General features: G+C 68.5%; 58 protein-coding genes, 3 pseudogenes and 1 riboswitch (2 of these 62 running past the window's edge). Of the genes and pseudogenes, 29 read left to right on the top strand and 32 right to left on the bottom strand.

Going from position 1 to position 54,767, the window contains the following annotated elements; all coding sequences use genetic code 11:
• Nucleotides 1-756: the 3' portion of a GTPase ObgE gene (gene obgE / locus ACM6LU_RS27000; RefSeq protein WP_414940567.1), read on the top strand. Its footprint begins 702 nt before the window's first position; the window shows 756 of its 1,458 coding nt (coding positions 703-1,458); the start codon falls outside the window, past its left edge; its stop codon occupies nt 754-756.
• Nucleotides 753-1,862 (top strand): glutamate 5-kinase, encoded by a 1,110-nt coding sequence (gene proB, locus ACM6LU_RS26995; RefSeq protein ID WP_414940566.1) that lies wholly within the window; start codon nt 753-755, stop codon nt 1,860-1,862. Before obgE ends, proB begins: the two co-directional genes overlap by 4 nt.
• On the opposite strand, the gene ACM6LU_RS26990 is transcribed toward proB, so the two are convergent.
• The 5 genes and pseudogenes from ACM6LU_RS26990 to ACM6LU_RS26970 form a co-directional block, all read right to left on the bottom strand.
• The gene (locus ACM6LU_RS26990; RefSeq protein WP_414940565.1) at nt 1,859-2,662 is read right to left on the bottom strand and encodes a hypothetical protein; all 804 of its coding nucleotides are present in this window, start codon (nt 2,660-2,662) and stop codon (nt 1,859-1,861) included. The two genes, proB and ACM6LU_RS26990, sit on opposite strands and share 4 nt — an antisense overlap.
• A 2-nt stretch (nt 2,663-2,664) precedes the next feature.
• The gene (locus ACM6LU_RS26985; RefSeq protein WP_414940564.1) at nt 2,665-3,156 is read right to left on the bottom strand and encodes a SigE family RNA polymerase sigma factor; all 492 of its coding nucleotides are present in this window, start codon (nt 3,154-3,156) and stop codon (nt 2,665-2,667) included.
• Between the two features lie 185 nt (nt 3,157-3,341).
• Nucleotides 3,342-4,340, bottom strand: a pseudogene (gene argS / locus ACM6LU_RS26980) (arginine--tRNA ligase); the annotation flags it as partial.
• Between the two features lie 72 nt (nt 4,341-4,412).
• A complete protein-coding gene (locus ACM6LU_RS26975; protein WP_414940563.1) occupies nt 4,413-5,699 on the bottom strand; it encodes an MFS transporter in 1,287 nt (428 codons plus the stop codon).
• A gap of 78 nt (nt 5,700-5,777) precedes the next feature.
• Nucleotides 5,778-6,017: a hypothetical protein gene (locus ACM6LU_RS26970; protein ID WP_414940562.1), complete on the bottom strand. Its 240-nt coding sequence runs from the start codon at nt 6,015-6,017 to the stop codon at nt 5,778-5,780.
• 119 nt (nt 6,018-6,136) lie between these two features.
• Between ACM6LU_RS26970 and ACM6LU_RS26965 the strand changes: the two genes are divergently transcribed.
• Entirely contained in the window at nt 6,137-6,277 is a 141-nt protein-coding gene (locus ACM6LU_RS26965) for a hypothetical protein (protein WP_414940561.1), read from the top strand.
• A gap of 254 nt (nt 6,278-6,531) precedes the next feature.
• Here the strand turns inward: ACM6LU_RS26965 and ACM6LU_RS26960 are convergent, their stop codons facing one another.
• A complete protein-coding gene (locus ACM6LU_RS26960) occupies nt 6,532-8,637 on the bottom strand; it encodes a RecQ family ATP-dependent DNA helicase (RefSeq protein ID WP_414940560.1) in 2,106 nt (701 codons plus the stop codon).
• Between the two features lie 161 nt (nt 8,638-8,798).
• Here ACM6LU_RS26960 and nadD point away from each other — a divergent pair, with 161 nt between their 5' ends.
• From nadD to ACM6LU_RS26925, 7 genes are all read left to right on the top strand, one after another.
• A complete protein-coding gene (gene nadD, locus ACM6LU_RS26955) occupies nt 8,799-9,398 on the top strand; it encodes a nicotinate-nucleotide adenylyltransferase (protein WP_414940559.1) in 600 nt (199 codons plus the stop codon).
• A gap of 54 nt (nt 9,399-9,452) precedes the next feature.
• Nucleotides 9,453-9,857 carry a ribosome silencing factor gene (gene rsfS / locus ACM6LU_RS26950; RefSeq protein WP_016332398.1) on the top strand — a complete coding sequence of 135 codons (405 nt, stop codon included), beginning with the start codon at nt 9,453-9,455 and terminating at the stop codon, nt 9,855-9,857.
• The gene (locus ACM6LU_RS26945; RefSeq protein WP_414940558.1) at nt 9,854-10,468 is read left to right on the top strand and encodes a histidine phosphatase family protein; all 615 of its coding nucleotides are present in this window, start codon (nt 9,854-9,856) and stop codon (nt 10,466-10,468) included. The genes rsfS and ACM6LU_RS26945 overlap by 4 nt, the downstream gene beginning before the upstream one ends.
• Nucleotides 10,469-10,471: 3 nt before the next feature.
• On the top strand, nt 10,472-11,197 hold the full coding sequence (gene octT / locus ACM6LU_RS26940; RefSeq protein ID WP_414940557.1) for a diglucosylglycerate octanoyltransferase: 726 nt from the start codon (nt 10,472-10,474) through the stop codon (nt 11,195-11,197).
• Between the two features lie 10 nt (nt 11,198-11,207).
• Nucleotides 11,208-12,053: a DegV family protein gene (locus ACM6LU_RS26935; RefSeq protein ID WP_414940556.1), complete on the top strand. Its 846-nt coding sequence runs from the start codon at nt 11,208-11,210 to the stop codon at nt 12,051-12,053.
• A gap of 147 nt (nt 12,054-12,200) precedes the next feature.
• Entirely contained in the window at nt 12,201-12,923 is a 723-nt protein-coding gene (locus ACM6LU_RS26930) for a ComEA family DNA-binding protein (protein ID WP_414940555.1), read from the top strand.
• Complete coding sequence (locus ACM6LU_RS26925; RefSeq protein ID WP_414940554.1) at nt 12,920-15,325, top strand: ComEC/Rec2 family competence protein; 2,406 nt, start codon at nt 12,920-12,922, stop codon at nt 15,323-15,325. The genes ACM6LU_RS26930 and ACM6LU_RS26925 overlap by 4 nt, the downstream gene beginning before the upstream one ends.
• 17 nt (nt 15,326-15,342) lie before the next feature.
• Here the strand turns inward: ACM6LU_RS26925 and thrC are convergent, their stop codons facing one another.
• Entirely contained in the window at nt 15,343-16,608 is a 1,266-nt protein-coding gene (gene thrC / locus ACM6LU_RS26920; protein ID WP_414940553.1) for a threonine synthase, read from the bottom strand.
• Nucleotides 16,609-16,619: 11 nt separating this feature from the next.
• A riboswitch (SAM riboswitch) is annotated at nt 16,620-16,752 on the bottom strand.
• A 135-nt stretch (nt 16,753-16,887) separates the two neighbouring features.
• Here thrC and holA point away from each other — a divergent pair.
• Nucleotides 16,888-17,871 (top strand): DNA polymerase III subunit delta, encoded by a 984-nt coding sequence (holA, locus tag ACM6LU_RS26915; protein WP_414940552.1) that lies wholly within the window; start codon nt 16,888-16,890, stop codon nt 17,869-17,871.
• A gap of 52 nt (nt 17,872-17,923) precedes the next feature.
• On the opposite strand, the gene rpsT is transcribed toward holA, so the two are convergent.
• Nucleotides 17,924-18,184 (bottom strand): 30S ribosomal protein S20, encoded by a 261-nt coding sequence (rpsT, locus tag ACM6LU_RS26910; protein WP_414940551.1) that lies wholly within the window; start codon nt 18,182-18,184, stop codon nt 17,924-17,926.
• A gap of 361 nt (nt 18,185-18,545) precedes the next feature.
• On the opposite strand from rpsT, the gene ACM6LU_RS26905 reads away from it, so the two are divergent.
• Both ACM6LU_RS26905 and ACM6LU_RS26900 read left to right on the top strand, forming a co-directional pair.
• Nucleotides 18,546-19,424: an EamA family transporter gene (locus tag ACM6LU_RS26905; protein ID WP_414940550.1), complete on the top strand. Its 879-nt coding sequence runs from the start codon at nt 18,546-18,548 to the stop codon at nt 19,422-19,424.
• 23 nt (nt 19,425-19,447) lie between these two features.
• A complete protein-coding gene (locus tag ACM6LU_RS26900; RefSeq protein ID WP_414940549.1) occupies nt 19,448-19,822 on the top strand; it encodes a VOC family protein in 375 nt (124 codons plus the stop codon).
• On the opposite strand, the gene ACM6LU_RS26895 is transcribed toward ACM6LU_RS26900, so the two are convergent.
• On the bottom strand, nt 19,819-20,406 hold the full coding sequence (locus ACM6LU_RS26895; RefSeq protein ID WP_414940548.1) for a class I SAM-dependent methyltransferase: 588 nt from the start codon (nt 20,404-20,406) through the stop codon (nt 19,819-19,821). The genes ACM6LU_RS26900 and ACM6LU_RS26895 overlap by 4 nt on opposite strands.
• A 113-nt stretch (nt 20,407-20,519) precedes the next feature.
• On the opposite strand from ACM6LU_RS26895, the gene lepA reads away from it, so the two are divergent.
• Nucleotides 20,520-22,358: a translation elongation factor 4 gene (lepA, locus tag ACM6LU_RS26890; protein ID WP_414940547.1), complete on the top strand. Its 1,839-nt coding sequence runs from the start codon at nt 20,520-20,522 to the stop codon at nt 22,356-22,358.
• A gap of 51 nt (nt 22,359-22,409) precedes the next feature.
• On the opposite strand, the gene ACM6LU_RS26885 is transcribed toward lepA, so the two are convergent.
• The 3 genes from ACM6LU_RS26885 to ACM6LU_RS26875 form a co-directional block, all read right to left on the bottom strand.
• Entirely contained in the window at nt 22,410-22,856 is a 447-nt protein-coding gene (locus tag ACM6LU_RS26885) for a pyridoxamine 5'-phosphate oxidase (protein WP_414940545.1), read from the bottom strand.
• Nucleotides 22,857-22,876: 20 nt separating this feature from the next.
• Nucleotides 22,877-23,020, bottom strand: a complete 144-nt coding sequence (locus ACM6LU_RS26880; protein ID WP_414940544.1) for a hypothetical protein — start codon at nt 23,018-23,020, stop codon at nt 22,877-22,879.
• A gap of 331 nt (nt 23,021-23,351) precedes the next feature.
• Nucleotides 23,352-25,115: a family 20 glycosylhydrolase gene (locus ACM6LU_RS26875; protein ID WP_414940543.1), complete on the bottom strand. Its 1,764-nt coding sequence runs from the start codon at nt 25,113-25,115 to the stop codon at nt 23,352-23,354.
• Nucleotides 25,116-25,268: 153 nt separating this feature from the next.
• Between ACM6LU_RS26875 and ACM6LU_RS26870 the strand changes: the two genes are divergently transcribed.
• Nucleotides 25,269-26,318, top strand: coding sequence for a nitronate monooxygenase (locus tag ACM6LU_RS26870; protein WP_414940542.1), 1,050 nt, complete (start codon nt 25,269-25,271; stop codon nt 26,316-26,318).
• On the opposite strand, the gene ACM6LU_RS26865 is transcribed toward ACM6LU_RS26870, so the two are convergent.
• The 3 genes from ACM6LU_RS26865 to ACM6LU_RS26855 all read right to left on the bottom strand — a co-directional run bounded on the left by ACM6LU_RS26865 (nt 26,293) and on the right by ACM6LU_RS26855 (nt 30,085).
• Nucleotides 26,293-27,768 carry an amino acid permease gene (locus ACM6LU_RS26865; RefSeq protein ID WP_414940541.1) on the bottom strand — a complete coding sequence of 492 codons (1,476 nt, stop codon included), beginning with the start codon at nt 27,766-27,768 and terminating at the stop codon, nt 26,293-26,295. The two genes, ACM6LU_RS26870 and ACM6LU_RS26865, sit on opposite strands and share 26 nt — an antisense overlap.
• A gap of 134 nt (nt 27,769-27,902) precedes the next feature.
• Complete coding sequence (locus ACM6LU_RS26860; protein WP_414940540.1) at nt 27,903-28,946, bottom strand: alpha/beta fold hydrolase; 1,044 nt, start codon at nt 28,944-28,946, stop codon at nt 27,903-27,905.
• A gap of 173 nt (nt 28,947-29,119) precedes the next feature.
• Nucleotides 29,120-30,085 (bottom strand): zinc-binding dehydrogenase, encoded by a 966-nt coding sequence (locus ACM6LU_RS26855; protein ID WP_414940539.1) that lies wholly within the window; start codon nt 30,083-30,085, stop codon nt 29,120-29,122.
• A 60-nt stretch (nt 30,086-30,145) separates the two neighbouring features.
• On the opposite strand from ACM6LU_RS26855, the gene ACM6LU_RS26850 reads away from it, so the two are divergent.
• Genes ACM6LU_RS26850 through ACM6LU_RS26840 form a run of 3 tightly spaced genes read left to right on the top strand, consistent with a single transcriptional unit; the run spans nt 30,146 to nt 31,196 of the window.
• On the top strand, nt 30,146-30,349 hold the full coding sequence (locus ACM6LU_RS26850) for a hypothetical protein (RefSeq protein ID WP_409496266.1): 204 nt from the start codon (nt 30,146-30,148) through the stop codon (nt 30,347-30,349).
• Between the two features lie 11 nt (nt 30,350-30,360).
• Nucleotides 30,361-30,840 carry a ribonuclease domain-containing protein gene (locus ACM6LU_RS26845; protein ID WP_414940538.1) on the top strand — a complete coding sequence of 160 codons (480 nt, stop codon included), beginning with the start codon at nt 30,361-30,363 and terminating at the stop codon, nt 30,838-30,840.
• Nucleotides 30,837-31,196, top strand: a complete 360-nt coding sequence (locus ACM6LU_RS26840) for a barstar family protein (RefSeq protein WP_414940537.1) — start codon at nt 30,837-30,839, stop codon at nt 31,194-31,196. Before ACM6LU_RS26845 ends, ACM6LU_RS26840 begins: the two co-directional genes overlap by 4 nt.
• On the opposite strand, the gene ACM6LU_RS26835 is transcribed toward ACM6LU_RS26840, so the two are convergent.
• The 10 genes from ACM6LU_RS26835 to ACM6LU_RS26790 form a co-directional block, all read right to left on the bottom strand.
• Nucleotides 31,193-31,966 (bottom strand): enoyl-CoA hydratase-related protein, encoded by a 774-nt coding sequence (locus ACM6LU_RS26835; protein ID WP_414940536.1) that lies wholly within the window; start codon nt 31,964-31,966, stop codon nt 31,193-31,195. The two genes, ACM6LU_RS26840 and ACM6LU_RS26835, sit on opposite strands and share 4 nt — an antisense overlap.
• 74 nt (nt 31,967-32,040) lie before the next feature.
• Complete coding sequence (locus ACM6LU_RS26830) at nt 32,041-32,217, bottom strand: hypothetical protein (RefSeq protein WP_414940535.1); 177 nt, start codon at nt 32,215-32,217, stop codon at nt 32,041-32,043.
• 28 nt (nt 32,218-32,245) lie between these two features.
• Entirely contained in the window at nt 32,246-32,995 is a 750-nt protein-coding gene (locus ACM6LU_RS26825; protein ID WP_414940534.1) for a sirohydrochlorin chelatase, read from the bottom strand.
• Nucleotides 32,992-34,254 carry a sulfate adenylyltransferase subunit 1 gene (locus ACM6LU_RS26820; protein WP_414940533.1) on the bottom strand — a complete coding sequence of 421 codons (1,263 nt, stop codon included), beginning with the start codon at nt 34,252-34,254 and terminating at the stop codon, nt 32,992-32,994. The genes ACM6LU_RS26825 and ACM6LU_RS26820 overlap by 4 nt, the downstream gene beginning before the upstream one ends.
• Nucleotides 34,254-35,204, bottom strand: a complete 951-nt coding sequence (gene cysD, locus ACM6LU_RS26815; protein ID WP_414940532.1) for a sulfate adenylyltransferase subunit CysD — start codon at nt 35,202-35,204, stop codon at nt 34,254-34,256. Before cysD ends, ACM6LU_RS26820 begins: the two co-directional genes overlap by 1 nt.
• A gap of 11 nt (nt 35,205-35,215) precedes the next feature.
• The gene (locus ACM6LU_RS26810; RefSeq protein WP_414940531.1) at nt 35,216-35,911 is read right to left on the bottom strand and encodes a phosphoadenylyl-sulfate reductase; all 696 of its coding nucleotides are present in this window, start codon (nt 35,909-35,911) and stop codon (nt 35,216-35,218) included.
• Complete coding sequence (locus ACM6LU_RS26805) at nt 35,908-36,060, bottom strand: Insertion element protein (protein WP_414940530.1); 153 nt, start codon at nt 36,058-36,060, stop codon at nt 35,908-35,910. Before ACM6LU_RS26805 ends, ACM6LU_RS26810 begins: the two co-directional genes overlap by 4 nt.
• A complete protein-coding gene (locus ACM6LU_RS26800; RefSeq protein ID WP_414940529.1) occupies nt 36,057-37,751 on the bottom strand; it encodes a nitrite/sulfite reductase in 1,695 nt (564 codons plus the stop codon). The genes ACM6LU_RS26805 and ACM6LU_RS26800 overlap by 4 nt, the downstream gene beginning before the upstream one ends.
• A 36-nt stretch (nt 37,752-37,787) precedes the next feature.
• On the bottom strand, nt 37,788-37,874 hold the full coding sequence (locus ACM6LU_RS26795; RefSeq protein ID WP_360907593.1) for a putative leader peptide: 87 nt from the start codon (nt 37,872-37,874) through the stop codon (nt 37,788-37,790).
• Nucleotides 37,875-38,027: 153 nt separating this feature from the next.
• On the bottom strand, nt 38,028-38,600 hold the full coding sequence (locus ACM6LU_RS26790) for a TetR/AcrR family transcriptional regulator (protein WP_414940528.1): 573 nt from the start codon (nt 38,598-38,600) through the stop codon (nt 38,028-38,030).
• 82 nt (nt 38,601-38,682) lie between these two features.
• Between ACM6LU_RS26790 and ACM6LU_RS26785 the strand changes: the two genes are divergently transcribed.
• Together ACM6LU_RS26785 and hemW are read left to right on the top strand one after the other, a co-directional pair.
• Entirely contained in the window at nt 38,683-39,096 is a 414-nt protein-coding gene (locus ACM6LU_RS26785; protein ID WP_414940527.1) for a VOC family protein, read from the top strand.
• Between the two features lie 182 nt (nt 39,097-39,278).
• The gene (hemW, locus tag ACM6LU_RS26780; RefSeq protein ID WP_414940526.1) at nt 39,279-40,493 is read left to right on the top strand and encodes a radical SAM family heme chaperone HemW; all 1,215 of its coding nucleotides are present in this window, start codon (nt 39,279-39,281) and stop codon (nt 40,491-40,493) included.
• Nucleotides 40,494-40,559: 66 nt separating this feature from the next.
• Here hemW and ACM6LU_RS26775 read toward each other — a convergent pair whose 3' ends face one another.
• The 6 genes and pseudogenes from ACM6LU_RS26775 to ACM6LU_RS26750 all read right to left on the bottom strand — a co-directional run.
• A complete protein-coding gene (locus tag ACM6LU_RS26775; protein ID WP_414940525.1) occupies nt 40,560-41,264 on the bottom strand; it encodes a hypothetical protein in 705 nt (234 codons plus the stop codon).
• Nucleotides 41,261-43,063 carry a carbamoyltransferase gene (locus tag ACM6LU_RS26770; RefSeq protein ID WP_414940524.1) on the bottom strand — a complete coding sequence of 601 codons (1,803 nt, stop codon included), beginning with the start codon at nt 43,061-43,063 and terminating at the stop codon, nt 41,261-41,263. Before ACM6LU_RS26770 ends, ACM6LU_RS26775 begins: the two co-directional genes overlap by 4 nt.
• Before the next feature lie 21 nt (nt 43,064-43,084).
• On the bottom strand, nt 43,085-44,365 hold the full coding sequence (locus ACM6LU_RS26765; protein WP_414940523.1) for a hypothetical protein: 1,281 nt from the start codon (nt 44,363-44,365) through the stop codon (nt 43,085-43,087).
• Nucleotides 44,362-44,628 (bottom strand): hypothetical protein, encoded by a 267-nt coding sequence (locus ACM6LU_RS26760; RefSeq protein WP_414940700.1) that lies wholly within the window; start codon nt 44,626-44,628, stop codon nt 44,362-44,364. Before ACM6LU_RS26760 ends, ACM6LU_RS26765 begins: the two co-directional genes overlap by 4 nt.
• 54 nt (nt 44,629-44,682) lie before the next feature.
• Nucleotides 44,683-45,258: pseudogene (locus tag ACM6LU_RS26755) on the bottom strand (ATP-grasp domain-containing protein); the annotation flags it as partial.
• 384 nt (nt 45,259-45,642) lie between these two features.
• Nucleotides 45,643-46,596, bottom strand: a pseudogene (locus ACM6LU_RS26750) (glycosyltransferase family 2 protein); the annotation flags it as partial.
• 323 nt (nt 46,597-46,919) lie between these two features.
• Between ACM6LU_RS26750 and ACM6LU_RS26745 the strand changes: the two are divergent.
• The 5 genes from ACM6LU_RS26745 to ACM6LU_RS26725 are packed head-to-tail and all read left to right on the top strand — an operon-like array spanning nt 46,920 to nt 51,091.
• Nucleotides 46,920-47,645, top strand: a complete 726-nt coding sequence (locus ACM6LU_RS26745) for a hypothetical protein (RefSeq protein ID WP_414940699.1) — start codon at nt 46,920-46,922, stop codon at nt 47,643-47,645.
• The gene (locus tag ACM6LU_RS26740; protein WP_414940522.1) at nt 47,642-47,950 is read left to right on the top strand and encodes a hypothetical protein; all 309 of its coding nucleotides are present in this window, start codon (nt 47,642-47,644) and stop codon (nt 47,948-47,950) included. The genes ACM6LU_RS26745 and ACM6LU_RS26740 overlap by 4 nt, the downstream gene beginning before the upstream one ends.
• Nucleotides 47,944-49,038: a hypothetical protein gene (locus tag ACM6LU_RS26735; protein WP_414940521.1), complete on the top strand. Its 1,095-nt coding sequence runs from the start codon at nt 47,944-47,946 to the stop codon at nt 49,036-49,038. The genes ACM6LU_RS26740 and ACM6LU_RS26735 overlap by 7 nt, the downstream gene beginning before the upstream one ends.
• Nucleotides 49,035-50,078, top strand: a complete 1,044-nt coding sequence (locus tag ACM6LU_RS26730) for a GNAT family N-acetyltransferase (RefSeq protein ID WP_414940520.1) — start codon at nt 49,035-49,037, stop codon at nt 50,076-50,078. Before ACM6LU_RS26735 ends, ACM6LU_RS26730 begins: the two co-directional genes overlap by 4 nt.
• Nucleotides 50,072-51,091 (top strand): GNAT family N-acetyltransferase, encoded by a 1,020-nt coding sequence (locus ACM6LU_RS26725; protein WP_414940519.1) that lies wholly within the window; start codon nt 50,072-50,074, stop codon nt 51,089-51,091. The genes ACM6LU_RS26730 and ACM6LU_RS26725 overlap by 7 nt, the downstream gene beginning before the upstream one ends.
• A 119-nt stretch (nt 51,092-51,210) precedes the next feature.
• On the opposite strand, the gene ACM6LU_RS26720 is transcribed toward ACM6LU_RS26725, so the two are convergent.
• The gene (locus tag ACM6LU_RS26720) at nt 51,211-51,900 is read right to left on the bottom strand and encodes a TetR/AcrR family transcriptional regulator (RefSeq protein ID WP_414940518.1); all 690 of its coding nucleotides are present in this window, start codon (nt 51,898-51,900) and stop codon (nt 51,211-51,213) included.
• Nucleotides 51,901-52,012: 112 nt separating this feature from the next.
• Between ACM6LU_RS26720 and ACM6LU_RS26715 the strand changes: the two genes are divergently transcribed.
• The 4 genes in view from ACM6LU_RS26715 to ACM6LU_RS26700 are tightly spaced (at most 29 nt apart) and all read left to right on the top strand, a layout consistent with a single transcriptional unit that may run on beyond the window.
• The gene (locus ACM6LU_RS26715) at nt 52,013-52,426 is read left to right on the top strand and encodes an SgcJ/EcaC family oxidoreductase (RefSeq protein ID WP_414940517.1); all 414 of its coding nucleotides are present in this window, start codon (nt 52,013-52,015) and stop codon (nt 52,424-52,426) included.
• Nucleotides 52,423-52,779: a hypothetical protein gene (locus ACM6LU_RS26710; protein ID WP_414940516.1), complete on the top strand. Its 357-nt coding sequence runs from the start codon at nt 52,423-52,425 to the stop codon at nt 52,777-52,779. Before ACM6LU_RS26715 ends, ACM6LU_RS26710 begins: the two co-directional genes overlap by 4 nt.
• A 29-nt stretch (nt 52,780-52,808) precedes the next feature.
• Entirely contained in the window at nt 52,809-53,609 is an 801-nt protein-coding gene (locus ACM6LU_RS26705; protein WP_414940515.1) for a siderophore-interacting protein, read from the top strand.
• A gap of 10 nt (nt 53,610-53,619) precedes the next feature.
• Nucleotides 53,620-54,767, top strand: the 5' portion of a protein-coding gene (locus tag ACM6LU_RS26700; RefSeq protein WP_414940514.1) for a serine hydrolase domain-containing protein. The gene runs 88 nt beyond the window's last position; 1,148 of the gene's 1,236 nt are visible here — the first part of the coding sequence; the start codon lies at nt 53,620-53,622; its stop codon lies beyond the right edge, outside the window.

Below are 54,767 nucleotides of genomic sequence, written 5' to 3'. Positions count from 1 at the left end.
ATCGAGCGGTGCGCGGTGCTGGTGCACGTCATCGACTGCGCCACCTTCGAACCCGGGCGCGACCCACTGTCCGATATGGACGCGCTCGAAGAAGAACTCGCCCGCTACACCCCGAGCCTCGGCGGCGACCTCGCCGACCGGCCGCGCGTGGTGGTCCTCAACAAGATCGACGTCCCGGACGCCGCCGAACTCGCCGAGTTCGTCCGCCCGGAACTGGAGGCCCGCGGGCTCAGTGTGTTCGAGATCTCCACGGCTTCCCGACAGGGACTGAAGGAATTGACCTACGCGCTCGCCGCCGTGGTCGAGAAGTATCGCGCCGAGCAGCCGGAACCGGAGCCGGAGAAGGTCGTGCTGCGGCCGATGGCCGTCAACGACGCGGGCTTCACCGTCGAGGTCGACCCCGACGAGGAGGGCGCCTTCATCGTGCGCGGTGTCCGCCCGGAGCGGTGGATCCGCCAGACGACCTTCGGCAACGACGAGGCCGTCGGCTACCTCGCGGACCGGTTGCAGCGGCTCGGCGTCGAAGAGGCGCTGGCCCGCAAGGGCGCCGTGCCGGGAAGCCCGGTCACCATCGGCGACGTCCAGTTCGAATGGGAGCCGTCGACCCCGGCCGGGGTCGCGGTGCACATGTCCGGCCGGGGCACCGACGTCCGGCTGGAGAACAACAGCCGGATCGGTGCTTCCGAGCGCAAGGAAGCCCGCCGGATCCGCCGCGACGGCCCGGACGGAGTCGAAGACGGGGCGGACGACGAGTGAGCTCGACCCGGGCGGCGATCGCCGACGCGAAGCGGGTGGTCGTCAAGGTCGGTTCCTCAGCGCTGACCACCGCCGGAGACGGTCTCGACGTGGCCAGGCTGGACGCGCTGGTCGAAGCGATCGCCGACCGGGTCTCCCGTGGCACGCAGATCGTGCTGGTGTCCTCGGGAGCGATCGGCGCGGGACTGGCGCCGCTCGCGCTCGGCAAGCGACCGCGTGACCTCGCCACCCAGCAGGCCGCGGCCAGCGTCGGGCAACTCGCGCTCGCCCACGCCTACGCCGAGTCGTTCGGCCGGTTTTCCCTGACCGTCGGCCAGGTTCTGCTGACGTCGGACGACGTCGTGCGCCGCGCGCACTACCGCAACGCGCAGAACACGTTCACCCGGCTGCTGGCCCTCGGCGCGGTTCCCGTGGTCAACGAGAACGACACCGTGGCCACCGAAGAGATCCGCTTCGGCGACAACGACCGGCTCGCCGCGCTGGTCGCCCACCTGATCGGCGCCGACGCGCTCGTCCTGCTGTCCGATGTGGACGGTCTGTACGACGGGGATCCCCGTGACGGCGCGACTCGCAAGATCGCCGAGGTCGCCGGGGAGTCCGATGTGGACGGTATCACCGTCGGCATGTCGAGTTCCGGGCTCGGCACCGGCGGCATGGTCTCGAAGCTCGCCGCGGCCCGTACCGCCGCCAGCGCCGGGATCCCGGTCCTCCTCGCCGCCGCTTCCGAGGCCTCACGCGCCCTCACCACGGCCGAGGTCGGCACGGCCTTCGTCGCCGCGGACTCCCGCCTGTCGGCCCGCCGGTTCTGGCTGGGCTACGCCGCCGGCGCGTCCGGGAAACTGCACCTCGACGACGGTGCCGTCACGGCCGTCGTCCGCCGCCGACGGTCCCTGCTCGCCGCCGGGATCACCGGTGTCGACGGTGACTTCCAGGCCGGCGACGTCGTCGACCTGGTGGATCTCCGGCAGCGCACCGTGGCGCGGGGTGTCGTCGCCTTCGACGCGAGGGAGCTGCCCGACCTCATCGGCCGTTCCAGCCACGACCTGCCCGCCGAGCAGCGGCGCGAGGTCGTCCACGCCGACGACCTCGTCCCCCTCCGTCGCTAGGGCACCAGCCCCGGCATGGTCGCGATTTCCTCGAGCTGCTTCGAGGTCAGCGGAGGCTCGGCGCGTTCCACCGGCAGATGGATACCGTCGCCGGATTCCACGACACCGGTGTTGGTGCTGGAGAGATAGATGACGCCGGTCGGCATGGTGAGCTCAGTCGTGCGGACGATCAGGCCTGCTTCGTTGCGGTTGGTCGTCTCCCGCAGGACACCGTCGGCGATCTGGCGCGTGGAGCACGAGGCTGTTTTGGGGATGGTCGCGTCTTCGCAGCTCGTCTCCCAATTGTAGATCGGCGGAAGAATGCGAACGAGAACCGAGCCCGCGCCGCGGTCGTCACTCACGCGGACGTCCAGGTAGTAGAGCGTGGACACGGTTCCTTCCTCCTCTACCCGCTTGGCCGTCAGGAGGAACGGATCCGGCGGCGGGATCTCATCAGGCAGGGTGAGCCTTTCGATCCGTGCCCCCGGCGCGACCCGGGATCGCACCGAGGTGTCGACGATGCAGCTCAACCGGGTGAGTAGCTGCTGTGCGGTCTCGTCGGAGGTTCTCGTTCCGCAGCGGGCTCCCGGGACGGGGTCGGCGGGCCGTGGTGGCGGAGGCGGTGACGGTGTGGTCATCACGGAGGTGGCTCCGAGGATCGCCACCACGGCGAACGCGGCACCCGCGATACCGGCCGCCGCGAGGCGGCGTCGCCGCGACCGTCGGCCTGCGGCGAGCACACGGTCGCCGGTGAGCCCGATGGGCGGTTCGGCTTCCGTCACGTACTTCGTCAGCACGGAGCGAACATCGAGGTCATCCATGGTTACTCCTTGCTCGTCGGAGAGGGAAGGACGGCGCGCAGCGCCTCGACCCCGCGGGCGGTCTGGCTTTTGACGGTGCCTTCGGCGACACCGAGCAACGAAGCCACTTCGGCAACCGAGAGGTCTTCAAGGAAGCGAAGAACGACCATCGCGCGCTGACGCGGCGTCAGACCGCTGAGCACCCGTTCCAGGTCGATCCGCTCGTGGCTGTCGTGGTCCGGTGGCGCCGCTCGCTCCGGCGGATACGAGGTCACCAGCTCCTTGCCGCGTTTGCGCCGTCCGGTGAGGAAAGTGTTCAGCAGAATCCGGCGCGCGTAGGCATCGACGGTATCCGGCCGAACCCGGCGCCATCGTCGGTACAACTGGACGAACGTGGCCTGCACCAGGTCCTCGGCGCCGTGCCAGTCGCCGCACATGCCGAACGCCAGTCGCCGGAACTGCTGCACGCGGGCCTCGAAGTACTCGCTGAAATCGGTGTCTTTCGCTTGTCCCACCGGCCACCCCCTTTCTTTCTGCACTCTTTAGTCCAGGAGGGTGCCGAAAGGTTCAAGTGACAGCGGGGGACCTTTGCTATCGCTTCCCCGGAACGGCGAGGTGACCGACGAGCCGTGCCAGCTGTTCGCCGTAGGTCTTGGCGAATTCGGCCGAGTTCGGGTCTGACCCGAAACGGCTCGTACGGGGTCTTCATGGCGTGGCTGTCCTCGCCGAGCACTGAGCCGAATCCGATGTGCTCGGCCTTATGCTCCTCGCGGAGCCAGCCGGCTGCCCGGCACACGGTGAACATCATCGCGAAATGCTGTGCTCGGGGCGCGCCGACGACGTAAAGCAGATCGGTGACCCCGCGCTGTTCCGTCCAGTAGCGCAGGGTCGCGAGATCGGTGGCCGCATAGCCGTAACCGCCGTCCCGCTTGCGAACGATGAGCGGCAGCGGCTCGCTTCCCGGTTGCGGAAGCCGTCGGGGAAGGCACCGACGGCGCCGTCACTGATCGCGGTCAGTCCCGCGCGGGTCAGATCGTCCACGAGCGCGGCGAGAAACGGGTTGTAGAAGCTCTCTCCGTAGGCATCCCCACTCGACAGGCCGATCCCGAGAAGTTCGTAGACCTGGGTGAAGTGCCGTGTCGACTCGTCGACCAGCTGCCGCCATAACGACAAGGTCTTGTCGTCGCCGCTTTGAAGGAGCACCACACGCTCCCGCGACCGCGTCGCGAAGTCCTCGTCGGTTTCGAACTTCGACCGGGCGGCCTGATAGAAGCCGTTGAGACTCCCGACCGGATAAGGGGCCGACAGGCGTTCGTCGAGCAGCTACTCGATCAGCATGCCGAACGGGGTCCCTCAGTCACCGAGATGGTCGTGCGGGATGACGTCGTGCCCGGCGGAACCGCAGCAGCCGCGCGATCGCGTCACCGATGACGGTGGGCCGGAGATGCCCGACATGCAGCTCCTTCGCCACGTTCGGGCTGCTGTAGTCGATGGCTATCCGCCGCGGTCGCGGCGTCACCGCGGCGCCGAGCCGTGGGTCACCGTTGATCGCGGTCGCCCGGTGTTCCGGCCAGGACGAACGCAGTGTGAAGTTGAGGAAGCCCGGTCCCGCGACCGTCGGCGGCTCGATGTCGAGAACGTGGCAAAGGGCTGTCACCACGCGTCGCGCCAATTGCTCGCTTACATCGCCGAACAACATGGTGTCCCTCCTTCGCACTCGTCGTAGGAGCGCGAAGGTATCCACCTCGGTACGCCGTCAGCGACGGAGCTTTCAGCGCAGGTCGCTGCCCTTGGTCTCCGGCAGGGTCCGGATGACGAAGAACGCGATCGCCGCTCCGACGGCCACGTACCAGAAGAACAACGTCGACAGGCCGGCGTCGGACAGCGCGGTGAGCACCAGGGGAGCGGTGCCGCCGAACAGTGCGACGGTCAGGTTGTACCAGGCGCCGATGCCCAGGCCGCGCAGTTCGGTGGGGAACAGTTCGCTCATGATCGCGGGCGCGATCGACGTCATCGCCGTGTACAGGCAGAGCCCGACGCAGAACACGACCAGCAGCCCCGGCAACCCCGGACGGACCAAAGTGGACAGTGGGACGATGAGGATCGCGGTCGCCGCCGACCAGACGAGCAACTGCGGCTTGCGGCCGAAGCGATCGGACAGCGCACCCATCGGGTACTGCAGCGCGACGAACAACGCGGTCGCGATCGACAACGCCAGGAACACATCGACGTCGTCGGCCTTGCGGGTCTTGACCGCGAAGGACGTCAGTGCGCTGAAGAACGTGTAGTAGCAGAGGGTCGACAGCATCGAGAAGCCCACGAGCTGCACGACAGCGCGCGGGTGCTCGCGCAGAGTGGTGCGCAGCGGACGTTCGACCCGGCGCGCGGTCGACTTCTTCTCCTCGAAGATCTCGGTTTCGGCGAGACTGCGCCGGAGCCACAGGCCGATGATGCCGAGGACACCACCAAGCAGGAACGGGATCCGCCAGCCGTACGCGGTCAAGTCCGCTTTGGACATCGTCCGCGCGAGCACGAAACCGAGGATCGAGGCGATCAGGACGGCGGAACCGGTCGAGATGTAGAAGAACGCGGAGTACCGCCCGCGGCGTGTGGGTGGCGCGATCTCACCCAAGTAAGCCGAAGCGTTGGAGACCTCGCCGCCGAGCGACAGTCCTTGCGCCACCCTCGCCAGCAGCAACAGGATCGGGGCCAGCCAGCCGACCTGATCGAACGTCGGCAGGAGGCCGATGGCCACCGAACCGCCCGCCATCAGCACAATGGTCAGGATCATCGCCGGCTTCCGGCCTCTGACGTCGGCGAAGCGGCCGAGCAACATCCCGCCGAGCGGCCGGAAGAAGAACGCCAGCGCGTACGTGGCAAAGGTGTTGATCAGCGCCAGCGCTTCGTTGCCCTTCGGGAAGAACTCGCTGGCGAAGTAGATGCTGAAGGTCGCGTAGATGGTCCAGTCGAACCACTCCAGTGCGTTCCCGACACTGGCGGCGAACAGCTTCTTCACCGGGAGCCGATGCCCTAGCCGCTCCGTTGTTGAGTCCGCCATCGGCACCTCCGTACTCGCGCGTGGACGGAACCTTGCCAGAAAGTTCCCGTGCGGAGAAGAACCTGTCGAATGCTGGGATCAGTTCGAGGTGATCGGGGTGTGTTCGACGGCCCATGCCAGCGCCTTGTCCGCGGCCTCCTTCCAGCTGTCCTGGCCGACGATGTAGTGCGTCTGACCGGCCAACTCGACGTACTCGGTGACCGACGGTGACTTGCGGTACCGCTTGACCATCGAAGGCTGGGCGATGAGGTTCGCGGTACCGACGGTCGTCCTCAGCAGCGGCGCCCGGTCGGGCTTCGCGAAATCGACCTTCGTCACCGCCCGGGGGTTGAACTTGACGAAGGCGCCTTGGAAGTGCACGCGGGCGGCGGTTGTTGGTAACGGCGTAGTGGAACTGCTTTGGCGTGAGCGGGACGGCTTCCTGGGGTTGAACGGGTTTGCCCAACACCGGCCCCGAGGCGATCGCGACCCCGGCGGCGCCGACCCCGCGGTCGAGCGGCAACTGGATGAACACCCCGCCGAACGAGTGGCCGATGATGATCGGCGGCTTGTCCAGCGCCCGGATGATCCGTTCGTAGTGGTCGACGATCTCCCGCAACACCTCCGCGCCGGCTCCGAGGCCGGGCCGATCGGTGCGAGCACCTCGAAGCCGAAGTTCTCGCAGCGCTCGATCCAGTGTTCCCAGCTCAGCGGGGTCATTCAGACTCCGTGCACCAGGACGATCGTGTCGGCGGACGCGGGGCGGATCTTCGTGTTCATTCGGACGTCCGGGCCTACACGAGACAGGGCGTTCTGTCGCATCGTCTCACTCCTTCGGCTTACGGTTCCTGAGTCACGAGGTGCTGGCGAGGGCGAACGGCAGAACGGCGCGGGCCCCGGCCTGGCGGAGCAAGCGCGCGGACAGCGTCGTCGTCCAACCGGTGTCGATCAGATCGTCGACCAGCAGGATCGGGCCCTCGGCCGCGGCGACCTTGGCGGCGAGATCGTCGGGAAGGTCGAGCCGCTTCCACAGATCGGCCAGCCGTTGCGCGCTGTTCGCCTGACGCGGGGGCGGCCCCGCCGAGGCGATGGCGCCCAGGTATTCCAGTCGTCCGATCGAGGCCAGCTTCGTCGCCAGACCGTGGACCAGCTGAGGCCGGGTGGCGGACGGTACCTCCACCACCGCGACCGGGCGCTCCGCCCACTGCCAGCCCTTGAGCACCTCGATACAGGCTTGGAAGACCGGATCGGGTAGCTCGGCGTCCGCCGCCGACGGTCCGACCAGTTCGCGCAGTCTCGCACCCCAGCCGACGTCGGTCACCCGGCCCACGACCTGACCGGTTTCGGCCTGCTCGCCCGCCGGCAGCCGTCCGGAAAGCGGGACGTCCAGCCCCGCCATTCCGGTCGGCCACATCTTCCGAGGCGCGACCTCGACCCCCGGCCGGCGCAGGCGTTGCCGGGTGGCGTCGACGACGTCGTCGGAAATCGTGGTGTCCCAATGCTTTCCGGTGCAGTTGTCGCACCGGCCGCAAGGTGTCGCCTCGGGATCGTCCAACTGCTTACGCAGGTACTCCATCCGGCAGCCGCTGGTTTCGAGATAGGCGAGCATGGCGTTCTGTTCGTTGGTCCGCGCCGCGCTCACGCGCGCGTAGCGTTCCTTGTCGTAGCGCCACTCTTCGCCGGTGCCTTCCCAACCGCCCTTCACCCGTCGGACCGCGCCGTCGACGTCCAGCACCTTGAGGACCATCTCCAGCCGGGACCGGGACAGTTCGACGAACGGTTCGAGCGCGGGTGTCGACAGTGGACGGTCCGCGTACGCCAGCGCGTTGAGCACCTGGGTCACCCGTAGTTCGTCCGGGAACGCCAGTGAACCGAAGTACGCCCAGATGTCCTTGTCCTCGTGGCCCGGCAACAGGATCACTTCCGCGCGATCGACGCCACGCCCGGCACGGCCGACCTGCTGGTAGTACGCGATCGGCGAGGACGGGGCGCCGAGGTGGACGACGAATCCCAGGTCCGGCTTGTCGAATCCCATGCCCAGCGCCGATGTGGCCACCAGTGCCTTGACGTTGTTGTTCAGCAGATCGTCTTCGGCCGCTTGCCGGTCCGCCGGGTCGGTCTTGCCGGTGTAGGCGGCGACCGGATAGCCGCGCTCGGTCAGCAGCCCCGCCACGTCGTGGGCGGCCGCGACGGTGAGCGTGTAGATGATCCCGGAGCCCGGCAGCTCTTCCAGGTGTTCGGCCAGCCAGGCGAGCCGGGCTTGCGAAGTAGGCAGCTCGGCCACCGACAGATGGAGGCTTTCGCGGTCCAAGGTGCCGCGCAGGACGAGAGTGCCGCCCCCGTTGCCGATGCCGAGTTGCTCGGCGACGTCGGTCGCCACCCGGTCGTTCGCGGTCGCGGTGGTGGCGAGTACCGGGACGCCCTCGGGCAAATCCTTCAGCAGCGTTCGCAGTCGCCGGTAGTCCGGCCGGAAGTCGTGGCCCCAGTCCGAAATGCAGTGCGCCTCGTCGACGACGAGCAGGCCGGCGCTCGCGGTCAGCTTCGGCAGGACGGTGTCGCGGAAGTCCGGGTTGTTCAGCCGCTCCGGGCTGACCAGCAGGACGTCGACCTCGCCCGCCGCGATCGCGGCCTGGACCTGATCCCACTCCTGCGGGTTCGCGGAGTTCATCGTCACCGCGTGGATACCCGCCTTCGCGGCCGCGGAGATCTGGTTGCGCATCAGGGCCAGCAGGGGCGAGATGATCACGGTCGGGCCTTCGCCGCGTTCTCGCAGCAACGCGGTCGCCAGGAAGTACACCGCCGACTTCCCCCAGCCGGTGCGCTGGACGACGAGCGCGCGACGGCGGTGCGCGACCAGCGCCTCGATGGCCGTCCACTGGTCTTCGCGCAGCCGGGCGCTATCGCCGGCCAGCGCCCGGAGGAGGGTCTCGGCGCGGTCCCGGAGAGTTGAGGTGTCCACGTCCCCACCTCTACCCCATGCCACCGACGAAGTCGCGATCGGCATGTCGTGAACGGACCGTTCATCCACGAAACCGAGGGTAATGTGACCCAGATCACCACCGATCGGTGGGTCCGGCGACCCGAGCGGGACAGCTCCACCGATGTATAGGCTCACGACCCATGTCACCACGCAGGATCGGGGTCATGGGCGGCACCTTCGACCCCGTGCACCACGGACACCTCGTCGCGGCCAGTGAGGTCCAATCCCGGTTCGCGCTCGACGAGGTCATCTTCGTGCCCACCGGCCAGCCGTGGCAGAAGTCCGACCGGGTCGTCACCCGGGCCGAGGACCGCTATTTGATGACGGTGATCGCGACCGCGTCCAACCCTGTCTTCTCGGTCAGCCGCGTCGACATCGACCGCGTCGGGCAGACCTACACCGTCGACACCCTGCGCGACCTGCGTGCGGAGTATCCGGACGACCAGCTGTTCTTCATCACCGGCGCGGACGCGCTCGAGCAGATCCTCACCTGGCGCAACGCCGACGAGCTGTTCGACCTGGCGCATTTCATCGGCGTCACCAGGCCGGGTTATCGGCTCAATTCGCAGCACCTGCCGAGTGGGAAGGTGAGCCTGGTCGAGGTGACCGCGATGGCGATCTCGTCCACCGCCTGCCGCGAGCGGGTCGAAGGCGGGGAACCCGTCTGGTACCTCGTCCCCGACGGTGTGGTGCGCTACATCGCCAAAAAGGACCTCTATCGCAAAGACCCCCGTGGCTGACCGGGTACTCTCGTCGGGCGCACCTGCGAGTAAAGCCATCTTTTGAGGAGAACTGTGACAGCCACGTCCGAGGCACGAGAGCTGGCCGTAGCGGCCGCCCATGCGGCGGCGGACAAGAAGGCGAGCGACGTGGTCGTGCTGGACGTGTCCGACCAGCTGGTGATCACCGACGCCTTCGTGATCGCGTCCGCGCCCAACGAGCGCCAGGTCGGCGCGATCGTCGACAACGTCGAGGAGCAGCTACGGCTCGGCGGGCACAAGCCCGTTCGCCGTGAGGGCGCCCGCGAGGGCCGTTGGGTCCTGCTGGACTACGTCGACGTCGTCATCCACGTCCAGCACCAGGAGGAACGCTCCTTCTACGGTCTCGAGCGGCTCTGGAAGGACTGCCCGCGGATCGAGGTCGCCGGTTTGGAGACACCCGCCGAGGAGGACCCCGCCGACGCGCAAGGCGCCTCGTGAGTCCGCGGCGGCTGGTGCTCTGGCGCCACGGTGAGACCGACTACAACGCGGCGGGCCGGATGCAGGGGCATCTGGACTCCGCGTTGACGCCGGTCGGCTGGAACCAGGCCCGGTTCGCCGTACCCGCGCTCGCCCGATTCTCACCGGATCTGGTGATCGCCTCGGATCTGCGCCGCGCGACCGACACGGCCACCGTGCTCACGGAGGCCATCGGCGTCCCGCTGCGGATCGACAAGCGCCTTCGGGAAACCCATCTGGGTGAATGGCAGGGCTTCACCGGCCAGCAGGTCGACGAGGCCTACCCTGGCGAACGCGCCCGCTGGCGGGTCGACGCGACCTGGGCGCCGCCCGGCGGCGAGTCGCGAGTGGATGTCGCCGAACGCGCGCTGGAGGTCGTCGCGGATCTGGATCAACCCAATGCCGACGCCGGCGACGCCGTGCTGCTGGCCACGCACGGCGGTCTGATCATCGCGCTGACCGCGAAGCTGCTCGGCCTGCCGGTCTCGTCCTGGCCGTCGCTGGGCGGGATCGCGAACTGCCACTGGGTCGAGCTGACCCGGCGTGACGGCGCCTGGCGCCTGGCCGCCTACAACGCGGGAATCACCGGCTGATCCATGGCCCCGCGCCTGCTGGTGTTCGGCGATTCCCTCAGCTTCCACGGCCCGGACGGCCCGCTCGCCGCCGACGACGCGCGCCTGTGGCCCAACATCGCCGCCGTAGCGCTCGGTGGCGACGCGGACCTCGTCGCCGGGTTCGGCTGGACCGCCCGCGACGCCTGGTGGTCGCTGATCGGCGACCCGCGTGTCTGGGCCGATCTGCACCACGTCGACGCCGTCGTGCTGGCTGTCGGGAGCATGGACACACTGCCCTCGCCATTGCCCACCTACCTGCGCACCGGCCTTCGTTACCTGCGGCCCGACCCGCTGCGGAGAGTGGTCCGCAAGACCTACCTGGCCGCTCAGCCGCGGCTCGCGATCGCCCTTCGGGGACGTCCGGTGGTCTTGCCGTCGAAACTGACCGTCCATTACCTCGACACCGCTGTGGGAGCCCTGCGGGTGCTGCGCCCGGAACTGCCGATCTTCGGCATCTTGCCGTCCGTGCACCGATCCGACGCCTACGGCCGGGTGCACACGGCCCGCGCCGGTGCCGCCGCCGCCATCGCCGGCTGGGGGCGGCGCGCGGACGTGCCACTGCTGGATCTGGAAGCCGTCGTCGGCGACCACGTGCTGAGCGGCCGGGGCAATCCGGACGGGATGCACTGGGGCTGGGAAGGACATGCCGCCGCCGGCGCGGAAATGGCCCGCCTGATGGCCCCGGTGTTGCGCCCCGCGGCAACGTAGGCTGGCTGCCGTGTCGGTAGCCGTAGTCACGGATTCCACCGCCCACCTGCCGGAAGGCTTCGCCGAACGGAACGGGATCCGGGTGGTCCCGCTGCACGTCCTCGTGGACGGCGTCGTCTTCCTCGACGGCGTCGAAATGGGTCCCGCTGCCTTGGCCGAAGCGCTCGGCAAACGCAGCATGGTGACGACGTCCCGGCCGACGCCCGCCGAATTCGTCAAGGAGTTCCGGGCGGCGCTGGCCGACGGCGCGGACGCCGTCGTGTCGGTCCATCTGTCCCGCGAACTGTCCGGGACCTGGGAGGCGGCGGTACTCGCGGCGCAGGAGGTCGGGCCGGACAAGGTGCGTGTGGTCGATTCACGCAGCACCGCGATGGGACTCGGCTTCGCTGCCTTGCGTGCGGCGAGTGCCGCCGCGGACGGGGCCGGTCCGGCCGAGGTGGAGGCGGCGGCGGTCGACGCGGTGAGCCGTTCGGAGACCTTGTTCGCCGTCGAGACCCTCGAGTATCTGCGCCGTGGCGGTCGGATCGGCCCGGCGGCCGCCCTGCTCGGCACGGCGCTCGCGGTGAAACCGGTACTGCACATGTCCGAAGGCAGGATTCAGCCGCTGGAGAAGGTGCGGACGATGAACCGCGCGGTGGCGCGGCTGGTCGAACTCGCGGTGAAGGCGGCCGGCGGAGGACTCGCCGACATCGCCGTCCACCATCTGGCTTCACCGGAGCGCGCCGTCGAACTGGCCAACCGGCTGGAGGAGTCCATCAGCTGTCCGGAGGGGTGTGTGGTGTCGGAGATCGGCGCCGTCATCGGGGCTCACACCGGTCCCGGTGTGCTCGGTGTCGTGATCCAGCGAGCGGGCTGAGGAAAACCCGCAACCATCCCACACGGCACTGACAGAACCCGGTGACGCGGCTCCGGCCGTCGCCGAGTTGTCCACAACACCCCACTTGTCCACAGCCCCGGGATTCACCACTGCCGCCCGCCACCCCCGCTCCGTAGCGTCGTTCACGTGTTCGACCAAACCGCCCGATCATCGGGTTCCTCCGTCAACGCCAGGCTGGCGTGGCTGGCCGCGCAGCTGTCGCCACCCACCCAGGGCCCGCCCGCGGGCAGGCTCGTGCGCCGCTGGGTGCCCGCCCGGTTCACGGCGGACGGGATACCGGTGAAACGGCGGTGGTTCGCCGTGGTGGCCGTGGTCATCGCGATGGCCGTGATCGTGGCAGGCGCGATCACTTTGTTCGGACACCGGCCAGGGGCGGAGCCCCTTCCGCCCCTGCCGTCGGCCAAGGCCGCCGGAGACGCCCCCGCCGCGGCGGCCAAGGCGCCTCTGGTGGTCAGCGTCGTCGGCCGGGTGGTCAACCCAGGCCTGGTCACGATCCCTTCGGGCGCACGGGTCGCCGATGCCCTCACGGCGGCCGGTGGGGCACAGCCCGGAACGGATCTGACCGGGCTGAACCTGGCCAGGCGGCTCACCGACGGCGAACAGGTGGCCGTCGGTGTCCCAGGGCCCGCCGCGGCGGGCCCTGGGACACCACCGGGAAAGCTCGACCTGAACACGGCCACGGCCGAGCAACTCGACACCCTGCCCGGGGTCGGCGAAGTGATGGCCAAACGCATCGTCGACTGGCGGTCCGGGCACGGCGGGTTCACCACGGTCGAGCAACTCCGTGACGTAGAAGGGATCGGCGAAGCTAAATTCAAGAAAGTCCGGGAGTTGGTGTCCGTCGGATGAACCCGTCCGCCGATCCGTCCGAAGTGGACACCGGGTCGTGGCGAGGTCAGGACCTGCGGCTCGTACCGGCCGCGGCGACGGCCTGGCTGGGCACCCTTTCCGGGCTGCTCGGCGGCTGGTGGATCACGATGCTCTGCGGTGCGGCCGCCGTGGTGCTCGCGATCGCCGCCGGAGTCCGTGCCCACCGGAAGGCGTCCCGGTGGGTGGCGGGCCTGGGTGCGCTGGCGGTCCTCGGCGTGCTCACCGCGGGCCCGGTGGCGCTGCGGATCCGGGCCGCCGAGCATGACGACCTCCGTGCCGCCGCCGTACGGGGGAGTGAGGCCACCATGAGGGTGGTGGTCACCGAGCGGCCACGTCCGGTCCGCGGCGCCGGATACGCCGATCGCCAGGCAGGCACCCGCCTGGTGGTCGTCGCCGCGACGGTGGACGCCGTGGTGGCCGATGAGCGGGCGGTGGATTCGGCAGGCCGGATCCTCCTGCTCGCTCCCGCGGAGGGATGGGCGGACCTGCTGCCCGGGCAGCAGGTCACCGCCTCCGGGCGGCTCGCGCCTGCCAAGGGTGCCGAACTCACGGTCGCGGTCCTCTCGGTGCGCGGACCGCCGTCAGCCCTCGGGCCGGCGCCCTGGTGGCAGCGAGCCGCGGAATCGCTGCGCACCGGGCTCCGGGGCCTGTGCGCCGTCCTCCCGGAGGAACAGGCCGGTCTCGTGCCCGGACTGGTCGTGGGGGACACGAGCACGTTGTCCCCGAGGGTCGAACGTGAGTTCACGGACTCCGGCATGTCCCATCTGATGGCCGTGAGCGGTGGGAATGTGGCGATCGTCTGCGGCTCGATCCTTCTTCTGCTGAGGGCGCTCCGGGTCGGGCCGCGGACGTCCGCCGCCGCGGCCGCCGCGGGGCTCGCCGGTTTCGTGGTCCTCGCCGGGCCCGCGCCCAGCGTGCTCCGCGCCGGGGTGATGGGGGCGGTCGGGTTGCTGGCGCTCGCCCTGGGGCGCAAGGGGTCGGCGCTGCCCGCGATGGCCTTCGCGGTGGCGGGGCTCGTCGTGGCCGATCCCGCGATGGCCGCCGACTTTGGATTCGCCCTTTCGGTGCTGGCCACGGCGGGGCTGGTCCTGTTGGCCCCGCGGTGGGCCGAGTGGCTGGTCGCCCGCGGTGTGCCGTCCGGCTACGCCGAGGGACTGGCCGTCCCGCTGGCCGCGTTCGTAATGACGGCACCGGTCATCGCGGGTATGGCGGGAGCGGTCAGTCTCGTCTCGGTGGTGACCAATGTGCTCGCCGCCCCGGTGGTCGCCCCGGCCACCGTGTTCGGCGTGCTCGCCACCGTCGTCGGACCGTGGTGGCCGTCGGCGGGCAGGCTGTTGGTCCGGCTGACCGAACCCGAGGCGAGTTGGCTCATCACCGTTGCCCGCCACGGCGCTCGCGCGCCGGGAGCGGTCGTGGACTGGCCGGATGGCTGGTGGGGCGGGCTTTTGGCAGCCGGTCTGCTCGTCGTCCTGCTCGTCACCGTCCGGCTGCGTCACACCAGGATCCTGCTGGCGGTCGCCTTGGCGGGCGGACTCCTCGTCTTCGTGCCGGTGCGGGTGCTGGCCCCGGCGTGGCCACCGGCTTCGTGGAGCGCTGTCACCTGCGATGTCGGACAGGGCGACGCCGTCGTCCTCGCCACGGCCGAGCCGGGGAGGGCGGTCCTGGTCGACACCGGGCCGGAACCGGGACCGGTCGACGAATGCCTGAGCAGGCTCGGGGTGGACCGTGTGCCGTTGATCGTGCTGAGCCATCTGCACGCCGACCACATCGGCGGTCTCGAATCCGTTTTCGAGGGCAGGTCGGTCGGTGCGGTCGCCGTCGGCCCGGGCCGGGCTCCCGCGTGGGCGTGGCGGAAGGTCGCCGACGAGACCGCGCGTCGTGGAATTCCCTTGCTGGAACTGGGGATCGGGCAACGGCTGGACTGGCCGGGGCTGTCGCTAGAGGTACTCGGGCCGCGGTATGTCACTCGACGATCGGTCCTCGAACAAGATGGCACGGTGATCAACAACGGCTCCGTCGTCCTGCGGGCCGGGACGCCGGCGGGCCGGTTACTGCTGACCGGCGACGTCGAACTCGCCGCGCAGGCGGACCTGATGGCCGAGGGAACCGATCTGCGTGCCGAGATCCTGAAGGTTCCGCACCACGGAAGCCGTTACACGGCACCGGATTTCCTCAACGCCGTCGCGCCACGGGCCGCGTTGGTGAGTGTCGGTGCCGGAAACACCTATGGTCACCCGAACAAGTCCACTTTGGACAACCTGACGGCTGTCGGTGCCTCGATCGCCAGAACGGACACGGACGGCGACACCGCGGTCGTCGCCGACGCGCGAGGCCTCGCCTTGGTGCGCAGGGGTGAGCCCCGCGGCCCGCCTCGTTCTTGAGGCGGGCCGGCGGGAACTCAGATGCCGAGTGCCTCGCGGACCGCGTCGGCCGACGCGCTGACGGTCGCTTTCGGGCCGATTTTGTCCTCGACGGCGTCGAGCGTCTTGAGGCCGTCACCGGTGATCAGCAGGACGATCTCCTCGTCCGGGTTGAGTTTGCCGGTCTCGATGAGCTTCTTGGCCGTCGCCACGGTGACCCCACCGGCGGTCTCGGTGAAGACGCCTTCGGTGCGGGCGAGCAGCCGGATACCTTCGACGACCTCTTCGTCGCTGACGTCTTCGATCGAGCCACCGGTGCGCTTGACCACGTCGAGGACATACGGGCCGTCGGCCGGGTTGCCGATCGCCAGCGACCGGGCGATCGTGTCCGGCTTGACCGGCTGGACGACGTCGCGGCCCGCGCGGAACGCCGCCGAGACGGGGGAGCAGCCGGTGGCCTGCGCGCCGAACACCTTGTACGGCGTTTCGTCGACGAGGCCGAGCTGTCCGAACTCGCGGAAACCCTTGTCCACCTTGGTGAGCTGGGAACCGGAGGCGATCGGCACCACGATCTGAGAGGGAAGCCGCCAGCCGAGCTGCTCGGCGACCTCGAAGGCCAGTGTCTTGGAGCCTTCCGAGTAGTAGGGCCGGACGTTCACGTTGACGAACGCCCAGCTTTCCTGCTCGGCGGCGAGCTGGGTGGCGAGCCGGTTCACATCGTCGTAGTTGCCGTCGACCGCGATCAGGTCACCGTCGTACACGGCGGTGGTGAGGATCTTGGCGCGCTCGAGGGTCTTCGGGATCAGCACGACCGACCGCCAGCCGGCGCGGGCGGCCGCGGCGGCGACCGCGTTGGCCAGGTTACCGGTCGACGGACAGGCGAGCACGTCGAACCCGAACTCGCGTGCGGCGGCCAGCGCGACGGCGACCACGCGGTCCTTGAACGAGTGGGTCGGGTTGCCGGTGTCGTCCTTGACCCAGACCTTCTTGACGCCCAACGCCTTCGCGAGCCTGTCGGCCTGGATGAGCCGGGTGGCGCCGGGTTCGGTGTTGGGGATTTCTTCGACGTTCGAGGGAACGGGAAGGAGCTTCTTGTAGCGCCAGATGTTTTTCGGCCCGGCTTCGATGTCCTCGCGGCGCACGCGGCCGAAGTCGTAGGCGACCTCGAGCGGCGAGAAGTCCTCCGCGGAAACGAACTCGGGGGCGAGCGGCTGCCGGTGTCCCTCTTCCTTCGACACCAGTTCGACGGCGGGTCCGAGATCCGGGGTCTTGGTGGTGGAGGTCGTGCCGAGGGTTGCGGTCATCGCGAGGTCCTTCCTCATCTGCCCCGCCGTGGCGGGCCGGAATTGGCACCGTGTTCGTCAGCTATCCCGCGATCGCGGGATGACAGGCTGACGCCGGTTGCCGGGGCTTCATCGGGCCGTTCCCTCTGCCCCTCTGGATGAGCGGTATTCGATTGTCGGCACGCGTGTCATCGCGTCGCCTCGCCAACACCGTACGACATGGGCCTCGCGTGGGGCCACCGTGCCCGGAACACATCACCGGACAAAGCACACGAGAGGAGGAGTGGCAGGATCGTCACCGTGACGACGCAAGCTTCCGCCCCATCGCCGCTGGTCCTGGTTCTCGGTGAGGAAGAGCTGCTGATCGAACGCGCCGTCCGCGGCGCTTCGGACGCGGCCAAAGCGGCCGATCCGACGGCGGACCTCACCCGGATCAGGGTGTCGGACCTCACAGTCCCCGCGCTCGCGGAGATGGTCAGCCCCTCGCTGTTCGCCGAGGACAGGGTGATCGTCCTCGAATCCGCGCATGACATCTCGCAGGAGCTCGCCGACGGGGTGATGGCTTACGTCAAGGCGCCCGCCGACGGCATCGTGCTCGTCGTCGTGCACAGCGGAGGCGGTCGGAGCAAGGCTGCGAAGGCGCTTCCCGCGGCCTTGAAGAAGGCCGGGGCGGAGGTCGTCGAGTGCCCGAAACTGACCAAGCCCGCCGAGCGGGAATCCTTTGTCCGTAACGAGGTCCGCCGGGTCGGCGGGAAAATCGACGGTGCCGCCGTGCTCGCGTTGATCGACGCCGTCGGCTCGGATCTGCGCGAATTGTCGTCGGCCGCGACACAGCTCGTCGCGGACGCCGGGGGAACGGTCGACGAGCAGGCGGTCCGCCGCTACCACCGGGGCCGCGCGGACGTGAACGGGTTCGCTGTCGCCGAGAAGGCCGTCGCCGGGGACATGGCGGCGGCTTTGGAGTCGCTGCGCTGGGCGATGCAGCTGGGTGTTCCGTACGTGCTGGTCGCGGACGCTCTCGCCGACGCCGTCCGGACGATCGCGCGGGTGTCCGGCGCCGGTCGCGGGAACCCGAACCAGATGGCGGGTGAGCTGGGGATGCCGCCGTGGAAGGTGCGCAAGGCGCAGGGGCAGGCCCGCGGCTGGGGGCAGGACGGTCTCGCCACCGCGATGCGGGTCGTCGCCCGGCTCAATGCCGAAGTCAAGGGTGTCGCGGCAGACCCGGAGTACGCACTGGAACGCGCCATCCTGGAAGTCGTCGCCGCCCACGGCACAAGCCGCTGAACATGGCGAAGGGCCCCGGCGACTCGCGTCGCCGGGGCCCTTCGAAAGCCGATCAGAGAGAGTTCGCGCGCTTCGCGAGCGAGGACTTCTTGTTGGCGGCCTGGTTGGCGTGGAGAACGCCCTTGGTCACGGCCTTGTCCAGCTTCTTGGCCGCGTCTTTCTGCAGTTCCAGCGCCTTGGCCTTGTCGCCGGAGTCGGCGGCCTCGCGGAACTTGCGGATCGCGGTCTTCACCGAGGACCGGATCGCCTGGTTGCGCTGACGCGCCTTCTCGTTGGTGGTGATGCGCTTGATCTGCGACTTGATGTTGGCCACGGGGGCGCTCCTCTTGAATCTCTCGGTGGTTTCACCGCCGCGCTGTGACCGGCCCTGCGCGCTCGTGAAAGCGGCGCGGGTTTCCTCCATGACGGAATGCCACACAGCGATGAAGGGGCAAGCTTAACAGTCGTCCGAGGGTGGATCGCGGCCGCCTCCGGACGAGTGTTCGGGGTACGGTGATGAGCGTAGTGCCTAGGGTTCCGTCGCCTGCCCGTTCAGCGAAACACACAATCAGGGCAGGTGGGACAGGTCCGAGCGGCACCATCGGCGGGGCTGGAGGCGCCACCGTTCATCTGACGGGACAAAAGCCTGGAGGACCGATGTTTTCCGTGTGCGCGGAAAACATGAAAGGTCCGTAGTGAACGTCACCGCCCTGTCCCTCGTCATCACCGCCGCCGTCATCCACGCGGGCTGGAACCTGGCCGCCAAACGAATCCGTCGCGGCGGAGCCCGGTTCGTCTGGGCCTACTACAGCCTCTCCGCGGTCCTACTCGCTCCCGCCATGGCGGTCTCACTGGCCGTGGAGCCGCAACGTCCACAGTGGACGTGGCTGCTCGCGGCCGCGGTCACCGCCGTGTTCCACGTCACTTACGGGGTCGTCCTCCAGCGGGGTTACGCAGTCGGGGATCTGTCCGTCGTGTATCCCGTCGCCCGCGGTACCGGGCCGTTGATCTCGGTGCTCGCGGCCGTCGTGCTGCTCGGTGAGCGGCCGGGGCCACTCGGGCTGGTGGGCGCGTTCCTCGTGGTCGCCGGGGTGCTGGTCATCGGTACCGGGCGAGCACCTGCCCACGCCGACGCCGCGGACCGTGTCGCTCGCCGCAAAGGCGTGGGGTACGGGCTCCTGACCGGGCTCACGATCGCCGCCTACACGCTGTGGGACGCGCATTCGGTCACCGGTCTCGGTGTCCCGCTGATCGTCTACTTCGGAACCGGCGCGATCGTGCAGAGCCTGCTCATGACGCCGTACGCGCTGAAGGACCGCGAAGAGGTCTCGTGGCTCTGGCGTGAGCACAAGCGCGAAGTCTTCATCGTCGGCCTGCTCTCGCCGGTCGCCTACCTGCTGATCCTCTACGCCCTCCAGATCGCCCCGGTGAGCCTCGTCGCACCCGCGCGGGAGCTGAGCATCGTTTTGGGCGGCCTGGCCGCCTGGCTGGTCCTGGGTGAGTCGAACGCCGCCCGCAGGCTGGCCGGGTCGGCGGTGGTGCTGGCGGGCATCGCCGCGATTGCGATGGCCTGAACCCATCCGGTAGGGATTGATCCATGGACGTGCTGAGCAGCAGGGTGCTGATCCACCCGGAGGACCTCGACGTGTCGACGGCGTTCTATCGGGACACTCTTGGCCTGGCGATCGACAAAGAGTTCCCCGGCGGGACGGTGTTCTTCGCCGGGAACGGGTCGATCGAGATCGTCGGTACCGGGAAGACCGGCCCGACCCCCGACGTCGGCTTGTGGCTCCAGGTCCGGGACCTGCCCGCGGCGCTCGAGGAACTCGCCGCGAAGGGGTTGGAACCCGTCCGCGGAGCGCGTCGTGAACCCTGGGGTCTGGACGAAGCGTGGATCGCGGATCCGGACGGCACCAGGATCGTGCTGGTCGAGGTACCGCGGGGGCATCCGTTGCGCACCGACCCGCGCTAAGCGGCGGGTTTGACCGCGCGGAGCTGAGCGGCGAGTGAGGCGCCGAAGCCCGGCGGGTCCCAGGTCCAGGTCTGTAAGTCGGTGAAGCCGGCCGCGGCCGCTTCGTCGGCCAGCTCGTGCCGGGACACCGGCAGCCACTTCTCGTGCGCGGAGAGCAGCAGCCTGCCGCCCGGCCGCAGCACGCGGAACAGTTCGTCGAACCCGGCCGCCCGGTTCTCCCACAGCTGCACGTTGTTGACGGTCAGGATCACGTCGACACCTTCGTCCGGCTCACCCGTGGAGTCCGCGGTGCCGCGCCGCAGCTCGACCTTGTCGCCGCACCGGCGGCGGGAGCGGGCGAGCATCTCGGGGGACGGGTCGACGCCGATCACCCGGCCCGCGTGTTCGGCCGCGGCCTCCAGGCCGACACCGGGGCCAGGGCCCACGATGAGGGCTGTTTCGCCGGACTCGATCGACGCCAGTCCGACGACGCGAAGTTCGGTGGCAGCGTTGCCGTGCGCCATCGCCAGGCCACCGAACCGGCCGAGCAGTCCCCTGGGATGGCCGAACGTGTTCTCGAGCATCTGGGTCAGTGAATTACTCATACTTCGAGGGCACCACAGCGTGACACAGGCCGCATCGGGGATGACCCCCACTCGCACCCGGAGCGGCATGGGACCATAGAGCTGGCACACCCCGACCTTCGCGAGGAAACCCGTTGACGACGTTCGCCGACACGACCTTCACGCCCCCGGAGCTCATCCGGAACTTCTGCATCATCGCGCACATCGACCACGGCAAGTCGACCCTGGCCGACCGGATGCTGCAGCTCACCGGCGTGGTCGAGGAACGGGCCATGCGGGCTCAGTACCTCGACCGGATGGACATCGAGCGGGAACGCGGGATCACCATCAAGGCGCAGAACGTGCGCCTGCCCTGGAAGGTCGACGGTCAGGACCACGTCCTGCACATGATCGACACCCCCGGCCACGTCGACTTCACCTACGAGGTCTCTCGCGCGCTCGAAGCGTGTGAAGGGGCGGTTCTGCTGGTCGACGCCGCGCAGGGGATCGAGGCGCAGACACTCGCGAACCTGTACCTCGCGCTGGAGAACAACCTCCAGGTCATCCCGGTGCTCAACAAGATCGACCTGCCGTCCGCCGACCCGGACAAGTACGCCGCGGAGATCGCCCACATCATCGGCTGCGAGCCGTCGGACGTGCTGCGGGTGTCCGCGAAGACCGGCGTCGGGGTCGGGGAGCTCCTCGACGCGGTCGTGAAGCAGGTGCCCGCCCCGCAGGGCGACGCGGACGCTCCGGCAAGGGCGATGATCTTCGACTCGGTGTATGACACCTACCGGGGTGTCGTGACCTACATCAGGGTCGTCGACGGCAAGATCACCCCGCGCGAGCGGATCAAGATGATGTCCACCGGCGCCACCCACGAACTCCTCGAGGTCGGGATCATCTCGCCCGAGCCCAAGGTCAGCAAGGGGCTCGGTGTCGGCGAGGTCGGCTACCTGATCACCGGCGTGAAGGACGTCCGTCAGTCCAAGGTCGGCGACACCGTGACCTCCGAGCGCAACGGTGCGAAGGAGGCCCTCGCGGGCTACCGCGAGCCGAAGCCGATGGTCTACTCCGGCCTGTATCCGGTGGACGGTTCGGACTACCCCGAGCTGCGTGAGGCGCTGGACAAGCTTCAGCTCAACGACGCCGCGCTGGACTACGAGCCGGAGACGTCCGTCGCGCTCGGCTTCGGCTTCCGCTGCGGTTTCCTCGGCCTGCTGCACCTGGAGATCACGCGCGACCGGCTGGAGCGCGAGTTCGGCCTCGACCTGATCTCCACCGCGCCCAACGTGGTCTACGACGTCGTCCTCGACGACGGCAAGGAAATCCACGTGACCAACCCGTCGGACTGGCCGACCGGGAACAAGATCGACAAGGTGCTCGAGCCGGTCAGCAAGGTGAGCATCCTGGCGCCGTCGGAGTTCATCGGCACGATCATGGAACTGTGCCAGAACAAGCGCGGTTCCCTGCTCGGCATGGATTACCTGTCCGAGGACCGGGTCGAACTGCGGTACAACCTGCCGCTGGGTGAGATCATCTTCGACTTCTTCGACACGCTGAAGTCGCGTACGCGCGGCTACGCGTCGCTGGACTACGAAGAGGCGGGCTCGCAGGCGGCGGACCTGGTCAAGGTGGACATCCTGCTTCAGGGCGAGGGTGTCGACGCGTTCTCCGCGATCGTGCACAAGGACGACGCCTACAACTACGGCAACCGCATGGTGAACCGGCTCCGGGAGCTGATCCCGCGGCAGAACTTCGAGGTGCCGATCCAGGCCGCCATCGGGGCCCGCATCATCGCCCGCGAGACCATTCGCGCGATCCGCAAGGACGTGCTCGCGAAGTGCTACGGCGGTGACATCTCGCGTAAGCGCAAGCTGCTGGAAAAGCAGAAGGAAGGCAAGAAGCGGATGAAGACCGTCGGCCGGGTCGAGGTTCCGCAGGAGGCCTTCGTCGCCGCATTGTCCACCGAGGACAGCGGCAAGAAGAAGTAGGTACTACTCGCGAAAGGCCGCCCGGAGCGTTACCGGGCAGCCTTTTTCGTGTCAGCGATTCCCGCTGATGCGGTTCGCCGTGACGAAGACGGCCACGCGGCGTTCGGCGGCCATCACACGGTCGTACTCGTCCCAGTCGTCGTGGGTCCCGGTCGCCGCGACGAACACCTCGCGCAGCAGCCCGGGGAGTCCGCTCGGGTCGAAGTCCGGGTCCGGGTCGTCCGGGCCGATGAGGTGGACGGTGCCCTGGACCGCTGCCCATTCCCAGCCGCGGCGGAAGGTGATCGTGGCGTGGCCCGCCCGGCGGAAAAGGTCTAGTTTCTGCGCCCCGCCCACGGCGACGAAACCGACCCCGGGTGCTTTCGTGACCGGGTCTTCGATCACCCCGGCGTTCACCACCGACGAGTGCACGGTGCCGTCCGCGCGGACCGTCGAGACGGTCGCGAGTCCGTTTTCGCGTAAGGAAAGAGTGCGAACGAGTTCGAGATCAGTGGCCATGGAGCCACCGTAGCGCTCGGTCAGCCGTTCGCGGCCCGGCGAGCGGCCAAGGCGGTCCGGAGGGCGGCGACGGTGGCGTCGAACTCCTGATTCGGCTGCCAGTAGAAACCGGGATTCTCCTCGCTGGTTCCCGAGCCGGAGGCGAAGGGCGATTCCTTCCCCATGCCTTGGAATTTCGTCGGCACCCGTGAGGAAGTTCGGCCCGAGGTCTTCAGCCTTCGAGATCATGATGAACTTCGAGATGTCTCCCCAGGGGATGTGCCGTCGGAGGAAGAACCGGCCTTCTTCACGGACTCGAATCCCGGACGGCCGCTGTGAGAGGACGGGCATCGCCGTCCCGCAGCCCGCCGCCAGCCAGAGAGTCAAGAACGGAATTACGAAAACCAGGGGGCGACCAGGTGCCGATGGCCGTTTGCGCCCCATGCCGCAAAGCTTAGGAGGAAGAGGGACCGGGCCAGTGAGGATCGGAGAATACTCACCGGCCCGGGCCCGGGCTCAGCAGGTGCCGTTGTCGCGCCAGACGCCCCATTGGCCGCCCGCGCCGGGTTCTTCGCCCTGCGTCCACCACTGTGCCGCCCATTTGTGCCCGTTGTGGGAGACAGTGGCCCCGCCGGTGTAGACGGACGCGCGGTCCCACGCCGGGAGCGAACAGGTGCCCGGGTTGCCGGATCCCGTTTCCCAAGGCACCTGGCTCGACGCGTAGTAGCCGATGCCCTGCGCCTGCCAGCGCGGGGCCTGTGCGCCGAGGCGTACCCGGAAGGCGTTCCAGTCGTGGGTCGACCAGGGAGACCAGCCGAGTTCGGCATGCGCCGGGAGCCGCGGGAAGGCCAGGTAGTCGATGTTCGCCGGGGTCACCACGGTTTCGGTCCACAGCGGGGATTCGACGCCGCGGACGGCCGATTCCGGCACCCCGGAGAGGTAAGCGCCCGGGTTCCAGTTGTAGGCGTCCTGTACCTCGATGTAGCCCGCCCACGAGAGTCCGATCGGCGAGCTGGAGTTGTACTTCATGTCCAGGTACGCCTTGTTCGCCGGCGACAGGATCACCTTGCTGCCGCGGGCGACGGCGTTCGAGACCTCGGTGCTGGACGTCGTCGTGCCCCAGAACTGCGGGGTCGCCGTGGCGGGCAGGGTGGCCTTGCCGATTTCGTGCCAGCCGACGACCTGCTTGCCGTTGGCGGCCACCATCGGCAGTACGCGGTTCATGAAGGCGCGGTAGTCCGCGTCGGTGGTGGCTTGGGCCTCGTCACCGCCGAGATGGAAGTACGGGCCGGGGGTCAGCGCGGTGACCTCCCGGATGACGTCGGCGACGAAGGTGTACGTGATCTCCTTCGAGATGCACAGCGAGCTATACCCGACCGCGGTGTCGGTACGCAGCGGGGGAGCGGTGTTGTTGCAGTTCAGTTCGGCGTATGACGCTTGGGCGGCGTTGGTGTGTCCGGGCATGTCGATCTCCGGGATGACCGTGATGAACCGCGAAGCCGCGTAGTTCACGATCTCGGAGTACTGCGCCTTGGTGTAGTAGCCGCCGGCGCCGCCACCGACCTGAGTGCTTCCGCCGTAGGTGGTCAGGCGTGGCCAGCTGTCGATCTGGATCCGCCAGCCCTGGTCGTCGGCCAAGTGCAGGTGCAGGTTGTTGATCTTGTACTGCGCCAACTGGTCGATGTACCGCTTGACGCTCGCGACCGGGTGGAAGTGCCGAGCGACGTCGAGCATCGCGCCGCGATAGCCGAACCGCGGATAGTCAAGGACGTCGGCGCCCGGGATCGTCCAGGGGCCCTGCTGCACGGTGGCGCTCTCGATCTTGCCGGGCAGCAACTGTCGCAGCGTCTGGACGCCGCCGAAGAGGCCTTGTGCCGTGGACGCGCGCAGGATGACCGAAGCAGACCTCGAGCTCAACTGGTAGCCCTGGTCGCCGACCCGCGCGTCAGCGCCGGACAACAGGAGTGAGATGCCGTCGGCGGGGGTGCCCGCCGGCGCGTCCGAAACGGGCAGGGCGAAGCCGGTGGACTTGCGCAGCACTTCGGCGAGGTAGTCGCCGACCGCCTTGGCGGGCGCCGAACCGGCCTGGGTGTAGATCTTGGTGTTCGCGGTCAGGGAGTGATCCGAGCCGGTGACGGCTTGGGCCGAGACCGGAACGGGGACGATCGCCTGCAGTTTCGGGGTGGTGGCGTCGGCGACGGGGGCTGCTGCGGTGGTGGCGCCGGCGAGCAGCGCCACCCCGACGAAGGCGCGGCCCAGCCGCTTTCTCAAGGTCTTCACCGTGGCCTCCAGGAGACAGGGGGACGTGACCCACGTCACGACTGGAGCGATCGTCGCATTTTCGGCGTGAAAGGTCTAGACCATCAGCGAGAAGTCTTGGAGTGACTCGAAGGTCACATTCCGTGCCGCCGCGAGGGGACTATCGTCGGAATCGTGTTCGAAGACCTGCGTTTCCCGGTGATAGTGGCTCCGATGGCGGGCGGGCCGACCACTCCCGAGCTGGTGGCCGCGGTGACCGCGGCGGGTGGTTTCGGCTTTTTGGCGGGTGGCTACCTGAGCGCTGATGCCCTCGCGGACCGGATGGGAGAAACGGCCGAGCTGACCGGCGAGCCCTTCGGCGTGAACCTGTTCGTCCCGGGTGGCGCCGCGTCGGCGGATCTCGGTGAACACATCGAGCGCTGGCGCGCGGAGGCCGCACGCTACGGCGTCGAGCCCGGCGAGCCTCGCTGGGACGACGACGCGTACGCCGCGAAACTCGCTGTCGCCCTGGAGCGGAAGGTACCGGTGGTGTCCTTCACCTTCGGCACGCCTTCACCTGAGGACGTCGAACGCCTGCACGCCAACGGGAGCAACGTGGCCGTCACCGTCACCAGTCCGGCTGAGGCCGATCAGGCCGTCGCGGTCGGTGCGGACGCCCTCGTGGTCCAGGGATTCGAAGCCGGAGCGCATCGAGGGATCTTCGCTGACGAGCCCGGAGCCGAAGGCGGGGGAGGACAGTACGGCGTACTCAGCCTGCTTCGGCTGGTCTCGGCGCGGACGGACTTGCCGCTTGTCGCGACCGGAGGGCTCGTGCATGGCGCCGACATCGCCGCGGTGCTGGCGGCGGGTGCCGTCGCGGCGCAGCTGGGCACCGCGTTCTTGCTGGCGGACGAGGCCGGGACGCAGCCGGCGCACCGGAAGGCGCTGGCGGACGGCGGCAGGCCGACCGCGTTCACCAGGGCGTTCAGTGGACGTCCCGCCCGCTCGCTGGTCAATCGTGCGGTCGCGGACTTCTCGGCCACGGCGCCGTCGGCGTATCCGGAGGTCAACAACTTGACCAAGCCGATCCGCGCGGCCGCGGGAAAGGCAGGGGACCCCGAAGTGATGTCTCTCTACGCGGGGCAGACCTACGAACTCGCGGGCTCCGGCCCGGCGGCGTCGATCATCGAACGCCTCCAGGCCGAAGCCCGCGAAGCCGCTACGCGTTTGAGTCGTCTCCGCTGACCTGTTTCGCGTCACCATTATTCGCGTTCATCGCGGAGTGACGGCGGCTGTAGGCGAAGTAGATCAACAGGCCGACGACGAACCAGGCCGCGAACCGAAGCCAGGTTTCCGGGTTCAGGAACGTGATCAGCCAGATCGAGAAGACGATGCCGATGATCGGCACGACCGGCATGCCCGGGGTCTTGAACGTACGCGGCAGGTCCGGCTGCTTGTAGCGCAGCACGATCACCGCGATGCAGACGACGACGAACGCGAGCAGGATGCCGATGTTCGTCAGTTCCGCGGCCTCGCCGATGGGCAGCAGCCCGGCGATGATCGCCGACGCGATGCCGAGCACCCAGGTCATCCGGTTCGGCACCTTGCGCACCGGGTGGGTCTTGCCGAACCACTTGGGCAGCAGGCCGTCGCGGCTCATCGAATAGCCGACCCGGCTCGCGCCCATGAGGAAGGTGAACAGCACCGTGGTGATACCGATGATCGCGCCGACCGCGATGATCAGGCCGAGCCACTTCATCCCGACACCGGCGAAGGCGCTGGAGAAGGCGGCTTCGCTGTCGATGTCCTTGTAGTTGACCATCCCGGTCAGGACCAGGCAGGCCAGCACGTAGAGCACCATCGAGATGGCGAGCGAGTAGAGGATCGCCTTCGGCATGTGCTTCTGGGAGTCGGTCGACTCTTCGGCGGCGGTGGACATCGCGTCGTAGCCGAAGACCGCGAAGAACACTGTCGCCGCACCGGTGAACGCGCCGCTGAGGCCGAACGGGAAGAAGTTCGAGTAGTTGTCGGTGTTGATGTGGAAGACGCCGACGACGATCACCAGCAGGACCAGACCGACCTTAAGGTAGACCAGCAGCGTTTCGAACCGGGCCGCGTTCTTCATGCCCTGGTTGAGGATGAAGGCGATCAGCAGGCACAGCAGCACGGCGAACAGGTTGATCTTGTAGGACCCCGGTTCGACGCCTGCCTTTTCGGTGCCCGGCGCGCCCAGCATCCACGTCGGGAGGTCGATGTCGAGGTAGCCGAGTAGCTCGTTGAAATAGCCGGAGATGCCGATCGCGACCACCGCCACGATCGCGGTGTACTCCAGCAGCAGGTCCCAGCCGATGAACCAGCCGACGATCTCGCCGAGCACGGTGTACCCGTAGGTGTAGGCGGATCCGGCGCGGGGGATCAGCCCGGCGAACTCGGCGTAGGAGAACGCGGCGGCCGCGCTGGCGATACCCGCGATGAGGAACGAGATGAGCACGGCGGGTCCGGCCGTCTTGTTCGCGACCGCGCCGGCCAGGGAAAAGATTCCCGCGCCGATGATGCCGCCGACGCCGATCGCGGTCAGCTGGCGCAGGCCCAGCGTGCGCTGAAGCCCGCCGCCGTCACTTAGTTCTTGGATCTGGTCGATCGGTTTGCGGCGGAATACCCCGGACCCCGAGCCCAGGCTGCGCGGTGTGGACATCGTCGTCTCCCAACAGTTGTGCCCTTCGGACTGGGTCACAGTCCGAGTGGAGACTAGGCAAGTGTCGCGAAGCGGCTCCGTTGAGGGTGGTGGTGGGGGCATGGACGGACGTAGCGGGAGACGAGCCATCGCACCTATCCGGCGACGGTGTCCTCGCTCACTTCGGCCGCCACACGAGAGGCGATCTTCGACGGCCTGGCCGCGCCGGCGGAGAAGTAGGTCAGCAGCTCCGAGATCTCGATGGGGTCGTCCAGCTGCGGGCAGTGGCCCCAGTCCTCGCGCACCATCAGCCTGCTGTGCGGGACCAGCGCGTGCAGCTGCCGTCCGGAGGCGGCGCTGACCAGCTTGTCCTTGCCGCAGACGACCACCAGGAGCGGAACTCGGACCTGTTCGAGCCGGTACGCGTCCACGAGTTCTTCGACGAGTTGCCTCGCCTGTTCGAGCCGGGTGGTGGTAGAGCGGTAATCCGGGAACAGCGACGTGAACCGGCGTACCTGGGCGGCGTCCGCGGCGGTGGCGTTGGCGTACAGCAGCCGGGGTACCACCTGCTCGGCGACCGCGCGGACGACGAAACCGGGGATCGGCAGCGGCAACGCCGAATACATCCGCAGCGGCAGCGGATAGCGCGCCATGGTCCGGATCAGCCAGCTGTCCACGAAACCGGGAGCGGCGATCGACACCACGCCCGCGACCGGCAGCCGGTGGTTCTCCGCGGCGCGCAGGCTCATCGTGCCGCCGAGCGAGTTACCCGCGAGCACCACCGTGCCGAGAACGGCCTGTTCCTTGATCACGGCCGCGGCGAAGGCGTCCAGCTGCGGCAGCATCGGGCCCGGCCGCAGTGGTTGTGCGTCACCGAAGCCCGGCAGGTCGACCGCGACCGCCGGAATTCCGGCGGTCGCGAGCAGTTCCAGCACCGGGCGCCAGGTGTCGGCGCTGTCGCAGTAGCCGTGGAGCAGCACCAGTCTCGGCGCCGTGGGCTTGGCGTGCCCGCGCGCGGCCGTCCGCTTGCCGAGCATCCTGCGGGGCGCCCGGTCAGTGGATTCCACTGGCTGCGGCCCGACTTCGAGCACTCTGGTGCGGACACCGGCATAGCGCCGGGAAGAGACGCGGATCGGGTCGGTTTCGGTGGTGGTCCGGCCCCCCGGGTCCGCCGGTTCGGGCCGCTGCGATGCGGTCATGAATCCAGATTAACCACGAGAGGTCGGACTTGGGTCGAACTTTGGTCGTGAAAGCTCGCCGAGTCATAACGTTCTTGACACTTGACAAGGCCGTAAAATGACGGTTTGACCTGCGGAGATAGGCGCTCATGTGCGTGCTTGATCACGACAAGGGGGAGAACCCACCCCTCCGATCAATGCGTGAAGACCACCTTGCCCGATGTTTCCCCGTCGAGCATGTTCTTAAACCCGGTTTCCGCTTCCGGGAACGGCAATTCCGCGCCGATCTGCGGTCGAACCCCGGTGAGCTCCAGATAAGCGAGGAGATCGGTCAATTCCTCCCTGGTCCCCATCGTCGAACCCGCGATACGCAGTTGCAGAAAGAACACGCGCTGCAACTCCGCGTGAGCGTCCGGTCCGCTGGTCGAGCCCGAAACGACGATGATCCCGCCGGGTTTGAGCGACTTCACCGAGTGCGACCAGGTCGCCTTCCCGACGGTCTCGAAAACCGCGTCGACTCGTTCCGGCAGCCGCGCGCCGGACTCAAAGGTCTGATGTGCGCCCAAATTTTCGGCCAGCGCACGCTTTTCTTCGCTACGCCCCGTCACCCAAACCCGGAATCCGGCCGCGCGCCCGAGCTGCACGAGGGCGGTCGAGACGCCGCCGGAGGCGCCCTGGACGAGCATCGTCTGCCCCGGTCGCAGCCCGGACTTCACGAACAGCATCCGGTAGGCGGTCAGCCAGGCCGTACCCATCGTCGAGGCTTCCGCGAAGGTCAGGCCCGCCGGTTTCGGAACGACGTTGCGCGCCGGGACGACGACCTGCTCGGCGAAGCTGCCCTGGTGTTTCTCGGTCAACAGGCTGCGCTTCGGGTCGAGGGTGTCGTCGCCCTGCCAGCCGGGGGCGTTGATCACGGAGTGGAGGACGACCTCGGTGCCGTCGTCGAGGGTGCCCGCTCCGTCGCAGCCCAGGATCATCGGGAACTGCTCGGGTTTGATGCCGACACCGCGCAGTGTCCACAGGTCGTGCATGTTGAGGCTGGCGGCCTTGACGTTGACCCGCACCCAGCCTTCGGGCACCTCGGGTTCGGGTCGCTCGCCGATCACGAGCGAGTCCAGCGGCTTTTCGGCGTTGGGTTCGGAAGCGTAAACGGCGAACATGTCAGCAACCTACCTGGCCTGACCGACGGTGGCAGCAGGTGCGCGCGTAGGGTCACACTTGTGTTCAACGGGCTTGCTGACTGGTGGGACGGCGTCGAGCTGTGGCTCGCGCAGGCCCCGTTTCCCGTGCAGTTCGTGCTGGTCATGGCGGTCGTCGTGCCGCTGTGCCTGGTCGCGGCCTGGTTGCTCGACACGGTCTTCGGCAAGGTCGCCCGGCTCTTCGGCGCGGCCCGCGATGCGAACGACTCCGACCGGCCATCCTAAGCTGGCGAACCATGTTCAACCGTAGGCGGATCACCGCCGCCCTGATCGGGCTGATCGTGCTGGTGCTCGCCGGCTGGTTCGTCAAGGACGGCATCAGCGGTGACGACACGAAGAGCACTTCGGCTCCGGCGAGTTCGTCCAGCGCGGCCGGAAAGCCGGGCGGGACCGAGGTGAACCAGGGCAAGGTCGCGGGCGAGGAGTCGGGTCTCCCGGTCAAACCGCTCACGGGACTTCCCCCGCAGGCCTCCGACACCTGGAAGCTCATCAAGGCTGGCGGGCCGTACCCGTATCCGCGCAACGACGACGTCACCTTCCAGAACCGGGAGAAGGTCCTGCCCGCCAAGGATTCCGGCTACTACCGGGAGTACACGGTCAAAACGCCGGGCAGCCAGGATCGCGGGGCCAGGCGGCTGGTGACCGGCACCGGCAAGGAGCTGTACTACACCGGTGACCACTACAAGTCCTTCGTCGTAGTGGACGCCGACCGATGAGCGCGGCCGAGAAGAGTGAGGCGGAAAAAGCCGTCGCGCGCGGTGCGCATCCGCATCCGATCGACGGCCGCAAGACGACCGACAAGGCTTCGACGTTGGACGCGATCGCGGAAGCGCTGTCCTTCCCCGGCTACTTCGGGAAGAACCTCGACGCGCTCTACGACTGCCTCACCGACCTGTCCTGGCTGCCGCCTGGTGAGCACGTGCTGATCTGGTCCGAGTCCTCGGTGCTCAGGGAGCGTGATCCGAAGGCGTACCTGGCCGTCCGCAGTGTGCTTTCCGACGCGCAGCGGGCGCTGGGGCCGACCGGTGACCGATCGGACTCCCGGCGCCTCACCGTCGTGCTGCCTGTTTAAGCCTCAGGAACCCAGTTCGGCTTGCGCTTCTGGGCGAAGGCCGTGATGCCCTCCTGGCCCTCTTCGCTCGCGAAGAACCCGGCGGACAGCTTGTTCATGGCCTCGAAGCCTTCGCTCGGGGTTGCCGGGCGAGGCTTGCTGAGCAATTCCTTCGTCGCCGCGAGCGCCTTCGGCCCGCCGAGGGCGAGGGCCTTGACGTAGCGGGCGACCTCGCCGTCGAGTTCGTCGGCGGTGACGGCCGAGTTCAGCAGGCCGATGTCGACGGCGCGCTTCGCGTCGAAGGTGTCGCCGGTCAGGAACAGCTCGTGCGCGGCACGGGCGTTGAGCCGCGGCAGCACGGTCAGCGAGATGACGGCGGGTACGACGCCGATCCGCACTTCGGAGAAGGCGAAAGTCGCTTCGTGCACGGCGACGGCGATGTCGGTCGCGGCCACCATGCCGATCCCGCCCGCTCGCGCGGGGCCTGACAGCTTCGCCACGACCGGCTTGGGGCTGGTCCACAGCTGCTCGAGGATCTTCGGGAACTCGTTGACGCCCTGGTCGCCCGCTCCGGCGCCGCGGGCTTCCTTGAGATCCATCCCGGCGCAGAACACCGGGCCGGTGTGGGTGAGCACGATGACCCGTATCGCGTCGTCCGCCTGCGCCTTGTCCAGCGATTCGCTCAGCTCGCGTCGCAGCTGGGCGGAGAGCGCGTTGCGGTTGTGCGGGGAGTCCAAGGTGATCGTGGCGGTGCCGCCCACCACGTCGTAGTGCACCAGTTCGTCAGCCATGCCACACCTTCGCACAACGCGGTCCGGCCGGGCAGTGGCCTGCGCCACCCCGCGAAAGGGTGGCGCAGGCGTGTTCAGCCGATCGTCGTCGTGGTGAAGGTCAGGCCCGGGTCGCCGTGGCTGCTGCCCGCCAGCTTCGTTTCGATAGTGCCGAACGTCGAGCCGCCCGCGGCACCCGGCGCGACGATAGCCGGGGCGGCGACGTCGGCGTCCTGGTTGAGCTTGAAGGGCGAGCGGGGGCTTCGCTTCACAAGCGAAGACGACGGTGAGTCGTGCTACTCAGGCGGCGAGCCGGGCGGCGGCGACGTCGTAGCGTTCCAGGACGAGTCCGGCGATCCGCGGATCCGGGCCCAGCGGTCCGGCGACGATGACCGACGGGTCGGCTTCACGGGCCAGCCGCGCGATCCGGTCCGGCAGCAGCCCCGGCGCGAGGAACCAGCCCGCGACCGCGAGCCGCCGTGCGCCGTTGAGCCGCAGCCGCGCGATGGCGGCGGGCACGTCCGGCTGGGCGGCGCCGGCGAAGGCGGGCGTCGCGAGCAGCCCGCGCCGCAGGTGCCAGCGGGTGGTGATGCCGGCGACCGCGTCGTTGGCCGCGACGTTCGACGAGCCGACGCCGGCGAGAAGGACGCCCAGTTCCGGGTCGTCGAGGTCGGCGCCCGCCTCGGTGAGCCGGTCCAGCGCGACCGTCTCGACGACCGGGTCGATGCCCAGCACCCCGGAAACCCGCACGTCGAGGCCCGGGCACTCCGCCGTCACCTCGGCGACGAGTGCGGGCAGGTCGACCCGGGCGTGATAGGCCACGCCGAGCAGCAACGGCACCACGACGACCTCGCGATGACCTTCGGCGTACAACTCGCGCAGGGCGTCGGTCAGCAGCGGCTCCGAGAGGTCCAAAAAGGACTCTCGGATGTCGAGGCCCGGTGCCAGGCCGCGGGAAACGTCGAGCAGGGCCCGGATGGTCGCGGCGGACCGCGGGTCGCGGCTGCCGTGTGCGACGGCGACCAGTGGCGGAGTGAGGCTTGGGGTCATGCGAACCTTTCGCCGACGAGTCCGGCGGCGAGGGTGTCGCCGTCCTTCGGGTCGATGACCAGGAACGCGCCCGTCCGCGGGCTGACACCGTAGTCGTCCACGCCGATCGCCTCGGCCAGCCGTAGGGTGACCTGGCCGATGTCGTTGAGCTCCAACGAATCCGGTTCGTCCACACTGGACAACGTCTGCTCGTCGAAACGGGCGTGGAGTTCGCCGACGATGGCCTGCACCGTCCGCGTGCCGTGCTTCACCAGCACCCGGGCGCCCGGTTTGAGCGCCTTGGCCGAGAGCCAGCACAGGGTCGCGGCGATCTCGTCGGTCACTTCCGGCTGCCGGTCGGCGGCGGCGATCAGATCCCCGCGCGAGATGTCGAGGTCGTCCGCGAGCAACAGCGTCACCGAGGCGCCCGCCCCGGCTTCGGCGAGCGGCCCGTCGGCGGTGTCGATGCCCTCCACCCGGCTGCGGAGGCCTTGCGGGAGTACGACGATCTCGTCGCCGGGACGGACGGTGCCCGCCGCGATCTGCCCGGCGTACCCGCGATAGTCGGGGTGGTCGGCCGTACGCGGCCGGATCACGTACTGCACCGGGAACCGGAAAGGCGAATCGTGCGGATCCGGCGCCACCGGCACGGTTTCCAGGTGCTCCAGCAGGGTCGGGCCGGAGTACCACGGAGTCTTGTCCGACTTCTCCGCGACGTTGTCGCCCTCCAACGCCGAAACCGGCACCGCGAGCACGGAACCGCGTTCGTAGCCCAGGGAAGCGGCGTGCTCCGCGAACTCCTCGGCGATCACGGTGAATGTCGCTTCGTCGTAGCCGACGAGGTCGATCTTGTTCACCGCCAGCACCAGATGCGGAACGCCCAGCAGCGCGAGGACCGCGGCGTGGCGCCGCGTCTGCTCGATGACGCCCTTGCGCGCGTCGACCAGCAGCACGGCCAGTTGCGCGGTGGACGCCCCGGTCACCGTGTTCCGCGTGTACTGCACGTGGCCAGGCGTGTCAGCGAGCACGAAGCTGCGCCGCGGTGTCGCGAAATACCGGTACGCCACATCGATCGTGATGCCCTGCTCGCGTTCCGAGCGCAGGCCGTCCACGAGCAGTGAGAGGTCCGGAGTGGACAGTCCTTTGTCGACACTGGCGCGGGTGACCGCGTCCAGCTGGTCGGCGAGGACGGACTTGGTGTCGTAGAGGAGCCGCCCGACCAGGGTCGACTTCCCGTCGTCCACACTGCCCGCGGTCGCGAGCCGGAGAAGGCTGGACATCAGAAGTACCCCTCACGTTTGCGGTCTTCCATCGCCGCCTCCGACATCCGGTCGTCGGCGCGGGTGGCGCCGCGTTCGGTGAGCCGGGAGGCCGAGACCTCGGCGATGACCTCGTCCACCGTGGCGGCGGTCGATTCGATGGCGCCCGTGCACGAACCGTCGCCGACGGTCCGGTAGCGCACGGTCAGTTCGCTGACGTCCTCGCCCGGCCGCGGGCCGCCCCATGGGCCTTCGGTCAGCCACATGCCGTCGCGCTGGTAGACCTCGCGCCGGTGCGCGTAGTAGATCGACGGCAGTTCGACCTTCTCCCGCGCGATGTAGTTCCAGACGTCCGCCTCGGTCCAGTTGGACAGTGGGAAGACGCGGACTTGCTCGCCGGGGCGATGCCGCCCGTTGTAGAGGTTCCACAGTTCGGGGCGCTGCCTGCGCGGCTCCCACTGGCCGAAAGCGTTGCGGAGACTGAAGATCCGCTCTTTGGCGCGCGCCCGTTCCTCGTCGCGGCGTCCGCCGCCGAAGACGGCGTCGAACTTGTTCTCGGAGATCGTGTCGAGCAGCGGCGTGGTCTGCAGCGGGTTGCGCATCCCGTCGGCGCGCTCTTCGAGCCTGCCGTCGTCGATCCAGTCCTGGACCTTCGCCACGACCAGCCGGAGCCCGTGCTGCTCGACCACGCGGTCGCGGAAGTCGATGACCTCGTCGAAGTTGTGCCCGGTGTCCACGTGCAGCAACGGGAACGGCACCGGAGCGGGCCAGAACGCTTTGATCGCCAGGTGCAGCAGGAGCGTCGAGTCCTTGCCGCCGGAGAACAGGATCACCGGCCGGTCGAACTCGCCCGCCACCTCGCGGAAGATGTGGATCGCCTCGGATTCCAGCGCCGCCAGGTTGTCCGTAGCCAGGGGGGCCTGGGGGGTGCCCCCAGGAACCACAGTTGCCGCCGGTTCGAGCGTGGTCATGTCGTCCCTTCTCAGCCGTGCAAGCCGCACTCGGTCTTGCCCTGACCGGCCCACCGTCCGCTGCGCGGGTCCTGGCCCGGAGCGACCTTGGCGGTGCACGGCGCGCAGCCGATCGACAGATAACCGATGGACACCAACGGGTTCTCGAGGATGCCGTGTTCGCTGATGTAGTCCCTGAAATCGTCGTCGGACCACGGCGCGATCGGGTTGATCTTCACCAGCCCGTTGCGGTCGTCCCAGGTGACGATGGGGGTGTCCGCGCGCGTCGGCGCGTCGACGCGGCGGACACCGGTCACCCACGCCGAATACTTCGCCAGTGTGTTCCGAAGCGGAACGACCTTGCGGAGCTGGCAGCACTGGTTCGGGTCGCGTTCGTGCAGTTTCGGGCCGTACTCCGCGTCCTGTTCGGCGACGCTTCGCGCGGCCTCGGCGTTGACGATCCGCACGCCGGGGTAGACCGCCTGCACCGCGTCGCGGGTGCCGATGGTCTCCGGGAAGTGGTAGCCGGTCTGCAGGAACAACACGTCGACGTCGGATTTGACCTGGGTGGCCAGATCGATCAGGACGGCGTCCTGCATGTTCGACGCGACGATGAAGTCGTCGCCGAACGTCTCCGCGGTCCAGCGCAGGGCCTCGGCCGCGGTCGCCTCCGCGAGCTCCTTCGAGGCGCGTTCGGCGAGTGTCTTGTAGTCGGCAGTGGCGGTCATCCTGGTGACACCTCCGGAAAGGACAGTCCGAGGAACTTCACGGTGAAGACCCGGCGGCAGCCCGAGCACAGCCAGGAGCCGCTCTCATCCGGCCGCAGGTCTTCATCGCCACAAAAAGGGCAGTAGTATGGGGTCGTTCGTTCGGTCACTGCAGGACGCCTTCATCGGCCCGCGCGACCCATTGGGCGAACCGCTCACCGGGTTCGCGGCCGGCGAGATAGGCCCGCACGAGCGTTTCGACATAGTCGGTCAGTTCCGACGCGGTCACCTTGTGGCCACGCAGTTTCCGGCCGAACCCAGCGTCCAGGCCGAGCCCGCCGCCGAGGTGCACCTGGAAGCCTTCGACCTGCTTGCCGTCCTCATCGGTGACGATCTGGCCCTTGAGCCCGATGTCGGCGGTCTGGATCCGCGCGCAGGAGTTGGGGCAGCCGTTGAGGTGCACGGTCACCGGGTTCTCGATCTCGGACTGGATGTCGGCGAGGCGCTTCTCCAGCTCGTCGACCAGCTGGATGGCGCGGGCCTTGGTCTCGACGATGGCGAGCTTGCAGTACTCCAGTCCGGTGCAGGCCATGATCCCGCGCCGCCACGGCGACGGCTCGACCTGCAGGCCCAGGTCGGCCAGTTCGGTCTTCAGCCCGCCGACCTCGGCTTCGGGGACGTCGAGGACCACGAGTTTCTGCAGCGGGGTAAGCCTGACGCGGTTCGACCCGGCGCGTTCGGCGGCCTTCGCGACCGCCAGCAGGGTGGCGCCGGAGACGCGGCCCGCGATCGGCGCGGCGCCGACGTAGAACTTGCCGTCGGTCTGCGGGTGCACGCCAACGTGGTCGATCTGCGTGGCGGGGACCTCGGGCGCCGGGCCGTCGGTCAGCTTGCGCTTGAGGTACTCGTCTTCCAGGACTTGGCGGAACTTCGCGGCGCCCCAGTCCTTCACCAGGAACTTGATCCGGGCGCGGGCACGCAGGCGCCGGTAGCCGTAGTCGCGGAAGACGCTGATCACGCCTTCCCAGACGTCGGGGACCTCGTCGAGCGAGACCCAGGTGCCCAGCCGCTGCCCGATCATCGGGTTCGTGGACAGGCCGCCGCCGACCCAGACGTCGAAGCCGGGCCCGTGCTCAGGGTGGTTCACACCGACGAAGGCGACGTCGTGGATCTCGTGCGCGACGTCCTGCTGGCCCGAGATCGCGGTCTTGAACTTGCGTGGCAGGTTCGAGTAGCGCGGGTCGCCGATATAGCGGCGCTTGATCTCGTCGATCGCGGGCGTGCCGTCGATGATCTCGTCCGTGGCGATGCCGGCGACCGGGGAGCCGAGGATGACGCGCGGGCTGTCACCGCAGGCTTCCATCGTGGTCATCCCTGCCTTTTCCAGCTTGGCCCAGATCGTCGGGACGTCCTCGACCTGGATCCAGTGGTACTGGATGTTCTGCCGGTCGGTGATGTCGGCGGTGTCGCGCGCGTGGGTTTGCGAGATCTCGGCGAGCACGGCCAGCTGATCGGTGGTCAGCGCGCCGCCGTCGAGCCGGACCCGCAGCATGAAGAAGCGGTCGTCGAGCTCTTCGGGCTCCAGCGTCGCGGTGCGGCCGCCGTCGATTCCCGGCTTGCGCTGGGTGTAGAGGCCGAACCAGCGGAACCGGCCGCGGAGGTCGCCGGGGTCGATCGAGTCGAACCCGCGATGGGCGTAGATGTTCTCGATCCGCGCCCGGACGTTGAGCGGGTTGTCGTCCTTTTTGGACCGCTCGTTGGGGTTCAGCGGTTCGCGATACCCCAACGCCCACTGTCCCTCGCCCCGTTTTTGTTTGACCCGGGGTGTGCGGGCAGGGGTTTCGCGCGTGGGCGACGACATGGGAATCCTCCGGCAGATCGTGGTGGTGGCGGGGAGTCAGCGGTTCGTCGCACAGAGCGCGCTCGCCACACGACGGAGGTCCACGTGGCGGCGTGCCACGAGGGTGATTCCGGCGCGGGTCATTCATTCAGCGTGCCACGCGCCCACTATGTGGTCCAGGCCGGTCCGAATAGTGGGAACAACCTTCGGGTGTGACTGTTTCCGCTGGTCCAAGGCCCTCTTCGCTAGTCAAGCCCGAGCCCGTTCCTTCCCGCTGTGACGCAGAACGCGCACGCTTCAAGACGGGAGGACGCGGTCCACGAGTATTCGGATGACGTCTTCGTCGGTGACGTCCGCGAGTACCTCCGGCAGGGTGAGCCGTTCGACGGTGAGCCCGGTCAGCGCGAGATACATCAGCAGCACCTCGGCACGTCCGCCCGGCATTCCGGCCGCGACGTGCCAGTCGACGCTCAGGTCGATGCCCTCGCGGATCGTCTTGGTCAGCTCGGCCGCCAGCTCCGGGCGACGGGTGGCTTCGAGCCGGAGTTCGAGCAGGGCGAGATAGGGCTCGCGGTGTCCGGTCAGCCGTCCCATGAGGTCACCGAGCAAAACGCCGACCCGGTCGTGGGACGGTGTCTCCGCCTGCGGGTTCGCCATCACCTCGGCCGGCGCCGACAGCCGTTCGTGCACGCGGACGCCGACCTCGCCGAGCAACTGGTCCCGGTTGCGGAAGTAGTTGGACGTCGTTCCCGGCGGGACGTCCGCCTCGACGTCCACGGCACGGTAGGTGAGCCCGCGCGCGCCCTCGCGGGCCAGGACGGTGATGGCGGCGTCGGTGAGGGCGGTCCGGCGCTCCGGATTGTGTCGCATCGGAACAGTCTCCTTGCCTCGGTCAAACCACTATGGGTATAGTACTACGCATCAAGTGGTTCGACCGGGAGGAAAACACCAGATGCAACTCAGCGGTTTCGGTGCCTGTGTGCTCGTCGACGACATCGCCGGTACCACCGCCTGGTGGAAGCGGCACCTGCGGTTGACGGTGACGATCGAACTGGACTGGTTCTCCAGCCTCAACGTCGGCGTGCCGGGCTATGAAATGAGCTTCGCGAAGCGCGGCCACAAGGCCACGCCAGAGCCTTGGCGGTCGCAGGAGGCCGCAGGCTCGATGGTCGGGCTCATGGTCGCCGACGCGGCGGCCGAGTACGAGCGGCTGCGCGGGGAAGGGGTCAAGATCGTCACGGAACTCGTGGACGAGGAATTCGGTCAGCGGCACTTCTACATCGAGGACCTCAACGGCTTCCTGATCGACATCATCGAGGTGATCCCGCCGTCGCCGGAGTGGCTGGCCGCGAACGGGTTGGCCTAGGACCGGTTCGAGGCGGTCGGCTGCTCGCCGACCGCCAGGGGGCACCTCGCCAACGTGGTCGACGACTGCTCGATCTCCATGGAGACCCTCGTCGAGGTGCACGTCTCCCACCGGTAAAGCGTTTTCGTGAAAGCCTCTTTCCCCGGGGAAGGAGGCCTTCGCGGCGTGGGGGACACTGGGGTGTGCCCGCGTTGCTGCCCGAAACCACCACGCCCGTCGAGTCCACGCTCCCCGAGAGCGCGCTGGAAGGGCTCGGCACCCGGCCGTTCGGTGTCTACGTGCACGTCCCGTTCTGCGCGACTCGCTGCGGCTACTGCGACTTCAACACCTACACCGCCGGTGAGCTGGACAGCGACTCGTCGCCGCAGTCCTGGCTCGAAGGCCTCAAACGCGAGTTCGACCTGGCCGCGCGCGTGCTCGGGAAGCCGCCCGCGGTCGACACCGTCTTCGTCGGCGGAGGCACCCCGTCCCTGCTCGGCCCGGACGGCCTTCGTAGCGTTCTCGACGCTGTCCGCGACACGTTCGGCCTCGCGCCGGACGCCGAGGTGACGACGGAGTCCAATCCGGAGTCCACCTCGCCGGAGTTCTTCGCGGGCATCCGTGACGCCGGGTACAACCGGATCTCGCTCGGGATGCAGTCGGCCGCGCAGCACGTCCTGCGGATCCTCGACCGGGTGCACACCGTGGGCCGTCCGGTCGCGGCCGCGGCGGAAGCGCGAGCCGCCGGGTTCGAGCACGTCAACCTCGACGTCATCTACGGCACGCCGGGGGAGCGGGTCGAAGACCTCCAAGCCTCGCTGGACGCGGTGCTCGCCGCCGGTGTCGATCACGTCTCGGCGTACGCGCTGATCGTCGAGGAGGGCACCGCGCTCGCCCGCCGTGTCCGCCGCGGCGAACTGCCCGCGCCGGACGACGACGTGCTCGCCGCCGACTACGAGATGATCGACCGCGTCCTCGCTTCGGCCGGTTTGCGGTGGTACGAGGTGTCCAACTGGGCGACCTCGGAGGAAGCCCGCTGCCGGCACAACATCGGCTACTGGCGCGGCGGCGACTGGTGGGGCGCGGGACCCGGCGCGCACAGTCACGTCGGCGGCGTCCGCTGGTGGAACGTCAAGCACCCGGCCCGCTACGCCGCCTCACTCGCCGCCGGTGACTCACCGGCCGCCGGCCGTGAACTGCTCACCGACGAAGACCGGCACCTGGAGCGCGTGATGCTGGAACTCCGGCTGTCGGAAGGACTTCCGCTCGGCGCCCTCGACGACGACGGCCGTGCCGAAGCCCGGGTCGCCGCCGCCGAGGGGCTGCTCGATCAGTCCGCTTTGGACGGTCAGGGGCGGGCGGTACTGACCGACCGAGGGCGCTTGCTGGCCGACGGGCTGGTGCGCAGGCTTACGTGAATGGTGAGCGACGTTCTGGCGGACTCGTGGGGACGTTGAGCCTTGATCAGGGTCCGGGATGACCACTCACGAGACACCGAGTGCCCGGTCGACCCACCGGCCGACCGGCAACGCCACCACGATCGCCGCCAGTGCCAGGTGCACCAGCATGAACGCGACCGCGACCGGAACGCTCGGCGGTCCGCCGAGGAACACGATCATATGTGACGCCCATTTCAGTTCGGTCGGTTTCGTGCCCGCCGCCCAGACGTCGTTGAGCGCCCAGAAGGTCAGGTCGTTCGCGCCCGAGATCACCACCAGGATCGCGGCGATCCCGGCCTTGAGCACGTTCGCCGTCCGGCCGCCGCCGAGCCGGTACGCCATCAGCCCGAACAGGACGATGAACGTCACGATGAACAGTTCGAACTGGTACACCGGTTGGAAGGCGTTCTCGTCGGTCGCGACGTTACGGGCGAACGCCTGGATCCGCATGATCAGTTCGGTGTCCAAATAGGACATGTAGACGAAAATTGCGAGGACGATCAGTGCCGGACCCCCTTTGGTGCGCGGGAACAGCGCCACCGTGGCGACCGCGAACACGAACGGGCACAGTTTGAACGCCCAGTCCACGACGTTGTCCAGCGTCTGGTCCGGCGGCAGGATCACCATGATCAGCAGTGTCGTCACCACGGCAGGGACGGCGGCCACCAGCCACAGCCAGTTGCGGTGCCGGTAGAGCGTGGGCACCCAACCGGTTCGCGAGGGTGCGGCGTCAGGCAGAGTGGTGGTCACAGGGTCTCCTTCTCGGCCCAGAACGGCCCGAGGGCGAGCGCGTCGACGTCGGTCTTCAGGTAGCAGGCCACGGCGTCGGCGGGGCTGGCGACGATCGGTTCGTTGTTGTCGTTGAACGAGGTGTTGACCACCATCGGGACGCCGGTGATCTTCTCGAACTCGCTGATCATCCGGTAGTAGAGCGGATTGTCCGTCTTGCTCACCGTTTGCACCCGCGCGGTCCCGTCGACGTGGGTGATGGCGGGGACCTCGTCGCGTTTGTCCGGCAGGACGTCGAACACCAGCAGCATGACCGGTGACGGGTAGTCGCTGACGAAGTAGTCGCCCGCCCGCTCTTCCAGGCACGACGGCGCGAACGGCCGGAAGGCCTCGCGGTGCTTGACTTTCTCGTTCATCCGCGTCTTCGAATCGGGGTCGCGCGGGTCGGCCACCAGCGAGCGATTGCCGAGCGCGCGCGGACCGCATTCCATCCGGCCCTGTACCCAGCCGATGATCTTGCCCTCGGCGATCTTCGCGGCCGTGTGCGCGGCGATGTCGTCGACCTTCGTGTAATGGACCCCGGCGTCCTGCAGCGCCAGTTCCATCTCCGCCTCGGTGTAGTCCGGGCCGGTGTAGGTGTAGCCGTCACGCGGGCGCGGCTTGCCGTACTCGCCGACCGATATCTCCAGCGCGGAGCCGATCGCGCAGCCGTCGTCCGCCGCCGCGGGCTGGGCGAAGAAGTCCTCGAACGGGGTCTCCAGCAGAAGCCGCCCGTTCATCACACTGTTCAGCGCGACGCCGCCCGCGACGGAGAGCCGCTTCGACCCGGTCTCGCGCTGCAGCCAGCGTGCCAGGTGCAGCCCGGCCTCCTCGAGCGTGACTTGCAGCGCGTAGGCGATGTCGCAGTAGTGCTGCGGTACAGGGTTGTCCGCGGTGACCCGGGTCTTGGGGCGAGCGGGGCCGAACAGATCGGTGAACTTCTTCGACATCACGTGCTTGCCGGTGCGGTGGTGGCCGAAGAAACCCAGTTCGAGTTCGTAACCGCCGTCGTCGCTCAGGTGGATCAGTTGCTTGAACGCCTCGACGTACGTGTCGTTGCCCAGCGGCGCCAGCCCCATGATCTTGCCTTCGTCCCGGGTGGGGTAGAAGCCGAGATAGCCGGTGACGCCCGCGTACATCGCGCCAAGCGAGTGCGGGAACTTGATCCGCCGGATGTCGATAATCCGGTTTCCCTTGCCGTGCCCCAGGTAGGTCGCGGTCCCGTCGCTGCCGATACCGTCGAAGGTCAGTACGGCGGACTCTTCCCACGGCGAGATGAAGTAGGCGCTGGCCGCGTGCGCCTTGTGGTGGTCGACCAGGTGCGTTTTGAACTTCGTCGGCCCGGTCCACTCCGCGGCTTCCTTCACATCGCGTTCGAGAGTGTAGGACCGCTTGATGTGCGCGAGCACCGCGCCGCCGACGTGATAGTCGTCGACGCCTTTGCCGCCACCTGTCTTGAACGTCTCGACCATGGACGCCGAGGAGCCGCCTTCGTCACCGTTCTCGTTGCGGAACACCTCCAGCGTCGCCGGGAAGTACCGTGCGAACACCTTCGCCGCGTGGATGCCCTCGCGCCAGCGCTGCCAGTAGTAGGCGACGTGGTCGACGTCGGCGAGCGTGATCCCGGCGCGGTCGAGGCAGAACCTGATGGCGTGCGCGGGAAAGCCGCCGTCGTGCTTCACCCGGGTGAAACGTTCTTCTTCGGCGAACGCGATGATCTCGCCGTCGCGCACGAGCGCGGCCGCCGAATCGTGGACCCTGCTGATACCCAGTACGTACATGTTCCTTCTCCAGTGCGACATTCAGAGTTCGGGATGGTGGCGGCGCAGTAGCCACCGGAGCACGATGGCCCGCGTGCCGATGGCGAAGACGAGGGCGGCGAACCCGCCGACCGGGCCCATCGCCGGGACGAACGCCGCGGCCGCCGGCGGGGTGGCGACCAATCCGGCGATCGAGGCCGACGCGGTGAGGGTGAGGACCTTGCTGTTGGTGTTCTCGATCAGGAAACCCGCGTAGAGCCCGATGGCGAACAGCACCGTCTCCACCAGGACGAAGATGCCGAGGACCAGATAGGCGCCGGTGGTGCCCTCCTCGGTCAGCACCGTGCGGGCGGCCGGGATCGCCAGCGCGATCCCCACCAGCACGAGGAAGACCAGCGATCCACGTTCGACCAGCTTCAGCAGTTCCACCGCGCGAGCACGACCCGCCGCCGCGCCACTGCCCCGCATCCGGCTCGAGATCGCGGGCTGGTGCACCCTCAGCTGATAGAACAGCAGTGAGCAGAACGCGCTGCTCGCCAGCAAAGCGACATAGAACGGTCCACTGTCGACGGTCCGGCCGGACAGTGCGAGCACGCCGAACACCGACGACGTCGCCAGCACGTCGAGCACCTCGGTCATCCCGAGCAGAACGGTGGCCCGGCCGAACGCGGGCAGGAGCCGGTGGCCGCCCGCTTTCCCCGGACGCAGCCACTCCCTCGGCAGCAACACCGCGGAGAACCCCAGAATGACGAGGATCCCGCCGAGCAGCAGACCGAGGTGAGTCAGCGGAGACCAGCGGACGAACCAGGTGCCCGCGGTCACCGCCCCGACCACCAGCGCGCCCGCGGTGAAGGCCAGCGCGTCCAAAGTGGACTTGCCGCGGAACCGGTGCAGGCCGGACACGGTCATCAGCAGGCCCCCGGAGATCGACCACCCCGCCGCCGTCAGGTACAGCGCCGCGTCCGATTCCGGAGCGACGACCAGCGTGACCGCCATCGCGGCCAGGACCACGAGGACCGGTACGAAGGCGATCCGGACGGCCAAGGCCGCGACCGCGTCCCGCGTCACCCGCAGGCGCGGCAGGTATTTCAGCGCCGACTTCTCCGCCGCGGACGGTACGAAGTTCAGCCACGTCATCAACCCGAGCGCGGTGGCGAACCGGCCGTAGTCATGCGCTCCCCACGCGGTGACCAGCACCAGGCCCATGACCTGGATCGCCAGCCGGAAGACGCCACGGCCGGCGAGCAGCCGCAGCACCGTCGACGGTTTCGGCGCCGCGATCGCCGCGGTGCCGGTGGCGCCGGTGAGTGAGGTTCCGGTCAAGGGAGTGGCACCGCCATACCCTGCTCGTCGAGCAGGAACTTCAAGGTGCCCCGCAATTCGTCCTCGACCGCGAGAACTTCGGGCACGGTCGGCGCCGAAACCACGGCGTAGCCCATCTTGTAGCCGGCCTGCTCGTACGGTTTGACGAAGGAATCCTGTTCCGCGAACAACTCCAGGCCGTGCACCGCGGGCATCGCCCGGACCTCGTCGGCGCCTTCGATCCGCACGATCCGGCCGCCGCGGTCGGAGGCGAGGATGTGCACCAGCGTCGGCCGCGGGTCGCGTGGCGAGAGCACGACCTCGCCCCCGGTCGCGGCGGCGATCCCCGCGGCGATCAGGTCGACGCCGGTGCTGAGGGCGATCGCTTCGGCGAGACCGTTTCCGCCCATCCGCGCGCCCATTTCGATCAGGTAGAACTTCCCGTCGCGGCCGAGGACGGCGTCGAGGGTGAGCGGACCGGTGCGGTAGCCGAGTTCGGCGCACAGCGCGGTCAGCATCAGCGGCAGGGCGCGGTCGACCACCGGTGGCAGCCCGGCCGGCAGGAGATGGGACGCCGTCACGAAGAACGGCGGCGGGGTGAGCGTGCGCCGGGTGACCGCGTGGAACACGATCCGGCCGTCGACCGCGAGCGCTTCGATCGTGTAATGCGAGCCGTCGAGGTGTTCTTCGACGACGAGCCGTCCGGACGGTGAGAACGCCAGTGACTCGCCGAACGCGGTGCTCAGCCCGCCGGGACTCGCGCACGAGACCACGCCCCGGCTTCCGGAGGAGTCGACCGGTTTCACCAGGGTGGGAAATCGCAGTTGCTGTGCGGCGAGGGCGAGGTCCGGCCCGGGTTTCCCGCCGACACTGCGGTAGGTCGGCAGACGCAACCGGTCGCAGAGTTCGCGGAACACGGACTTGTCGACGGAAGCGGCGACGGCTGCTTCGGGCAGCGGGTCCGGCAGATTCCAGTGCCGGGTGAGCCAGGCGAGTGTCGGGAGCCCGACGTCACTGGCCGGGCAGAGCACACCGGCGATGTCGTCCCGCCCGTCCAGCGCGGCCGCGATCTGTTCCGGTGCGCGGACACTGACCTGCACGAACTCGTCCGCCAGCGCCACCGCGGGCGCGCCGGCGCGGACGTCGACGCAGATGGTGCGGAAACCGAGTTCCCGCGCCCGATGGTAGGTGCTGACCGAACCGTCGGCCCCGCCCAGGATCACCAGGCTCCGAGGTGCCGCCGTCTCTTCGGTTTTCTTCACTCCCTCATGCCTTTCCCCAGGATGGATCCCGGCTTCCGCCGAGGTGTAGAGCCGGTCGTCCTCGTCGACCGGGAAATTGGCTTCCCTGATGTAGAACTGCCGTGGTCGAGGCTGACCCGCGCCGACCACGACCAGGTAGCGGACGGTCAGCGAAAGCACCGTCAGCAGCACCGCGAACATGAGGAACGTCAGCCCCTGGCCGGCGTCCATGCCGAGAAGGCCGGACACGGTCGCGATCCCCGCGAGCACCGCGATCCCGGCGGTCAGCAGCGCGGTCGCCGACGCCACCGTCGTCAGCCGCCGGGTGAACCCGACGAACAGTTCGATGGCGTGCGAGGACAGGAAACCGAAGCCCACTTTGGACTCTCCGCGTTCCCGCGCGCGATGTGCCACCGGAACGGTGGTGTAGCGGCTGGTCAGCCGGGGCACGGTGGCGAGGAAATACGGGGTGCCCAGCCGGAGGTCGACGATCTTGCGTGCCAATTCGGTGCGCACCAGCCGGAAGGCCGTCGCACCCGGCGGGATTTCGATACGCAGCACACGGCGGCCCAGGAAATGGAAGGCCGCGGTGCCCCAGCGGCGTATCAAGGGATCTTGCCGGTTGGTGCGCACGCCGAAAACGGCGTCGTTTCCTTCCTCGGCGGCGGTGATCAATTTACTCGCTTCGGAAGCCGGGAACTGCTGGTCGGCGTCGATGTGCAGGATCCATGGTTTCCCCGCGTACCGATATCCCGCGGAAAAGGCGGCTTCGAACCCGAAATTGCGGGTGAAGGACAGGTACCGGACCCGGGGGTCGGTGTGCGCGAGCGCCCGGATGACGTCCAGTGTCCCGTCCGTACTCCCGTCGTCCACGTAGAGAAGTTCGAGTGGGTGATTTCCCAACTCGGCGATGATCTCCTGGTAGGACGGCTCGACGTTGTCGACTTCGTTGAAGCACGGAACGACTACGGTGAGTCCACTTTGTGTGGGACCGGGGAGCGGCTGGCTCATCCGTCGAACTCCTGCGGTGAGTGCGCTATCGTGTTCGTAGCGTCACCAGTGGTGATTTCACGGTTCATACGTCCCCTTGGCCCCAGGTGGCCGGCAGATCGTGCCGACTCGAAAGTTCCCGGTGTTATAGGCAGACTCGCTTTGCTCCCGCCAGTGAGTTCGGAAAATTCCTCCTTTCAGCTCAGTCGAAAAGGAGGGAATTTTCCCGCGAACCGGGTGAACCGTGCGTGCTCTGTTCCCAATCCGGCCTACATGACGCATGCTTCCGCGCCATGTGGGAAACGGGGGTGAGCGCTGCCTGGCGGGCGGCCTATCGGCGGTCCGTGCGGTCGGCCTTCGCGACGGTCCCGTTCTACCGGGAACGATGGGCACTCGACGGCAGAACGGATCCGGTGCTGGTGCCGGGCCGCACGGGAACGGATTCGGGCGCCGTGCCGCTGGCCGAGGCGGTGCACAAGATCGTCGACCTGGTGCCGCTCGCCGGTGGCACGCAACGGATCGAGTCGAACCGTGGGCTGGGCCGGGTGTTACGCGAGGCACGTTCGGTCGACGGGGACGCGCTGGTCGTCGTCCTCGGCGGCGACGGGCTACGTCCACCGGTGGACCTGCCGCGCGGAGTCCGTTGCTGTGTGGTGGATCCCGATGTCCCGGCGTCCGGTGCGCTCGCCGAACTGTCCGCCGCGCTCCGCCGCGGCAGGCGGGTGATCGCGGTCGGCGACGACAAACAACTGGCCGTCTTCGCCGCCGCGTTGCCCGAAGACCGTGCGTACCGGGTCGAATCCGTACCGCGACGGGAACTGGACACAATGGACACCGGGCCGTACGGCGTGCTGCACGATCCGGCGCTGGGCTACCTCGGCGCGATCGAAGCGTGCGGCCGCTGGCATCTCGACTGGCCCCGCGTCTACGCGCGGCCTACCACGGGGGGTCTCGCGTTCACGCTGCTGCGCCAGAACTCCCCGCGATTCGTGGACGTGCTCCCGGCAGGCGGCGTTCGCGGCGAAGTCGCGCCCTGTCCACGGCACGGGACCCCGGTCGTGCTCACGTGAAGATCCGCTTCCACGATCTCCGCGCCGATTCCGTCCCCCAAGGCTGGACGGAGTTCTTCCTCGCGGCCCGGTTCCTGCCGGTGTGGGACTACGAGGTGATGGCCCTCGACGCCCCGGACGTGCACACGCTGACCTACACCGGCGCCGAGGGAAGGCCGCTCGCGGTGGCCATGCGTTACGCCACACGGCGCGGTGTCAAGGAACTCACCGCGGGACGCGGAATACCCGAACTCAAAGCCACGCCGGGATTTCGGGTACGTCCGGTCTGCACTGCGGCCGTGCCGAGACCGGTACTGCGATGGTGACGACGAAGGTGGTCACCGCTTTCGCGGTCGAGGTGCTCGACCCGAGGAACGCGGCCGAACCCGAGGGCTGGCGCGGTTTCCTGCGCCGGTCGAGGCTATGGCCGGTATGGGAGTACGAAGTCCTGCGCCGGGAGGCGTGGCTGGCGAAGAACCCGCCGGTGCTCGCGGTGATCCGCCGTCGTGGCAAGGTCGCCGGGGCGCTCACCGTCATGGTGTGCCGTAGCTGGCGGGCCACCGACTTCGCCCCGATGTCCGTTTTCGGTGGCCGGTTCCGTCCGCGCTGGGCCGAGGCCTACCTCTGGCAGCTCAGCGGGTACCCGGCCTGTGTGCTCGACGAGCGGCTGGACGACGCTGAGCGGCGACAGGCGATCCGCCGGTTCGAGCAGGCGCTCCGCACACACCTCGGTCCGGGGCTGCTGGGTGTGATCTACCGCGCGATGAACCCGGAACTCCTCCCCGCCATGGAGGGTCGTGGCCGGGTGTCCCGCGAGATCGACCCGGCGGCCGTGCTGCTCAACACCTACTTCACTGTGGACGATTGGGAGCGAGGGCTCGGCGACGAGCCCCGGGAGACTCTGCGCGGCCTGCGCGTGGACGAAGACCTGCGCACCGAGGTGGCGCCCGCTCGCCGGGACCTGGACGTCCACGAACTTTCCGCGCTGCTCAACGCGCATCGTGCCCGGCAGGACGACCGGGCATGGGCGGAGGGGCAGCGCTCCCGGATCGGCGGGCTGCACATGGACACCCGGAGCCCGATCGCACCGTCCTATCTGGACGCTCTCGTGCGCCGTCCGGACGTGGTCACCCTTACCTATCGCGACGGATCCGGGCGGCTGCTGGGTTTCGGCACGCTGTTCGACGCCGAGGAAGGGTGCGCGCTGCACCAGTGGGCCGCACTGCCGAGCGCGGGCGGCGGAAGGAAAGGCCTCTATGTCGACTTCTACGCCAGGGGAGTGGAGCACATGATCGTCAACCGGCGCCCCGAACTGACCGCCGGCCGGGCGATGCTGGCCGACAAGGCCGCGCTCGGCTTCGGCACCCGCGCCCTGGTGTCGGTCGCCGTCCCGAGACCGGTGCTGGGCCGATGACCTGGCAGGTGCGGGTGCTCGATCCGCGGATCGATCCCGAACCCGAGGACTGGGCCCGATTCCTGGTCGCGCAACAGGCCCCGGTCCCGTGGGACTACCACCTGCTCCGGGTGGAGTCGCGGTTCTCACGCAGCCCCACCGTGCTCACCGTGATCACCGATGGGGGCAAACCGGTCGCCGCGGTGCTGGCGATGCTGTGTTCTCCCGGCTCCACGGATCGGCCGGGTGCGGTGCACGGGAAGGCGAGGCTGGGGCCGCGCTGGGTGGAGGTGCAGCACGCGTGGCTTTCCGGGTACCCGCCGTGGTTGTTCGCGGACGGGATCGACGCCGCGGACCGGCGGGAGATCATGCGACGGTTCGAGCGGGCCGTCTGCCGCTTCACCGGACCCGGCTGCCTCGGCGTCGTCTACCGCACGGTGCCACCGGAGTCGCTCGACATGCTGACGGGGCGGGGCAGGCCGGTGCGCGACACGATGCCGACTTCGGTGCTGGAGAACCGGTTCGTCGACGTCGAGGGCTGGCTGGCGTCCCTGCGCCGGAGCAGGCGGCTGAGCCTGCGCGGCCAGTCGAAGAAGATCGCCGCCGACCCGGACGTGGTCGTCCGGACCGAAGCCGCCCGCACCGACCTTGACGCTCTCGAACTCGCCACCCTGCTGCGTGAGCACCGGGCGCGGATGGGACCGGTGAAGTTCGACCAGCGCGGCCCGGTCACCGCCGAATACCTCGGCGAACTCGTGCGCAGGCCGGACGTGATCACCTCGACCTACCACGACGGCGCCGGGCGGCTGCTCGCGTTCACCAACGTCCTCGACCACCCGGTGGCGCCACTGCACCAGCACTGGGCCGCGATGGCTCCGGAAGAGGGACGGCCGAAGCACCTCTATTTCGAAGCCGTCGTGCGGAACGTGCGGTACATGATCGAGGGCAACCGGAAGTCGCTGTCGATGGGGCGGGGGCTGACCGACCTCAAGGCCACGCTGGGATTCCAGCCGGTGCCGCTGTTCGGTGTCATCGCGGCGAGACCGGTGACGCGATGGTGATCGAGGTACTCGACCCCCGGCGTGACGCCGAGCCGGCGTATTGGGATTCGCTGCGGGCCAAGGCGGGTCTGCGCGCGGACTGGAGCTGGGAGGTGCTCACCACCCAGGCATGGGCCGCGCGGACCGAGCAACCGGTCGCCGTGCTGCTCGAACGCGGCGAGCCGTGCGGTGTGGTCAGCTGCGCGTGGGTCACGGGCCTCACTCGGCGGTACCGGTTCGCCCGGGCCTCGGGCCGCGGAAGGCTCGGCGGACTCGACGTCCGATCGCCAGGTTCGGGGGCGATCCCGGGCTGGTGGTTCGACGGCGAAGACAGCGACGGCGGTGTCGGCCGCCTGCTCGACTCGTTCGTCCCGGCGATGCGCGCCGAACTTGGTTCCGGGTTGCGGGGGATGCTGATCCGGCAGGTCGGCGAGTCCGGAGTGGACAGTGTGCGGGGTGGGCTGAAGGTGGTGCGCCGGACCGAGGACGTCGCCGTGCTCGATGTCTCGCCGTTCTCGAGCCGGGACGACTGGATGTATTCGCTGGCCAGGAAGCGGAAACAGAACCTGCGCAAGATCTTCCGTACCATCGAGGCCGATCCTTCGATCGGGGTGCGGATACTGTCCGGTGACGGCGCCGACCCGGTCGGGATCGCGGAATTGCTGCGGTACAACGGAACCAAGCACCATGACGTGCCGATCGTGCCGCTCCCGGCGTTCGTGGGCTACGTGAGCGCCCTGCTGCGGCAACCGGACGTGCGCGTCGTCGAGTACCGCGAGAGCGCCACGGGCCGCTTGCTCGCCATCGCGACCATCCTCGATCACCCGACCCGGCCGATCGCCCGGCATTGGGCGGCGCTGCCGACGGAACTGGGCGGACGGCCCAACCTGTACTTCCACTTCTACGGCGAGGCCGTGCGCTGGGCGGTGGAAGCAGGGCGGCACGAGGTGGTCTTCGGCAAGAAGATGTCCGAGGTGAAGTCCTCGCTCGGAGCTCGGCTGGTGCCGCAGTACGCGGCCGCGCTGCTCTCGTGAGTGGTAAGGCAGCGACCGGTCCCGCTGCCGCACCGCGACCCTCACGGTGTGGATTTGGGGACATCAGATGACCCAAATCCACGCAGCCCCTCACCCCGATGCCACCTCTGCCCTACCTCTCAATAGCCGTCCTTACCACTCGCGACCCGCGTCAGACCGACGAGGAACAGGTCGATGGCGAACTCGAACCGTTCCTGCGCGGTCTCCGCGTTGAAGTACTCGCCCGAGCCGAGCAGATTCGGGAAAGTGGCGGGCGGGAACGACGTCATGTACTCCAACATCTGCTTGCCGCGTTCTTCCTGCATGGTGATGTCGATGTCGCCGTACTGCCAGCCGGCGCCTTCGTAGGCGTAAGCCTTGGTGTAGAGCCATAACGCGTCGGCGGCGAAGAGTGCCTGCTTCAGATCGAGGCCGCCGGCGCGCAGGATCGCGAGCATCGCCTCCGCCTGGTGCAACGCGTTCGCGCCGGTCGGTACCGGGATGGCCCACGCGATCTTCGCGATCCCGGGGAACGCCGTCAGCGCGCGGACGTTCTGTCGCAGCAACTCCTTCGCCTGCTCCACCCATCGGCTCCCGTCGGGTTCGGGGATCGGGCCGAAGTCGAGGACGTGGTCGACCATCAGCTCGTGGAGCTCTTCCTTGTTCGCGACGTGGGCGTAGAGCGAGGCGGGGCCGGTTTCCAGCGTCTGGGCCACGCGCCGCATGCTCACCGCCTCCAGCCCTTCGGTGGCGAGAAGGTCCAGTGCCGTCTTCACCACGAGCTCCTGGGACAGCACGGGTTTCTCGGCGCGACGCCGGGGCCTGCTCACTTCGTTCGCCTCCTGTTCCGGGGTTCGCCGGGAACTCTACTTGACGCGAACGCCGTTCGTCTGTAGAACGGTGTTCGTAGAACGAACGCTGTTCGTCTAACTGGAGGGCATCATGACCGAACGAAAGACCGAAGTCCTGGCCGTGCTGGGCCGTCTCGCCGACGCGTGGAACGACGGCGACGCGGCCGCGTATGCGCGGTTGTTCACCGAGGACGCCGACTACGTGACGTTCTTCGGAATGACCATGCCGGGCCGCGCGGTCATCGAAAGCGCGCACCGATCCCTGTTCGAAGGGCTGCTGAAGGGGGCGAAGCTGGTGGCCGGGAGTGGTGAGCCCAAGGTCCGGTTCATCCGGCCGGATGTCGCCATCGTCGTGTCCGGCGGCGGATCGTCACTGGCGGGCGGCAAGCCCGAACCGGGCCGGGAATCGACGCTGACGTACGTGCTGGTGGAGGAATCCGAAGGCTGGCGCGTCGCGTCCTTCCAGAACACCAGGGTGAGTAATCCGGCCGCGAGCGCGGCGTGAAGCCGCTGGTCGAGGTGGCGGCCGTGGTGCCCGCGCCTGCCGACGAGGTCTTCGCCCGTATTGCGGGGATTCTTCGGGAGCAGCCGTACAACCCGCGTTTCGAGGTCGACGCCGAACGTCGCTTCGTCGCCCAGCAGGGCGGTTGGTGGTACCGCGGCGAGTACACCGTCGAGGAGGATCCGGCCGGGGCGCGGGTGACCCATCGGGTGTACAACGTCGCTTCCCGGGGCCGGTGGGCGGTTCCGTTGGCCAACCGGTTCTTCCTCGGATTCGCCGAACGGACCAGGGAGGGTCTTGATCGGATGATGGGAGACCTCACCCTGGTGGGCGGGGAAGAGCGTACGCTCGGTTAGGTTCACCTAACCCAGGAAAGGAATCGTGGATGGCCGAGGCGCGTAAGCCGGCGTCGGCGACCCGGTTGCGGGTGCTGCGCACCGAGCGGATCACCCCGCATATGGTCCGGATCGTCGCTGGGGGCGAAGAGATCGCCTCGTTCCAGCCCAACGAATTCACCGACGCCTACGTCAAGGTGCACTTCCGGGTGCCCGGCGTGACCTATCCCGAGCCGTTCGACCTGGCGCGGGTCCGTGAAGAACTGCCGCGTGAGCAGTGGCCGCGGATGCGCTCCTACACCGTCCGGGCCTTCGACCGGGATCTCGGCGAACTGGTGCTCGACTTCGTCCACCACGGTGACGAGGGCATCGCCGGACCGTGGGCCGCGGCCGCGCAACCCGGTGACGAACTGCTGGTCTCCGGTCCCGGCGGGGCGTACGCGCCGGGCGACGAAGCCGATTGGCATCTGCTCGCTGGGGACGAGAGCGCCCTGCCGGCGATCGCCGCGTCACTCGAGGCGATGCCGGCGGGCGTCCCCGTGCACGCTTTCATCCTCGTGGAGGACGTCGCCGAAGAGCAGTCGTTGACCACCAAGGCCGACACCCGGATCACCTGGCTGTACCGGAGCAAGGGCGACGATCTCGCCGCCGCCGTCCGCGCGCTCGACTGGCGTGACGGCGTAGTGCAGGCGTTCGTCCACGGCGAGGCCGGGTTCGTCCGTGATTTGCGGCGGCACCTGCTGGACGACCGGGGGATGCGGCGCGACCTGCTGTCGATCTCCGGATACTGGCGGTTCGGGACGACCGACGAGGTGTGGCGAGTGGAGAAGCGGGCCGAGCGGAACGCGTAACCTCGGTCGCATGATCGAGCTGAAGGTGGACGTCGACCCGGCCGAGGTGGGTTTCGACGCGGAGCGGTTGCGACGGATCGACAGGCACTTCGACGGATACCTGGAGCGAACTCTGCTCCCCGGGTATCTGGCCGTGGTGACCAGGAACGGGAAGGTCGCGCATCTCGCGTCGAACGGGTTGCGCGACATCGAGGCCGGGCTTCCGGTGGAGACCGACACGATCTGGCGCGTCTACTCGATGACGAAGCCGATCACCTCGGTCGCCGCGATGATGCTCGTCGAAGAGGGGCTCATCGACCTCCGGGACCCGATTTCTCGCTGGCTCCCGGAATTCGCGGAACCGCGAGTCTTCACGACGGGCTCGCCCGTTCGGATGGCGACCGAGCCCGCCACGGAGCCGATCCGGCTCTGGCATCTGCTCACCCACACCGCGGGCTTGACCTACGGGTTCCACCGCACGCATCCGGTCGACGCGCTCTACCGCGAGGCCGGATTCGACTGGGGCACCGCGCCAGGGTTCGATCTCGCCGGTGTCTCCGAGGCGATCGCGCGGCAGCCGCTGCTGTTCCAGCCAGGTTCGGAATGGAACTATTCGGTCGCGACGGACATCCTCGGCAGGCTCATCGAGGTCGTCTCCGGTCAATCCCTCGACACCTTCTTCACCGAGCGGATCTTCACCCCGCTCGGCATGAGCGAGACGGGTTTCCAAGCCGATCCCGGCGTGCTCGACAGGCTGGCCGCGCTCTACGTGCCCCATCCGAAGACGAAGGCGCCGCTGCGCCACGACGAGATGGGCGCCGTCGGCCGCGTCGAGCCCACGTGTCTCTCGGGCGGTGGTGGTCTGGTCTCGACGGCGGGCGATTACCACCGCTTCACGCAGATGCTGGTGCGAGGCGGTGAACTCGACGGTGTCCGGTTGCTCGGTTCGCGCACGGTGGAGGTCATGGCGAGCAACCACCTGCCGGGCGGAGTGGATCTGGAGACCTACGGACGTGCCGCGTTCTCCGAGGCGCCGTACCACGGTTTCGGCTTCGGACTGGGTTTTTCCGTGCTCGACGACCCGGTGAAGGCCAAAACCCTCGCCAGCGCCGGGGAATTCGCCTGGGGCGGCGCGGCGAGCACCGCCTTCTGGGTCGATCCAGGCAAAGACGTCACGGT

This window comes from Amycolatopsis sp. cmx-11-51 (assembly GCF_047608665.1).
Taxonomy (GTDB): domain Bacteria; phylum Actinomycetota; class Actinomycetes; order Mycobacteriales; family Pseudonocardiaceae; genus Amycolatopsis.
Note: the sequence above shows the minus strand (reverse complement) of the source record. Positions and strands in the feature narration are given on the sequence as shown.

Bases quoted from the DNA above. Each gene is read 5' to 3' on its own strand.
- ACM6LU_RS26990 (WP_414940565.1), bottom strand. From the start codon at position 2,662: ATGGATGACCTCGATGTTCGCTCCGTGCTGACGAAGTACGTGACGGAA.
- ACM6LU_RS26975 (WP_414940563.1), bottom strand. From the start codon at position 5,699: ATGGCGGACTCAACAACGGAGCGGCTAGGGCATCGGCTCCCGGTGAAG.
- nadD (WP_414940559.1), top strand. From the start codon at position 8,799: ATGTCACCACGCAGGATCGGGGTCATGGGCGGCACCTTCGACCCCGTG.
- octT (WP_414940557.1), top strand. From the start codon at position 10,472: ATGGCCCCGCGCCTGCTGGTGTTCGGCGATTCCCTCAGCTTCCACGGC.
- ACM6LU_RS26925 (WP_414940554.1), top strand. From the start codon at position 12,920: ATGAACCCGTCCGCCGATCCGTCCGAAGTGGACACCGGGTCGTGGCGA.
- thrC (WP_414940553.1), bottom strand. From the start codon at position 16,608: ATGACCGCAACCCTCGGCACGACCTCCACCACCAAGACCCCGGATCTC.
- ACM6LU_RS26900 (WP_414940549.1), top strand. From the start codon at position 19,448: ATGGACGTGCTGAGCAGCAGGGTGCTGATCCACCCGGAGGACCTCGAC.
- ACM6LU_RS26895 (WP_414940548.1), bottom strand. From the start codon at position 20,406: ATGAGTAATTCACTGACCCAGATGCTCGAGAACACGTTCGGCCATCCC.
- ACM6LU_RS26885 (WP_414940545.1), bottom strand. From the start codon at position 22,856: ATGGCCACTGATCTCGAACTCGTTCGCACTCTTTCCTTACGCGAAAAC.
- ACM6LU_RS26880 (WP_414940544.1), bottom strand. From the start codon at position 23,020: ATGGGGAAGGAATCGCCCTTCGCCTCCGGCTCGGGAACCAGCGAGGAG.
- ACM6LU_RS26865 (WP_414940541.1), bottom strand. From the start codon at position 27,768: ATGTCCACACCGCGCAGCCTGGGCTCGGGGTCCGGGGTATTCCGCCGC.
- ACM6LU_RS26860 (WP_414940540.1), bottom strand. From the start codon at position 28,946: ATGACCGCATCGCAGCGGCCCGAACCGGCGGACCCGGGGGGCCGGACC.
- ACM6LU_RS26855 (WP_414940539.1), bottom strand. From the start codon at position 30,085: ATGTTCGCCGTTTACGCTTCCGAACCCAACGCCGAAAAGCCGCTGGAC.
- ACM6LU_RS26845 (WP_414940538.1), top strand. From the start codon at position 30,361: ATGTTCAACCGTAGGCGGATCACCGCCGCCCTGATCGGGCTGATCGTG.
- ACM6LU_RS26840 (WP_414940537.1), top strand. From the start codon at position 30,837: ATGAGCGCGGCCGAGAAGAGTGAGGCGGAAAAAGCCGTCGCGCGCGGT.
- ACM6LU_RS26835 (WP_414940536.1), bottom strand. From the start codon at position 31,966: ATGGCTGACGAACTGGTGCACTACGACGTGGTGGGCGGCACCGCCACG.
- ACM6LU_RS26825 (WP_414940534.1), bottom strand. From the start codon at position 32,995: ATGACCCCAAGCCTCACTCCGCCACTGGTCGCCGTCGCACACGGCAGC.
- ACM6LU_RS26820 (WP_414940533.1), bottom strand. From the start codon at position 34,254: ATGTCCAGCCTTCTCCGGCTCGCGACCGCGGGCAGTGTGGACGACGGG.
- cysD (WP_414940532.1), bottom strand. From the start codon at position 35,204: ATGACCACGCTCGAACCGGCGGCAACTGTGGTTCCTGGGGGCACCCCC.
- ACM6LU_RS26810 (WP_414940531.1), bottom strand. From the start codon at position 35,911: ATGACCGCCACTGCCGACTACAAGACACTCGCCGAACGCGCCTCGAAG.
- ACM6LU_RS26800 (WP_414940529.1), bottom strand. From the start codon at position 37,751: ATGTCGTCGCCCACGCGCGAAACCCCTGCCCGCACACCCCGGGTCAAA.
- ACM6LU_RS26795 (WP_360907593.1), bottom strand. From the start codon at position 37,874: ATGACCCGCGCCGGAATCACCCTCGTGGCACGCCGCCACGTGGACCTC.
- ACM6LU_RS26790 (WP_414940528.1), bottom strand. From the start codon at position 38,600: ATGCGACACAATCCGGAGCGCCGGACCGCCCTCACCGACGCCGCCATC.
- ACM6LU_RS26785 (WP_414940527.1), top strand. From the start codon at position 38,683: ATGCAACTCAGCGGTTTCGGTGCCTGTGTGCTCGTCGACGACATCGCC.
- ACM6LU_RS26770 (WP_414940524.1), bottom strand. From the start codon at position 43,063: ATGTACGTACTGGGTATCAGCAGGGTCCACGATTCGGCGGCCGCGCTC.
- ACM6LU_RS26735 (WP_414940521.1), top strand. From the start codon at position 47,944: ATGGTGACGACGAAGGTGGTCACCGCTTTCGCGGTCGAGGTGCTCGAC.
- ACM6LU_RS26730 (WP_414940520.1), top strand. From the start codon at position 49,035: ATGACCTGGCAGGTGCGGGTGCTCGATCCGCGGATCGATCCCGAACCC.
- ACM6LU_RS26725 (WP_414940519.1), top strand. From the start codon at position 50,072: ATGGTGATCGAGGTACTCGACCCCCGGCGTGACGCCGAGCCGGCGTAT.
- ACM6LU_RS26715 (WP_414940517.1), top strand. From the start codon at position 52,013: ATGACCGAACGAAAGACCGAAGTCCTGGCCGTGCTGGGCCGTCTCGCC.
- ACM6LU_RS26705 (WP_414940515.1), top strand. From the start codon at position 52,809: ATGGCCGAGGCGCGTAAGCCGGCGTCGGCGACCCGGTTGCGGGTGCTG.